Annotated in this window: 30 protein-coding genes; 15 read left to right on the forward strand and 15 right to left on the reverse strand. The window is 61.0% G+C overall.

All coding sequences use genetic code 11. The annotated features are described in order from the left end of the window. Window positions 1-587: 587 nt before the first annotated feature. The 4 genes from AC27VU_RS26145 to AC27VU_RS26160 all read right to left on the reverse strand — a co-directional run bounded on the left by AC27VU_RS26145 (window position 588) and on the right by AC27VU_RS26160 (window position 3,259). Window positions 588-1,085 carry a GNAT family N-acetyltransferase gene (locus tag AC27VU_RS26145; RefSeq protein ID WP_488725221.1) on the reverse strand — a complete coding sequence of 166 codons (498 nt, stop codon included), beginning with the start codon at window positions 1,083-1,085 and terminating at the stop codon, window positions 588-590. A gap of 2 nt (window positions 1,086-1,087) precedes the next feature. Continuing rightward, on the reverse strand, window positions 1,088-1,726 hold the full coding sequence (locus AC27VU_RS26150) for a LysE family translocator (RefSeq protein ID WP_201136687.1): 639 nt from the start codon (window positions 1,724-1,726) through the stop codon (window positions 1,088-1,090). A gap of 24 nt (window positions 1,727-1,750) precedes the next feature. Further along, the gene (locus tag AC27VU_RS26155) at window positions 1,751-2,179 is read right to left on the reverse strand and encodes an NUDIX hydrolase (RefSeq protein ID WP_400507459.1); all 429 of its coding nucleotides are present in this window, start codon (window positions 2,177-2,179) and stop codon (window positions 1,751-1,753) included. A gap of 258 nt (window positions 2,180-2,437) precedes the next feature. Beyond that, window positions 2,438-3,259 carry a carbon-nitrogen hydrolase family protein gene (locus AC27VU_RS26160; RefSeq protein WP_488725222.1) on the reverse strand — a complete coding sequence of 274 codons (822 nt, stop codon included), beginning with the start codon at window positions 3,257-3,259 and terminating at the stop codon, window positions 2,438-2,440. 124 nt (window positions 3,260-3,383) lie between these two features. Here AC27VU_RS26160 and AC27VU_RS26165 point away from each other — a divergent pair, with 124 nt between their 5' ends. Together AC27VU_RS26165 and AC27VU_RS26170 are read left to right on the forward strand one after the other, a co-directional pair. Continuing rightward, entirely contained in the window at window positions 3,384-4,184 is an 801-nt protein-coding gene (locus AC27VU_RS26165; protein ID WP_488725223.1) for a helix-turn-helix transcriptional regulator, read from the forward strand. Between the two features lie 232 nt (window positions 4,185-4,416). Further along, window positions 4,417-6,036 (forward strand): FMN-binding glutamate synthase family protein, encoded by a 1,620-nt coding sequence (locus AC27VU_RS26170; protein ID WP_103484894.1) that lies wholly within the window; start codon window positions 4,417-4,419, stop codon window positions 6,034-6,036. Between the two features lie 20 nt (window positions 6,037-6,056). On the opposite strand, the gene AC27VU_RS26175 is transcribed toward AC27VU_RS26170, so the two are convergent. From AC27VU_RS26175 to AC27VU_RS26190, 4 genes are all read right to left on the reverse strand, one after another. Further along, a complete protein-coding gene (locus AC27VU_RS26175; RefSeq protein WP_488725224.1) occupies window positions 6,057-7,616 on the reverse strand; it encodes a glycosyltransferase family 39 protein in 1,560 nt (519 codons plus the stop codon). Then, window positions 7,613-7,975, reverse strand: a complete 363-nt coding sequence (locus tag AC27VU_RS26180) for a GtrA family protein (protein WP_488725225.1) — start codon at window positions 7,973-7,975, stop codon at window positions 7,613-7,615. Before AC27VU_RS26180 ends, AC27VU_RS26175 begins: the two co-directional genes overlap by 4 nt. Before the next feature lie 116 nt (window positions 7,976-8,091). Further along, window positions 8,092-9,579, reverse strand: a complete 1,488-nt coding sequence (locus AC27VU_RS26185; protein ID WP_488725226.1) for a glucosyltransferase domain-containing protein — start codon at window positions 9,577-9,579, stop codon at window positions 8,092-8,094. A gap of 200 nt (window positions 9,580-9,779) precedes the next feature. Next, window positions 9,780-11,198 carry an amino acid permease gene (locus tag AC27VU_RS26190; RefSeq protein ID WP_103484898.1) on the reverse strand — a complete coding sequence of 473 codons (1,419 nt, stop codon included), beginning with the start codon at window positions 11,196-11,198 and terminating at the stop codon, window positions 9,780-9,782. Window positions 11,199-11,824: 626 nt separating this feature from the next. Here AC27VU_RS26190 and AC27VU_RS26195 point away from each other — a divergent pair. The 3 genes from AC27VU_RS26195 (at window position 11,825) to AC27VU_RS26205 (ending at window position 20,511) form a co-directional block, all read left to right on the forward strand. Continuing rightward, window positions 11,825-12,283 (forward strand): REP-associated tyrosine transposase, encoded by a 459-nt coding sequence (locus tag AC27VU_RS26195; protein WP_488725227.1) that lies wholly within the window; start codon window positions 11,825-11,827, stop codon window positions 12,281-12,283. Window positions 12,284-12,549: 266 nt separating this feature from the next. Beyond that, entirely contained in the window at window positions 12,550-15,663 is a 3,114-nt protein-coding gene (locus AC27VU_RS26200; RefSeq protein ID WP_488725228.1) for a transglycosylase domain-containing protein, read from the forward strand. 165 nt (window positions 15,664-15,828) lie between these two features. Then, window positions 15,829-20,511: an NEL-type E3 ubiquitin ligase domain-containing protein gene (locus AC27VU_RS26205; RefSeq protein ID WP_488725229.1), complete on the forward strand. Its 4,683-nt coding sequence runs from the start codon at window positions 15,829-15,831 to the stop codon at window positions 20,509-20,511. Window positions 20,512-20,565: 54 nt separating this feature from the next. Here the strand turns inward: AC27VU_RS26205 and AC27VU_RS26210 are convergent, their stop codons facing one another. From AC27VU_RS26210 to AC27VU_RS26230, 5 genes are all read right to left on the reverse strand, one after another. Then, complete coding sequence (locus tag AC27VU_RS26210) at window positions 20,566-21,057, reverse strand: CS1 type fimbrial major subunit (protein ID WP_003227816.1); 492 nt, start codon at window positions 21,055-21,057, stop codon at window positions 20,566-20,568. Window positions 21,058-21,074: 17 nt separating this feature from the next. Further along, window positions 21,075-21,818 (reverse strand): molecular chaperone, encoded by a 744-nt coding sequence (locus AC27VU_RS26215; protein ID WP_262142218.1) that lies wholly within the window; start codon window positions 21,816-21,818, stop codon window positions 21,075-21,077. Between the two features lie 59 nt (window positions 21,819-21,877). After that, entirely contained in the window at window positions 21,878-23,128 is a 1,251-nt protein-coding gene (locus AC27VU_RS26220) for a hypothetical protein (RefSeq protein ID WP_488725230.1), read from the reverse strand. Between the two features lie 38 nt (window positions 23,129-23,166). Beyond that, entirely contained in the window at window positions 23,167-25,689 is a 2,523-nt protein-coding gene (locus tag AC27VU_RS26225; RefSeq protein ID WP_488725231.1) for a CS1-pili formation C-terminal domain-containing protein, read from the reverse strand. A 114-nt stretch (window positions 25,690-25,803) separates the two neighbouring features. Next, a complete protein-coding gene (locus AC27VU_RS26230) occupies window positions 25,804-26,280 on the reverse strand; it encodes a CS1 type fimbrial major subunit (RefSeq protein WP_177434765.1) in 477 nt (158 codons plus the stop codon). A gap of 518 nt (window positions 26,281-26,798) precedes the next feature. Between AC27VU_RS26230 and AC27VU_RS26235 the strand changes: the two genes are divergently transcribed. After that, window positions 26,799-27,380, forward strand: coding sequence for a PadR family transcriptional regulator (locus tag AC27VU_RS26235; protein WP_103522173.1), 582 nt, complete (start codon window positions 26,799-26,801; stop codon window positions 27,378-27,380). After that, window positions 27,377-28,162: a siderophore-interacting protein gene (locus tag AC27VU_RS26240; protein ID WP_262142214.1), complete on the forward strand. Its 786-nt coding sequence runs from the start codon at window positions 27,377-27,379 to the stop codon at window positions 28,160-28,162. The genes AC27VU_RS26235 and AC27VU_RS26240 overlap by 4 nt, the downstream gene beginning before the upstream one ends. A 106-nt stretch (window positions 28,163-28,268) precedes the next feature. Here AC27VU_RS26240 and AC27VU_RS26245 read toward each other — a convergent pair whose 3' ends face one another. Together AC27VU_RS26245 and AC27VU_RS26250 are read right to left on the reverse strand one after the other, a co-directional pair. Beyond that, entirely contained in the window at window positions 28,269-28,907 is a 639-nt protein-coding gene (locus AC27VU_RS26245; protein WP_488725232.1) for a Pr6Pr family membrane protein, read from the reverse strand. Window position 28,908: 1 nt separating this feature from the next. Further along, window positions 28,909-29,139: a VF530 family protein gene (locus AC27VU_RS26250; protein WP_003227831.1), complete on the reverse strand. Its 231-nt coding sequence runs from the start codon at window positions 29,137-29,139 to the stop codon at window positions 28,909-28,911. Window positions 29,140-29,439: 300 nt separating this feature from the next. Between AC27VU_RS26250 and AC27VU_RS26255 the strand changes: the two genes are divergently transcribed. The 8 genes from AC27VU_RS26255 (at window position 29,440) to cmoB (ending at window position 40,967) form a co-directional block, all read left to right on the forward strand. Further along, the gene (locus tag AC27VU_RS26255) at window positions 29,440-30,801 is read left to right on the forward strand and encodes a carbohydrate porin (protein WP_400507440.1); all 1,362 of its coding nucleotides are present in this window, start codon (window positions 29,440-29,442) and stop codon (window positions 30,799-30,801) included. Window positions 30,802-31,026: 225 nt separating this feature from the next. Then, window positions 31,027-33,438, forward strand: a complete 2,412-nt coding sequence (locus tag AC27VU_RS26260) for a glucose/quinate/shikimate family membrane-bound PQQ-dependent dehydrogenase (RefSeq protein WP_003227834.1) — start codon at window positions 31,027-31,029, stop codon at window positions 33,436-33,438. 510 nt (window positions 33,439-33,948) lie between these two features. Beyond that, a complete protein-coding gene (locus AC27VU_RS26265; RefSeq protein ID WP_400507436.1) occupies window positions 33,949-34,314 on the forward strand; it encodes a DUF6124 family protein in 366 nt (121 codons plus the stop codon). A 1,044-nt stretch (window positions 34,315-35,358) separates the two neighbouring features. Then, window positions 35,359-37,776 carry an endopeptidase La gene (gene lon, locus AC27VU_RS26270; RefSeq protein ID WP_207199005.1) on the forward strand — a complete coding sequence of 806 codons (2,418 nt, stop codon included), beginning with the start codon at window positions 35,359-35,361 and terminating at the stop codon, window positions 37,774-37,776. Between the two features lie 217 nt (window positions 37,777-37,993). Further along, window positions 37,994-38,386 (forward strand): protease inhibitor I42 family protein, encoded by a 393-nt coding sequence (locus AC27VU_RS26275; RefSeq protein ID WP_003227841.1) that lies wholly within the window; start codon window positions 37,994-37,996, stop codon window positions 38,384-38,386. Window positions 38,387-38,388: 2 nt separating this feature from the next. Further along, a complete protein-coding gene (locus tag AC27VU_RS26280) occupies window positions 38,389-39,024 on the forward strand; it encodes a lysoplasmalogenase (protein WP_262142209.1) in 636 nt (211 codons plus the stop codon). A gap of 210 nt (window positions 39,025-39,234) precedes the next feature. After that, window positions 39,235-40,014 carry a carboxy-S-adenosyl-L-methionine synthase CmoA gene (cmoA, locus tag AC27VU_RS26285; RefSeq protein ID WP_003227846.1) on the forward strand — a complete coding sequence of 260 codons (780 nt, stop codon included), beginning with the start codon at window positions 39,235-39,237 and terminating at the stop codon, window positions 40,012-40,014. Next, entirely contained in the window at window positions 40,011-40,967 is a 957-nt protein-coding gene (gene cmoB, locus AC27VU_RS26290) for a tRNA 5-methoxyuridine(34)/uridine 5-oxyacetic acid(34) synthase CmoB (RefSeq protein ID WP_488725233.1), read from the forward strand. Before cmoA ends, cmoB begins: the two co-directional genes overlap by 4 nt. The last annotated feature ends 92 nt before the right edge of the window (window positions 40,968-41,059 follow it).

The raw sequence follows: 41,059 nt of genomic DNA on the forward strand, positions 1-41,059 counted from the left end.
CACTGACCCACCGCATTCGCGAGCAAGCCCGCTCCCCCAGGGAATCGTGTGATTTCAAGAGATGGTGACGGTCGGTGAAGCGCATGCTCGACAACATTGATCCCCTTGCCTGAAACACACATCCCCTTGTGGGAGCGGGCTTGCTCGCGAAGGCAATCTGTCAGTTGACGGGTGCTGCACTGACCCACCGCATTCGCGAGCAAGCCCGCTCCCACAGGGAATCGCGTGATTTCAAGAGGTAGTGACGGTCGGTGAAGCGCATGCTCGACAACATTGATCCCCTTGCCTGAAACACGCATCCCACTGTGGGAGCGGGCTTGCTCGCGAAGGCAATCTGTCAGTTGACGGGTGCTGCGCTGACCCACCGCATTCGCGAGCAAGCCCGCTCCCACAGGGGAACTGTGTGATTTCAAGAGGTGGTGATGGGCGGTGAAGCGCATGCTCGACAACATTGATCCCCTTACCTGAAACACGCATCCCACTGTGGGAGCGGGCTTGCTCGCGAAAGCAATCTGTCAGTTGACGGGTGCTGCACTGACCCACCGCATTCGCGAGCAAGCCCGCTCCCACAGGGGAACTGTGTGGTGTCAGAGCTGGCGCCACATGTGGATCTTGTCGAAGTAGTCTTCACCCACGCGTACCGCGAGCGGCTCCAGTCCGAACTGGATGAAGCCGCAACGCTGGTACAGCTTGAACGCGGCGTCGTTGCCGGCGGTGACGGTCAGCTGGATCAGTTTCAGTTCCGGATGGTTGTGTGCTTCGGCGATGGCGGCCTCGACCAGTTTTTGCCCCAGGCCGTGCTGGCGAAAATCGGCTGAGACGTACATGCCGAACAAAGTGGATTTGTGCCGGGCCTTTTCTCTGGGTTCGAAAGCCAGGCCAACGATGCCGGCCAATGTGCCCGCTTCGAACGCACCGAGCACCACGTCGAGTTTGCTGGTCAGCCGCGCTTCCCACCAGCTCAACGGCATCACCGCACGCTCGCGCACGCTGGAGGTGAACGCCTGCGGGTGGCGGTCGTAGGCCTCAAGCATCAGCTCGCGGTAAGCCAGGGCATGACTGGCGTCCAGCCGTTCGATCCACATGCTCACGCCGTCCTGCGTTGTTCAAGCATCAGGCGCACCGCCAGACCGGCGAGTACAAAACCCATGAAATAACGCTGCAGCGCCAGCCATGTCGGGTTGCGCACAAACCACGAGGCGATACCCGCCGCGAACAGCGCGATCAGCAAATTGACGCAGAAACTGACGCTGATCTGGGTCAGGCCAAGGATGATGCTCTGGGTGAACACCGAACCGTGTTCCGGGGTGATGAATTGCGGAAACACTGAAAGATAGAACACCGCGATTTTCGGGTTCAGCGCGCTAGTGAGAAAGCCCATGGTGATCAGTTTGCGCGACGAGTCCGGCGGCAATGGCTGCGCTTCGAACGGCGAGCGCGCGCCGGGTTTCACCGCTTGCCAGGCCAGCCACAACAGGTACAACGCGCCGGCCCATTTCAGCACTTCATAGGCCATCGGCACCGCGAGAAACACCGCCGTCAAACCGGCGGCAGCCGCGAACAGGTGCACGAAAAACCCCGCCACCACGCCAAGCAACGAAGTGACCCCGGCCTTGCGCCCCTGACAGATCGAACGCGAGATCAGGTAAATCATGTTCGGCCCCGGCGTCAGTACCATCAACAGCGCGGCGGCAGCGAAGATCAGCAGGTCTGGAAGCGGGATCATGGTGGGCGTCCTGTGCGTGAATGATCAGGCAATCGCGGTGAGCGAGTGGCGATAAAACGGCAGGATCAGATCCCGTGTCAATGGCGCCAGAACGACAGCAGGATCAGTGGCCGGATCGACCCAGATCATTTCCTCGATTTCGGCAGCGGGCGTCACGTCGGCATCGATCGTCAGCTGAAAAATCTCTGCGTGAACAACAAACCCCGGCTCGTTGGCAGCAGGCGCCGAGAACTGCCCGAGAAATGTCGCCTGCGCCGGATCAATCGCCAGCCCCAGCTCTTCTTCCAGCTCGCGGGCCAGTGCGTGCACCGGCAACTCATGGGCTTCGATCTTCCCGCCCGGCTGCATGAACGCCGTGGTGCCGCGCTTGCGCACCAGCAGGGTCTGACCCTCGGGATTGAGCAACAGGGCGGCAGCGATGCGAATGATTTTTTCGTTGGGAAACGTCGACATGAAGAGCAGGCCTCTGGCGCAAAAGCCGCAAGCATCACATGCCCGGCGCCGGACGCAAAGTCTCTGTGGTAGCGGGCGCGGTTGCACTGATTTTTTGGGGCAGGCAGGTGTGTTGTCCATCAGGCCGCCTTCGCGAGCAAGCCCGCTCCCACAGGACGTACGCGATCACTGTGAGAGTGTATTCCCACAGGGGAACGCGGTCACTGTGGGAGCGGGCTTGCTCGCGAAGGCGTCAGTTCGCTGGACACGGAATCCGGATCAGCGCAAAGGAATCAGTAACTCGCGCAGTCCCGAAGCGTGCTCCAGCACCTCCCCCGGCAGCTTCAGGCGCTGATCCTGCAGATAGCGATAATCCTTGCGCGCAACCTCCAGTTGACTGAAATCCAGCTCGACGCTGAACTGCCCTTCTTCACGACCGGCCTCGAACAGCAGCGTCCCCAGCGGATCGACCAGCGCACTACCACCGGCAAACATCAAGCCGTCGTCCCCGGCCTCGACGCGGTTGACCATCAGCGCAAACGCCTGGTTCTCCTGAGCGCGGGCCATGATCGCGGTGCGATGGGTCGGGCCGTACGGGTCCATGTTGCCGTTGGTCACGATCAGCAAATCGGCGCCCAGCTGTGCCAGTGCACGGGCGGATTCGGGGAATTCGATGTCGTAGCAGATCAGCAGTCCGACGCGCACGCCGTTCCACTCGCAGGTGGAATAGCGGTCGCCCGCCTCGAACACGCCGCAATCCGAGGCCCACAAATGGGTCTTGCGGTATTTCAGGGCGATGCCTTCCGGGGTGATCAGCAGCGTGGTGTTGTAGAAGCGCCCGTTGTCATTCTCGGCCAGGCCGATCACCACAGCGATGTTGCGCTCGCGGGCAGCGGCCAACACGGCGCTGACGGTTGGGCCGTCCACCGGCTCGGCGATCTGCGCCACGGTCTCGGCCGTCGGGAAGCCCATGAGGTGGGTTTCCGGGAACACGATCAATTGCGTATCGGCCGCGCACGCCGCAATCGCCGCGAGGGCGCGTTCGAGGTTGTACGCGGTGCCAGTGTCACGGCCCGCCAGTTGGGCGAGTTCGACTTTCATGAAGATTCCTTGTTGTGGGCAGCGGGCGCCGAAAGATTGCCCGGTGGCTGTCTGTGGGCCAGTATGCGCAGCTGCGACCGGCCGGGGAATCACGCGGCCGGGGTAACCCGACAGGGGTAGATCCATGACCGTTTCACTTGATGACATCACCTGGCACCGCGCCGTCGGGCAACTGATCGAGGCGCTGGACAAGCCGAATTTCTGGGCGCAACTGGTGCGTCTGCTCGACCAGTACGTGGCGTTCGATAGCTGGGTGGTGCTGCTGTTCAGCGCCGATCAGCATCCACAGGTCTTCGCTGAATGCCCCGGCGAGGACGGCAGTCCCGACCCGTTGTTTCAGGACTATCTGCGCGGGTTGTACCGGCTCGACCCGTTCTACATTGCCTGCCGCGAGCAGTCGCGCACTGGCATGTACCGCTTGTCGGAGGTGGCGCCGGAGCATTTCGAGCTGACCGAGTATTACCAGCGATACTTTCGTCTGAATGTGGTCGCCGACGAAATCCAGTTCAATTGCCAGCTCGAAGGCGAGCGCACGCTGTGCCTGTCGCTGGGCAGTGAAAAACGTTTCACTGGCGAACAGATTGCTTTGCTGTCTTTGATCCAGCCTTGGGTACTGGGCCTTTTGCGCCAGCGCCTGCCGTACGAAATCGATGAAACCGTGGCCCTCGCTGCCGCGCCGGCGCAGGTCGACTGGCGGGTGCAACTGGAAGCATCGGTGCAACGACTCAAGGGCACGCAACTGACCGCCCGGGAACTGGATGTCGGGCGTTTGATGCTCAGCGGTTGCTCCAGTAAAGAAATCGCCCGTAAGCTGGAAATCTCCGTAGAAACCGTGAAAGTCCATAAGAAACACATGTACAGCAAGCTGGGGATCAAATCCCAGTCGGAGCTGTTTTCGATTTTTCTCCAGGCGCAGAACGCCTGAAAAGCCTTGGCACGCAGGAGATCTCTGAAGCTTGGAATCCCCTGTGGCGAGGGAGCTTGCTCCCGCTCGACTGCGCAGCAGTCGCAAAGCCTGGTCACGCGATGCATCAGACAGACCGTGATGGCCAGGTTTGGGGCTGCTGCGCAACCCAGCGGGAGCAAGCTCCCTCGCCACAAGAGCAAGCCAGTCTGCGCGCCATGGGTAACCATTGAGTCCGAACCAAGGAAACCGTATGAGCCTGTCACTTCTGAGCCGCTACGCCTTCTTTGCCGTCTGCGTGATTTTCACCCTCGCCAGCCTGCCCTTTCTCGAACACGACTGGCTGTGGCCGATCACCGCCGTCACCGGTGTGTTGAGCCTGCTCGGTGTGTTCGACCTGCTGCAGAGCCCGCACGCGGTGCGCCGCAACTACCCGATCCTGGGCAACATCCGCTATCTGGTCGAAGGCATCCGCCCGGAAATTCGTCAGTACCTGCTGGAATCCGACAGCGACGCCCTGCCCTTCTCCCGCGCCCAGCGCTCGCTGGTGTATTCGCGGGCGAAAAATGAAAGCGCCGACAAACCCTTCGGTACGCTGATCGATGTGTATCAATCGGGCTTCGAATTCATTGGCCACTCGATGCGCCCGGCACCGTTGAGCGACCCCAACAGTTTCCGCGTCACCGTCGGCGGCCCGCAGTGCACCCAGCCCTACTCGGCCTCGGTGTTCAACATCTCGGCGATGAGCTTCGGCTCGCTCAGCGCCAACGCGATCCGCGCGTTGAACCAGGGCGCCAAACTCGGCAACTTCGCCCACGACACCGGCGAAGGCAGCATCAGCCCGTATCACCGCGAACACGGCGGCGACCTGACCTGGGAACTGGGCAGCGGCTACTTCGGCTGCCGCACCAGCGATGGCCGATTCGACCCGGAGCGCTTTGCCACCCAGGCGCAGAATCCGCAGGTGCGGATGATCGAAATCAAGATGAGCCAAGGCGCCAAACCCGGCCACGGCGGGATTCTGCCCAAACACAAGGTCACCCAGGAAATCGCCGACACCCGTGGTATCCAGATGGGCGAAGACTGCATCTCGCCGTCACGCCACAGCGCGTTTTCCACGCCGATCGAAATGATGCATTTCATCCAGCAACTGCGTGAACTGTCCGGCGGCAAACCGGTGGGCTTCAAGTTCTGTCTCGGGCATCCGTGGGAGTTCATGGGCATCGCCAAGGCCATGCTGGAAACCGGCATTCTTCCGGACTTCATCGTGGTCGACGGCAAGGAAGGCGGGACCGGTGCCGCACCGGTCGAATTCACCGACCACATCGGCGTGCCGATGCGCGAAGGCCTGCTGTTCGTGCACAACACCCTGGTCGGCCTGAACCTGCGCGACAAGATCAAACTCGGCGCCAGCGGCAAGATCGTCAGCGCCTTCGACATCGCCAGCGTCCTGGCCATCGGCGCCGACTGGGCCAACTCGGCGCGCGGTTTCATGTTCGCCATCGGCTGCATCCAGTCGCAAAGCTGCCACACCAACAAATGCCCGACCGGCGTCGCCACGCAAGACGCCCTGCGCCAACGCGCCCTGGTCGTCCCGGACAAGGCCCAGCGCGTCTACAACTTCCACCGTAACACGCTCAAGGCGCTGGCAGAAATGCTCGCTGCCGCCGGCCTCGAGCATCCGTCGCAACTGTCGGCCAAACACCTGGTGCGACGCATGTCGGCAACCGAGATCAAACTGTTTTCGCAGTTGCATGTGTTTCTGAAACCGGGGGAATTGCTGACTGGGGAAGTGAATGGCGAGTTTTACTCGCGGATGTGGCAGATGGCGCGGGCGGACAGTTTTGAACCGAGCGAGGTGGTGGCTGCATAAGCGCAACTGGAGTGCTGGCTTCAGTTGAGGTCGGCACTCCGGTCGCAGGCAAACGAATACAACGAAACGTTCCCCTCCTGCAACGATTGCAAAGGTCTCCTCCCTTTTGCAAAGCGCGGTGGTTCATTCGGCAAAACCGTATCGGTAATCCACCAGATTGTTCGGCCTGCACAATCAAGCACCGTCACACCATCGATATAGGCATTCATTACTGGATCATTGAGCAGGCCAAACACGCCTTGACGGGTGAGCTGCAAGAATCCATCAATTGATGTGCGGATCTCAAACTTTGGATCAATACCTGTGGTGTTGTAATAAGCGAAGCTCGGATACCAGAAAGCACTGGCGATCACGATCTTGTCTCCTGGATGCGCCAGCCGATTCAACTGAGTCACCAATGAGCTGAAGCTTGTGTCCTTGCGTGCGCCTGTCCCGTTTAATCCATCGGTTTGTCGGTACACCATCGTCAGACCGTGAACTTGCATAATGACCAACAACAGCAACGTAGCGCTCGCCAGAATGATTCGACGCCGTCCCCAGATATCCAGCGCCGCCGCAGAAATCAGCGCGAGGGCCGGCGCGCAGAACACCAGGTATCGGGGTACAAAAAAAGGAAGCGCCAAGGCAACCAGATACAGTGCGAGCAGCGGAACAAAGAAGTAACTGACCAGCAAAACACTGAAGTGACGTTTGCCGGGGTTGCTGATGATGATTGTTCCGGCAAACACCAACATCAGCCCACACGGCAACAGTTGCCACGTCAGAGGTATTGAAGCAGCCTCCCCGAGAACGGTGAACTGCCAGACAATCGTCAAGGCTCCCTGCAACGTCACAGGTTTTATCCAGTCGAAGCTGCCCGTGCCACCCAGCTGCTGGATGAAATGGGGAATCCAGGGCAAATACAGAAACACGATCGCAATATTGGCAACTAACCATGAATGCGCTGAAATCGCCGCGCCGTCGCGAGTGGCCCGGCTCTGCCACCAGAACAGCCAATGCACCAGCACACACAATCCTGCGAAGTAGTGGGTATAAAACGCGGCAGTCATCAGCAAAACGTAGATCAACGCAAAGCGTTTTTGCTCAGGCTGTCTTGCCCAACATAGCAATGCCACGGTTGCAGCCATCAGCCAGAATCCAAGCAATGTGTACATCCGTACTTCTTGACTGTAACGCACTGAAATCGGTAGTAGCGCCAGCAGTACCGCAGCAATCCAGGTAGCCCTGCGTGTCGAGATCAGACTCATCAGCTTGATGCAAAGCAGCAACGTGCCGATATCGGCCAACACACTGAATGCACGAGCCGCCAAAGGAGACTCTCCCCACACTGCCACCCAATAATGCAGCAGCACATAATAAAGCGGCGGATGCACATCCAGAGCGGTCAACGCCCAGATGCGCGCCGGCGTTTCTCGAGCCAGCAGCAGACTGTAGGCCTCGTCATTCCAGATCGCGGGGACTGTAATGGAGTAGAACCGCACGCACAGCGCAATAATCAGAACTGCCGCCAGAGCCAGCAGATCGGCCCGCACTGAAACATTCGCATCTTTGAAAAAAGGTACGGCCACCAAGGGTTTCATGTCCGTTGTCCACGACACAGCACAAACCGGAAAAAGCCGTAACCCAACATCAGGTTCAACGCGGTAAACACCGTGACCGTCAGCAGCCCACTCCAGTCACGCGTATCGGCAATCCTGCCGATACCAAAGCTCGCGCCCCCCATCAGACCCATAAACAGCAAATAGCCGAATACCGGGGTTTTGCTGTCGAAGGTGTAGAGCATGTTCACGTAAAACGAGAACGCCGCCGCCACGCAGAACGCAGCGAAGTTGCTGGCTGCCTGGGTCAGTCCCGCGGCGCTGCACAGGACGAAAAAAATCTGCCAGTGGATCAGGGCATCGGCAATTCCAATCACTGTCAGCGCAGGAAATCCTTTCATTACGGTTCCTTGCCATGGCTTCGTCCGGGGGACTTTCGAAGCTAGGGCAAGGCGCTTGAACGGTCTACTGTCAGAAATTACAGGTGGTGGCCATAATCAGATGAACGGTCGCTCATTCACCACTGCAACAATCTGCCGTGGGGCGGTTCCTTCATGACGATGAAGCCGTAATCACCGATCAGGTAAATCCGGTAATACAGGCTGTCCACCAGCGCTGGAAAACCCTGGTAGCCGACGCGGGTGGCGTTGCGCCGTTCGCGTTCGGCGACCACGTTGGTGATGCCCGCTGCCGGCAGATTTTCCGCAAGCACGAAGTAATCGACGTTGAGCAGATAGGGCAGCACCGGTAGCCGTTTGAATGAACCGGCCGCACTGGCCAGCCAGCGGTCGGAGTAGCTCACCGACAGATAAATCCGCTTGGCTTCACGCAGCTCGCGATGTTCGGCGATGTCGTGGCTCAGGCTGTACAGCGCACTGTTGGAGAAGGTTTTCTGCAGGCTCAGCACCCGGCCATATGCGAAGGACAGCGAGAGTGTCGCCAGCAGCGGGATGATCAGCAGCAACGGCAAGCGACGGTGCCCGGATGCCAGCGCAACGTGCGCCAGATAGAACAATCCCAACAGCAACACGCCGAACCCCATCAGGGTCCGCGCACCTTCATTGAAATCCCGGAACAGCAGGGCGATCCCCGGCACCAGCAAGGCCAGAACGGGCAGCTTCAGCAAGCACAGCAGCAAGCTTTGCCAACGAGGCTGACGACGCTGAACCAGCCGCACGCAGCCGGCGAGCGCACACAACACCAGCGCAGCGAAAACCCACAGGTAGCCGCCGTGAAACAACAGCGCGACTTTCTCCAGGACCCGCGCGAAGTTGACGCCAATCTGCAGCAGCGGCTGGGCGTCTGCGTTCAGCAGATCCGTTTTTCGTAATGTATCCATGAACGGGTAAGCGGTGACGCTGTAGATCAGGATGCCCAAAACCGCTTGTGCGAGTTTCCAGCCCAGCATGCGCAAGGTGTCCGCCCATCGGCTCTGCTGGTGCACGGCCCTGAGCAGTTCCACGCAACACAGACCGAGAAACACATTGAAGCTGATCTGATAAAGACCGATCGCCAGCGCCAGCAACGCCGCCGGCACCAGCCAGCGCTGCACCCGCGATGAACCTTCGAACGTGATGGCGTAGATCACCGCAACCATGCTCAGGGCCATGATCGGGCCGTCGTATTGATAAGACAGGTTCTGCAACAGGAACGGGTTGTACCAGAGCGGCAACGGCACCAGACAACAGGCCAGCGTCGGTTCGGCGAAGTAGTGAAAGGTCAGGCGGGTCAGTGCCAGCGACATGGCAAGGGTGGCGAGCAACAGGGGTAACGGATAGATGTTCGGCGCGGCCCCCGTGAACGTCAGCGCCTGATAAAACCAGTCGGCAAACAACCGCCCCTGCCCGGCCCAGGCATTGCCGGCGGCCAGCGTGCGCCAGTTGTCGTCGATGTAGGGGAAGTCGGCGAGGATCAGTGGCAGGACGTACAACGCGGTGGCGAGCAGGAAGAACAGCAGGGCTTGCCGGTGACTGAGCTCTCGTTCGAGAAATGCGCTCGCCCTCATGTCTGCGCCTCGGTTCACTGCCGCGCGGGATTGCAAAGTGATACAGGTTTGAGCCTTGTATGCGGGGTTTGTATCGCTCTTTCAGACCGGCGGTAAAACGGCAAAAGATCGCAGCCTGCGGCAGCTCCTACAGGGTGAATACATATCCCGTGTAGGAGCTGCCGCAGGCTGCGATCTTTTGCTTTTGCTATCGCGCTACATCAACTGGCCGAACGCACCGCGCCTTGCGATTCACCAGTCGGCTGCAACTTGAACACGTAGAACAACACCGTCAGCAGCACCAGGAACGCCGGCCCCACATACAGCGCCACGCGAGTGTCGGGGAAGTACGCCATCAGGCCGACCACCAGCACCAGGAACGCCAGCGCGAAGTACGAGCTGACCGGGTACAGCCACATCTTGTATTTAAGACCGGCACGTTCGCTGGCACTCAGGCCTTTACGGAATTTGAGTTGCGCCAGCAGGATCATCACCCAGGTCCAGATCGCGCCGAAGGTCGCAATCGAGGTCACCCAGACGAAGACTTTCTCCGGCACCAGGTAGTTGAGCAGCACGCCGATCAGCAAGGCGAAAATCGACAGCAGCAACGCCCGACGTGGCACGCCGTTGGAGGTCTTGGCGAAACCGGCCGGGGCCTGGCCGTTCTGCGCCAGACTGTAGAGCATGCGCCCGGTGCTGAAGATGCCGCCGTTGCACGACGACAGTGCCGCCGTGATCACCACGAAGTTGATGATGCCGGCGGCGGTCTTGATCCCCAGACGTTCGAAGGTCATCACGAACGGGCTGCCCTGGGTGCCGATTTCGTTCCACGGGTAGATCGACAGGATCACGAACAGTGCGCCGACGTAGAACAGCAGAATGCGCCAGAACACCGAGCCGATCGCATCGGGAATGGTTTTCTGCGGGTTCTTCGCTTCACCGGCAGTCAGGCCGATCATCTCGACACCGAGGTAGGCGAACATGACCATTTGCAGGGACATCAGCACACCGGTCACGCCGTTGGGCATGAAGCCGCCGTGGGCCCACAGGTTGGAAATCCCCAGTGCCACGCCGTCGTTGCCGAAACCGAAGGCGATCACGCCGATGCCGCCAATCACCATGGCGATGATGGTGACGATCTTGATCAGGGCGAACCAGAACTCGAATTCACCGAAGGCTTTTACCGCGATCAGGTTGATCGAGCCCATGCTGACCAGCGCCGCGAGGGCCCAGATCCAGCGCGGCACATCGGGGAACCAGATGCCCATGTACACGGCGACGGCGGTGATTTCCGCGACGCAGGTCACCAGCCACAGGAACCAGTAGTTCCAGCCGGTGAGAAAGCCCGCCAGCGGGCCGAGGTAGTCCTGGGCGTAGCGGCTGAACGAACCGGCCACCGGGTTGTGCACGGCCATTTCGCCGAGGGCGCGCATGATCACCAGGATCGCCAGGCCGCCGAGAATGTACGACAGCATGATCGCCGGACCGGCCATTTCAATGGCCTTGGCCGAACCCAGGAACAGGCCGACGCCGATACAGGCGCCGAGCGCCATCAGGCGGATATGCCGTTCACCGAGTTCGCGTTTGAGCGGGCCGCCGTGAGCGGTCTCGCCATGGGGCAGGTGATTGCCGACTGGCATAGGGATACAACCTCGTCTTGTTATTGGATATGACCACCGAGTGGCGAAGCGTCGGCCGATAGGCCTCATCTTCCCGAAACCGCATCCACCTCGTGGGCAGACACGTCTCGCAGGTCCCGACCTGCAAGATCAGCGGGGCGTGCAGTATAAAAAGCTTGTGACAGGGCTTTTCACTCTATAAGCAACAACATTCAGCGGGAACTCTCGGCGCAAAGCCGGTTTACGGAGAGGCATTAACTGCTTCACGTAGGAATAGTCGCCACCAAAAAGGCCGGCGAGTATTGCACAGCGTTGGTGCATCGTCATGTACCTGCTTTGGTGGTATTGCGCAGGGGGATGGCTCTATTCAGGCTGTTTCGATGAACTTGACGGTCTAGCCCCCTGTGGCGAGGGAGCTTGCTCCCGCCTGGCTGCGAAGCAGTCGTAAAACCTGCGTACGCGGTTTTTCAGAAAGATCGCGATTACAGGGATTGGGGCTGCTACGCAACCCAGCGGGAGCAAGCTCCCTCGCCACAGAAGGCGCGACATCTGGATGTTTTCGGAAACTTCGTACAGCCATCGCAGACCCAAGCCTTGAACGAGGCGACTAGCGTGAATCAGGATTGAAATCGCAAAGGACGCACGGAATGCGTAAACACCTACATTCACATCGGCTTCGCCGTGGGCGCTGTTCGGAATACGGACGTGCTTATCTGATTACCGCCGTGGTGTATCAGCGCCGCAGGATCTTCAGCGATTGGCAGATGGGGCGTTTACTGGTAGCGGAGCTCAGGCGAGCTCATGACCAACGATGGGTGGACTCGATTGCCTGGGTGGTGATGCCTGATCACTTCCACTGGCTGGTCCAGCTGGAGGAAATGCATATGGAGGGCCTGATGCAGGCAGTGAAATCCCGCAGCACATTGTCGATCAATCGCACCCTGAATCGAAAAGGCGCGTTCTGGCAAACCGGCTACCACGACCGTGCCATCCGTGATGGTGAGGACTTGAAACCGTTTGCCCGTTACATCATCGCCAATCCCCTGCGGGCCGGATTGGTGGAGCGGATTGGCGACTACCCGCTCTGGGACGCCTGCTGGCTCTAAAGCTCCCACTCCCCCTGTGGCGAGGGAGCTTGCTCCCGCTCGGCGGCGAAGCCGTCGTAATACCCGCGCACGCGGTGTTTCAGACAAATTGCGACCACAGGGATTGGGACTGCTGCGCAGTCCAGCGGGAGCAAGCTCCCTCGCCACAGGTACAGTTTTCTTCAGAAACCACCCCACTCAAACCCCGCACTTTTTTTTCCCCATCACCAACCACCGTCTAAGCTTCAGTCAAGTCCGATCAATCTGCGTGAATGGATCAATCGACTATGGGCGCTTTGTGGCAAACCGATTCGAGTAAAGCCGTGGTTCCGACTGAACGTGTGGATGAAGCGCCTATCCCCCCAAAAAAACGCCGCAACCGGCATGGCTGGAAGGCGTTCTGGTTATTGCTGCTGATTATCGCGGTTGTGGTGGGTCTGGCCGCGAACAAGGAAATGCGCACCTCGCGCTTTCAGTCCAGGGAGCTGAGCCAATACGCCGCCTCGCTCAAATATCAGCTGGAACCCGGCCCCAGCGAAGCGATCCGCTATCCGGGCAACGGGCCGTTCGATCTGCGTCTGGGCTACAGCTCCCTTGATGAATTCCTGCCGCGCCTGCTCAAGCGCGACTATGTGATCACCGAGCAGACACGGTTTTCTCCGGCGCTGCTCAGCTACACCGACAAGGGCCTGTTCGTGCCCTATTCGGAAAAGATCCAGGCCGGGCTGTCGATCACCGATTGCCGCGCCGCGCCGTTGTATCAGTACAAGTATCCGCAGCAGCTGTATTCGAGTTTCGCGGCGATTCCGCCGGTGGTGGTCAGCAGTTTGCTGTTCATCGAAAACCGCTTTCTGCTCGACCCCAAACAACCGCTGGCCAACCCGGCGGTGGACTGGCCGCGTTTCGGCATGGCCGCGTGGTCTCAGGTAGCGAAGTTGCTGCACCTGCCGGGGCAATCGGCGGGTGGCAGTACCCTGGCGACACAGCTGGAAAAGTACCGGCATTCGCCCGATGGCCTGACGGTGTCTGGCGCCGAGAAGATCCGCCAGATGATCTCCGCCAGCGTGCGCGCCTATCAACCCGGCCCCGAAACCCTCGGCGCACGGCAGAACATCATCCGCGACTACCTCAACAGCGTGCCGCTCTCCGCCGTGCCGGGGCATGGCGAGGTACACGGCATGGCCGAAGGTTTGCGGGTCTGGTACGGCAGCGATTTCAACAAGGCCAATGAACAATTGAACAGCCCGGCCACCGATCCGAAAACCATGGCCGACAAAGGTCTGGCCCTGCGCGAAATGCTCTCGCTGATGATCGCCCAGCGCCGCCCTTCGCATTACCTGACCAAGGGCCGTGAAGAACTCGCCGACCTTACCGACAGCCACTTGCGCCTGCTCAAACAGAACGGCGTGATCGACAGCGCGCTGGCCGATGCCGCGCTGGCGAGCAAGGTCACTTACCGCGACTGGCAGACCCAGCCGACCATTCAGCCGATCGAAACCAACAAGGGCATCAGCGTCGCTCGCAGCCGTCTGGCAACGATGCTCAATCGCCCACTGTACGACCTCGATCGCCTCGACCTGTCGGCCACCAGCACCTTGCAGGGCGAGCTGCAGACCCAGGCCACCGAGTACCTGAAAAAACTCGCCGACCCCGCGTTTGCCGGGCAGATCGGTTTGATCGGCGAACGCCTGCTCACCCCCACCAGCACCACCCAGGTGCGCTACAGCTTCACCCTGTTCGAGCTGACCCCGGACGGTTCGCGAGTGCGCGTGCAGACCGACAGCACCGACCAGCCGTTCGACATCAACGAAGGCAGCAAACTGGAGCTCGGCTCGACGGCGAAGATGCGCGTGCTCACCACGTACCTGCAGATCATCTCCGAGCTGCACGACAAGTACGGCGCCATGACGGTGCCGGAGCTGAAGAAAGTCGAGGTGCCGGATCAGGACCGCCTCAGCCAGTGGGTGATCGACTACCTGATCCAGAACAAGGACCACGACCTGTCGAAAATGCTCGGCGCCGCGCTCGACCGTAAATATTCGGCCAGCCCCGGCGAGGCGTTCTTCACCGGTGGCGGCCTGCATGTGTTCCACAACTTCCGCAGCGAAGACAACGGCCGTATGCCGACCCTGCGCGATGCCCTGCGCGAGTCGATCAACCTGCCGTTCATTCGCCTGATGCGTGACGTGGTGCGCTATGTCACCTACTCCGGCCCCAACAGCAGCGCGGAGTTGCTCAAGGATGACCGCGATCCGCGCCGTCAGGAATACCTGGCCAGTTTCGCCGACCGCGAAGGCACCTCGTTCCTGCTCAAGTTCTGGAAGAAGTACAAGAACAAGGACACCCCGGCGCGCCTCGACACCTTCCTCGACAGCATGCGCCCGACGCCGATCCGCATGGCCGCCGTGCACCGCTATCTGCTGCCCAACGCCAGTCAGGAAGATTTCAACAGCTTCGTGCGTTCGCACCTCAAGGGCGCCAAGCTCACCGAAAAACTCACCGATGACCGCCTCATCCGACTGTATGACGCCTACGGCCCGGGCAGCTATGACCTGCCGGATCAGGGCTTCATCGCCAAGGTTCACCCGCTCGACCTGTGGCTGATGGGCTACCTGCTGAACCACCCGGACGCCACCTTCAGCGAGATCGTCAAGGCCAGTCAGTTCGAGCGTCAGGAAGTCTACAGCTGGCTGTTCAAGAGCAAGCACAAGGGCGCCCGCGACAGTCGCATTCGCACCATGCTCGAGATCGAAGCGTTCCTGGAAATTCACCAGCGCTGGCAGAAAGTCGGCTATCCGTTCGACCATCTGGTGCCGTCGCTGGCCACCGCCATCGGTAGCTCTGGCGACCGCCCTGCCGCGCTGGCCGAGCTGATCGGCACCATCCTCAACGACGGCGTACGCATGCCGAGCCTGCGCATCGACAGCCTGCACTTCGCCGCCGGCACCCCCTATGAAACGCGCCTGACCAACGACCCACACGTGGGCAAACGGGTGATGCCATCGGAGGTCGCCACGGCGATGCGCGAGGCGTTGTCGCAAGTGGTGGACTCGGGCACGGCGAAACGGGTGTCCGGCAGTTTCAAAACCGCCGACGGCACGCCACTGGTCATGGGTGGCAAGACCGGCACCGGCGACAACCGCATCGAAGCCATCGGCTCCGGCGGGCGGATTCTCAGTTCGAAGTCGATCAACCGCACCGCGACCTTCGTGTTCTACATCGGCAATAACCACTTCGGCACGCTGACCGCGTTCGTCCCCGGGCGCTCGGCGGAGAACTTCAAGTTCACCTCGGCGCTTCCGGTGCAGGTGCTCAAGGGCATGGCGCCGATCCTCTCGCCATACCTGCAACCGGGCACGCACACGATGTGCCAGGCACCGCAGGTCACTGCGGCGCGCTAAGGCATATCGGCACAGAGCCGGTGCGGTAACTGTGTATTTTTCAGCGTTCATTTTTCGAAGTGTCCGCGCCAGACCTACGCCATTCAGAGCGGGTATTTGCGCTTTTTTCGACAGCGGTCGTTGCCTAGTCTGATCGTTCCATTTCGATCAAGGACGATCAGCGCCATGCCCATCCAGCCCCTGCAAGGACCTCAGTCCGAATTGCCCCGCACGCCCGCCGCTCCCGGCGTTCACCATGAGGTGATCGCCAAGGCCCTGCCGGCGTGGCTGCGCGAGACCAGTGTCGCGCGCGTCAACCAGCTTAAAACCCTCAAACCGGGCATCGAGCCCTGGCATCGCGACATCGCGCCCGCCGATCATCAGCACTTGCAACAGGCACTGCAGAGGGCCTGGAAGGCTCAGAACAAAGTCGACCAGGCCCTGAACAATCTGCAAGACGTCTACGCCTTTGCCAAACCGCTCCTGCAACAGGCACTGACGGCGCGCTTCGGTGTCGAGGACGATGTCGAACAGACCTGGCTGCGCCTCTACGCCCCGGTGAACACCTCCTGGTGGGTGCATGATTTCGCCGGCGCCACCAACAGCCGCACGGTCTCGCTGCTGGATGCCGCGCTGCATAACTTTTCCAGCGGCGAGGTGTTCAGCGAGGACTCGGAATTCATCAGCCGCCCGGATGCGAATGGCCACTTCACGGTCAAGCCGCTCAAACACAAAATGCGCATCGAACAGTTCAAAACGCTGTGCCGTGAACTCGACCTAGGCGCGCGCTACCAGCAACACCTGAACGCTTTTCTGTTGCCCGGCGATGGCGTCGCACGCCAGGTTTTACGGCACAAGGTCGGGCTCAGCCAGAAGAGCGCACTGCACCTCGCCGCACGCATGGCTCTGGCGAAAAAACACATCGACGCGGACGCCTATGACGTCGTGCAAGGCATGCTCGACGACCGCCGCAATCTGCGATGGAAAGGCCGGACCGTCAGTTACTACAACCTGACGATGATGGACACCACGCTGACCGGCATCGTCCTGATCGCCCCGGATATACTCGGCGCCCGCGCGCCTGTGCCACTCATCGCCTATGTCCCCCACGACCCGGAACACCCGCTCAAGCAATACCCCTCGTCACTCGCGCTGATGGCCGAACTGACCCGGCAATTGCGCGACAGCACATCCTCTGAGAGCTACCAGAAATTCTTCAGCCAGTTTGTCGGTCAGCAGCAGCGCGGGCATTTTTTCGCGCAGCTCAATGACCGTCTGGCGCAGGTCAGATGGCAGCCGGTACAGGCCGAAGCCAATATGCCAACCTGGCGCGAAACGCCGGTGGACAACCCCAATCTGCGGTTTCGCCTGAGCAACATCCGCGACGACCGCGAGACCCGCTTCAACGGTGATCTGTGGGGGTATCTCTATCGCCAGAAGCTCAACAAGATCCTCAATGATGCCGCCGAGATCGCGATTTCCACGGCGTATGCCGACCGCATGGCCCGTTGGGCCTGGTGGGACAACCTGGAAAAAATGCTCTCGAACATCCTCAACGTCGCGTTGCTGGTGGTGACGCCGTTTATGCCGTTCCTCGGCCAGTTGATGCTCGGCTACACGATGTACCAACTGCTCGACAGCACATTCGAATGCCTGGTGGATCTGGCCGAGGGACGTAAGGCCGAGGCCGGTGAACAGGCGATTGGCGTGCTGGAAAACATCGTCCAGTTCGGCGCCTTTGCCGCGGGCACAGCCATTGGCCAGACCTTCCGGGTCAAGTTGTCGGCGTTTGTCCAGGAGATGAAACCGGTGCAATCGGCGGATGGCCGCACGCGCCTGTGGAGCCCCGACCTGACGCCCTATCACTTGCCGGAGCAGACACTGCCCGCGCACAGCCAAGCGGATGCGCAGGGCCTGCATGCAGTGGGGGACAAACAGTTGCTGAAGTTGGATGGGCAACTGTTCGAAGTGGCGAAGGACCCGGTCACCGGCGCGCATCGCATCCGTCATCCACAACGGCCCGAGGCTTACGCACCGAGCCTGACGCACAACAGCGACGGCGCCTGGGTCTGTGAAACGGAGAACCCGCGCCAGTGGGAGGGAACCCTGTTGATGCGCCGCATCGGCCATCGCACCGAGGGTTTCAGCAGCGCCCAACTGGAGCACATGCGCCTGCTCACCGGCACCGACAATAATCTGCTGCGGCGTATGCACGTGGACAACACTGAGCCGCCGCCCCTGCTCAGCGACACCCTCGATCGCCTCGCTGCCACACCGCCGCAGGCTTCAGCCACTGCGCTTTCGCCGGCAGCCCGCCAGTTGCTGGTGGACTGCCCGCAGTTGACCTCGACCCTCGCCGAACGCGTGGTGGCCCAGGCCACACCGATGGAGTCGCAGGCGATCGTGGCCCAGCGGCGCCTGCCATTGCGTCTGCGCACGCTGGCGCGCGAGGTGCAATTCGAGGTGCAATCGGTGCGCGCCGCTCAGGGCTTGCAGAGCGAAGCCCTGAGCAACATCGACAGCGAACGGCTGATCCTCGGCGCGCTGCGGCACTACAGCGATACCTTCGGCACATTGCGCGTGGAAATCCGCGAGGGCAGCTTCGATGGCCCGTTGCGGTGCGAGGCCGGTGCCGCGTCCGCCGAACGGGTGCGCGTACTGGTGCGGATCGCTGCTGATCGTTATCAGGTGCGCGATGGCGACGACCAACCGATCCACGCCCCGAGCGGTCTGTATGAAGCGATGGCGCAGGCCATCGACCATGAGGGTGGCAATGCCCTGGGCATGCGCACCCACGATGTCGAACAGTTCCGGCAATGGGTCATCGACAAGACCCTGCCTCCCGAGGAACGCCGCACACTGCTGGCCACCCCGCCGATCCGCCCGGTCGCTGAACACGCCACGCTGTTTCTGCTGCGCGGCCCGGCCCTGAGCAGGAACGCGGCGACTCTGCAGGAACGCATTCAGGACCTGCATCCGCACTTCAGCCCGGGCGAGGTCAATGCGTTTGCCGACGCGCTCACCGCACAGGGCGAGCCGCTCAAGGCCATCGCAACCCATGAAAACGATCTCGATGAGCTGCGGGCCATCGTCCATCGCTGGCGCTATCAGCAACCGGACAGCTGGGGACCGGGCAGCCAGGGCTTTCGCGACGGTGGCGGGCTGCATATCTACGACAGTCTGCTGGACTGCTTCGAACGCAAGAACCCGGACCTCGGCAATCGTGCCGATCCCTCGTCCTTTGCCCTCGATCTGTCCCGGGAACTGCTCTCCGTGGATCTGGAAGTCTGGTGGGCGAAGCGTCCGGGGCTGAAAAAATTCCTCGATAAGGTCACGGTGCTGAAACTCGACAACACGCGGTTTTCCACCAACCCCGACGGCTTGCTCAAGGACTTTCCGAACCTGGTCGAACTCAGCGCCAAATACTGTGAGCTGACCCGTTTGCCGGAGCGCATCGGCACCACACTGCGGCGCCTCGAACGGCTGCGTCTGAGCAACAACCACATCGTGCTCGATCCGGTCGCGGTCGAACGGTTGCGCAGCCTGAGCTACCTCGAAGTGCTGAAAATGGACGACAACCCGTTGGGCCTGTCCCCCGATCTTTCACGCATGCCGCGTCTGAAGGTGGTCGTGCTGAAAAACACCGGGCTGACGACCTGGCCCGAAGGCATTCTGGCCAGGCCGCGCCCCCGGGCGTTGCTGCTCGATTTGCGCGGCAACCCGCTGACGCAGATCCCCGAAGCTCCGACGGGCTCCGATGCGCAGTGGCTGGTGGCCCGCACGCGTCTGGACGTGGTGGCCCTGTCCGATATCAACCGCCTGCGCTATCAGGCTCATCGCCGGGCAATGGCCTTGCCTGAGGAGCCGTTGCTGTCCCCGGCCCCGGGGCAGAACACGGCGATCGTCTCCAACTATGGCGCCGACTATTGGAGCGATGTCCCCGGCTGGGGCGTCGACCGCGAAACCCCGTGGGCGGAACTGGTGGAGGAGCCCGCCGCACAGCCATTCATGGCGACGCTGCTCAGCGTGCGTGACTTCGCCGACTACCGGGCCGATGGCGCCGCGCGCGCGCAACTGATGCAGCGCGTCTGGCGCATGCTCGACGCCGTGCACGTCGACAGCCGCCTGCGGGAAAAACTGTTCACCATGGTGGTCGCACCGGTGGACTGCGCCGATGCCGGTGCGCAGTTGTTCAATCACATGGGCATCAACGTGCTCGCCTACGAGGCCCATGCCTATTCGGTCGACCCGAAGGAGCTGGAGCTGAAACTGGTGACGCTGGCCAAGGGCGCGGCACGTCTTGAGCATGTCAACGAGATCGCCCGGGCCGACGTCGCCAGCCGCGGCGGCAACCCGGACGATGTGGAAATCTACCTGACCTATCAGACCGGCCTGGCGAAACGCCTCGGCTTGCCGTGGCAGTCCGAAGGCATGCTGTATCGACAGGTGTCCGGCGTCAGTGACGCGATGATCGATCAGGCCTATGGCACCGTGCTGGCGCTGGGCGAAGGCGACGGTCTGGTGAACGCGATGCTCGAACTCGACTTCTGGACGCAGTACCTGGAAGAAAAGTATCCGACACGTCTGGAAAGCAACAAGCGCCGCTTCCAGGCCAACTATGACAAGCTCGAATCGCTGCGCGAAGTGCAGCGGCAGTGGAGCGAGTCGACCCAGACCGAGCAACGTAAAGCCTTGCGCGAACAGCTCCTGGACCTGATGCAGGACCTCCCCGTCCCCCCGACGGTGGTGTTCGACGAAGCGCCGATCAGCGACGCGGTGTTCGATCGATTGCTGGTTGACCTGGCCGATGACGAAAAAGAACTGGCACGCCGCCTGACCCGTGAAGCACTGCGACGCGCCGGGCTTTGATGCCGGCGTAAACTTCCGCGGCCTGTCCACTAGAGAGCGGACAGGCCGGTGGATTCAGGGCGCCGCGGCATTGAAAATCAGCTGTACGTTGCCGTAATAACTCCCCGGTTTGTAGCCACCGGCGGGCACGATCGGCTGGATCTCCAGCACATAGCGCCCGCCAGCCCGGGCCTGCTCCGCCGAGACCACCTGGCGCGGCGACTCGTGACTGAGTTCGGTATCGGCGAAGCTGACGCGCAGATAAATGTTCTGTTCGGCGCGGCCATTGGACAGGTACGCCTGGCTGTCCAGTCGGGCCTCGATAGCACTGGTGTCGTGCCGCACGTCGAAGTGTTTGCGCAATCCACCGAGGCTTTTGCTGCTGACATTCCACGGCAGAATCTGCGCCCGATGAATCCAGTCCGTCTCGGCCGGTATGACGTAAAAACCCAGCGTCGGGATATCCACCGACACCTCGAAGCGGTGCTCTTCGCGCGCCGCGAACAGCGTGCTGCTGAACAGCGTCAGCAGGCCCGCGCTCACGGCCATGAACGATTGTTTGATCATCTCAGGTTATCCCGTGATTAGCGGCCGGCAACGCGCAAGGTTTTCTTGCTGGCGCCTTCCACCAGATTGAAGCGGTATTCGCGCCCGGGTTTCTTCTCGAACTCGAAACTGTTGCCGGCGCGCACGTGGTGCTTCGTGGTCGGTTCGCAGGCGGTTTCGTCCGTCAGTGCGCAGTTGCGAAACTCGTCGACCACGACCACGGTGTTGCCGTTGTTGCGCACGCGATAGGTGGTCGGGGTGTCTTCGATCACGCTGTCGAAACGGCTGTCTTTCGGGCGTACGAAAAACACCGTACCGAAACCGGTCATGACGTTGACCCCGGCTGACAAGGTATTTTTGTACTGTTCGCGCTCATCGGCGGACACCGCGAACTCGTCTTCTTTTTCCGGAACCACGGGGATGAAGCGCACGCGGAAATAGCGCTCCCGGTCGCGCTCGCCCAGCAACACCAGGCGCGTGCCCTGCATGCCGTTGGCCGGGACGATCAGCCGCGCCGGGCTGGCCATCAGGCCGTCACGGCTGCTCATGTCCGCCTGATTCCTGACTTCGATCTCCCGCGATTTGCCGTCGGCGTCGTAGATGATTTCGAGGATGTTGACCTTGACGAACGCGGTGCTGTCACCGCTGTTGAATACGCGCTTGAGGTAGGTGCTTTTGTCACCCTCGAGATAGTCGTACACCGTACCGACATTGATCTGTGGAGCGGCCTGCAGGGCGAAGGACAACCCGCTCAAACCGATTGATAACAACAAACGTTTCATCACCTTGCTTCCTTGGTCATTGAACACACTGCCGACGTGGCGCTTCGATAGCCGGCCCATCAGATATCCGAATCCCAGATCACAATCACCGTGCCCCTGTAGCTGCCGCTCTCGCCGGGGCGCAGCATGGTGGCCATCGAATGGGGCGGCACTTCGAAATGCAGGACGCCGGGAGCCCGATCCACATAGAACCCGGGTTTGAAATACAGCGCGTTCTCCTCCCCCGATTTCAGGCGCAAGCGTCTTACCGGTTGGCCGGACAGGTCGGTGAGGCCATTGGGCAGACTGACACTGACGAACATCTCGGCCCGGCGATTGGTCTCGGCATCCTCGATGGCGCACTCGCCATTCAATCCGGGCCCGCACATCATTTGCATCTTGAACCGCGACGAGGCCGAGATAGTGAACGTCTGGTCACGGAACAGGCTCACCGGCCGCCGCCCGGCCTGCAGCCAGCCCTGCCAGCCACCGGCGGGCACCAGGCGGACTTTTTCCCCGCCGGGCGGGATATCGACCTTGAGCTCATGTTCAACGTCGAGGCGAAAGTCCAGAACGATGATGTCGTCAGTCGGAACCATGACATCGCCCAGGTCAAAGTCCTGATTGGGTCCGATCCGAAACACGTGCTGTCCGGTGTATTGCCCCTCAACCATCGCCAACGGATCGGGCGTTACCAGCTCGTAGGTGATATCGAAGGTTTCATATTTGAAGGGTTGGGGAATATTGAACATCGCTTTCTTCGAGCAGGTGCCTGCGTCGATCGGATGCCGCCAGAAACTGTTGAAGCCGATGTTGTTGCCCGCTCCCATCAAGCCAGTACAGGGCGGGCCGGCGAAGCTCCAGGTTCCGTTTTCAAAAAGAAAACTGTGCCCCAAGCCGTTGGTGAGTTCTGGCGCAGGCAGTGGCAGCTTGTATGCGACGCCCATTCCCGCGACACGAAACCTGACCACCTGAGGCGGGGCTGTCGGGTGAGTGACGGTGATGGTTTGCCATTGCGACGGAATGTTGAACATCGCGCCCTGTCTCTCGAGGCTGTGGCCGCCCTGAATGGTCGCATTCGCATGGGACTGAATGGGCAAACGCAGACTGAACAGACTCTCCGCCCGGCATTGCGGCGGGTTATCAAGACAAAAGCCAGTGACCGGGGTTCTGTTCTCGAACCGGTTGAATTGAGGGTTAGCGGGGTTGGGCTTGAACACTGCGCGGATTTCTTGAGTAACCGCTTCGGCGGATGAAGACAACGTCATCATCAACACCCCCGACATGACTAAGACACGTTTTACCGAGCTCCAGGCTCCTGTCATATGCATCACTGATCCAGTCCTCGAGATCTTGTGTGGGGAGTTTTTCATCCTGATTGCTCTGCGCTGAAACCGGCCTCGGCCAACGTGTCCGGCGAACAGCGCAAATCACCGATCATCAGCACGTTGTTTTCACGGCGGTGGCTGTCGATATCGAGCCGGAACCGGCAAAGCAATTGATCGGCGTAGCGCACTTCGAGCGTCGGTGCGCCGGCGTGCATTTCCATCGAGAAAAACCCGTCGACTTCGCTGACCCCACGGCTGGCGTGATTGATCACGTGGTGGCCCTTGAGCGGCCGGCCCTGCGGGTCGAGCAGGCGCCCGAGCACGGTGACGGTTTGCATCACGCGGACCTTGCGGTACTCCACGCCGCCCTTGTTCAGGTGATAGCGGGTACGGGCCGGCTCGATGCTGGCCGCCGGGACATGATTGCCTTCGAAATCGAAGCTCACCGAGCTGTTGCGGTACGCCGTGAGCGGGATGAAATTGCGCCCCGGGCGCAGCGCCGCGCTGCCGCCACTGAGGTCGTCGGCGCGCAGGGCGACGTCGGTGATATCCGACTCGACATCGACGATCATCCCGGCGCCGCGGCCCTGATGCTGACTGGTCAGCACCAGCCGCTGAGCGCCGACGATCACGCTGCTGTCGAGGTTCACGCCACCGGTGAAGTTGCCGTTATAGGACGAGCGCTGCAGGAAGCCGTCGCCATTGATCCAGTCGGTTCGGAAGTTGGCCAGGCTGGCCAGACCGACGCCGTAGGTGTCGGTCAGCGCCGTGAGCGAAACGCTTTGCAGCACGTGATCCTGCCAGTCCTTGCGATAGCCGAGCGAGGCGTTGTTGTCGCGCCCGCCATCGCGTGCCGTGCGGCTGCCGATACTGCCCGAGACCTGCTGGCCGGGGCCGCCCAGCGCCATGCTGATGCTCAGGTCGACCCCGCGATTGCGTGCATCGCCACTGCTGTAGCTGCCCGGCCGATCGAACAGCGACAACCGCCAGTTGGCATCGCTGCCGAACAACTCGGTGCGCTGGCTCCAGCCAAGGTCCATGCCCACGCCTTCGACGTTGCCTTCGCTGTGCGAAACCCGTGCGCTCAAGGAATTCTTGCGGCTGAGGCGGTGGTTGATCGCCAGCGACGAATTGCTGGTTTCGCCGATGAACACATTGCGCTGACGCACGCGGGTGCCGTCGGGCAGCGTGTCGTAGCTGTTGCGGGTGTCGAGCCAGCTGCGGTTGTGGCTGATCACCAGGCTGCCGGCGCCGTAGTTGTACAGGCCCTGCACATCGGCGCCGGTGCCGTGATCCTCGGTCTGATAGAGGTTGGCGAAAAAGCTGACGCTGTCGGCCAGGCTCCAGTCGATCGAGGTGCCGTACTGCAAGGTGTCGCGCACCTGACGTGCCGACAACCCGAGGATCACTCGCGGGTGCAGCAGGTAGTTGAGCGCGACGCCGGCGGTGAATTCACCGCTGTCCTGTTCGTCCCAGTTGCTGAGCAATTTGCTTTCCTGCCCGGCGAACAGGTTGTAGCGCCAGCGCTCGTCGAGGTTGCGCCAGTTCACCGGTTTGTACACCAGTTCCTGGGTGGTCGAGGTGGTCTGGCCGTCTTCGATCAGGCGCACTTCGACCTCGTAGATACCGCCGGGCAATGGCCGGGTGTCGAGGGTCTGCAGGCCGGCAGTGACTGACTGGGTGTTGATCAGCAGGCCATCGCGATAGATCTCCACCGACGCCTGGCGATTGGCCGTGACGAAAATCGGGTACACGCTGGGGCGCGGGCTGTCGACGGCGAGGCTGTCGGAGCTGCCGTACATCACGCCCACCGCCGTGTCCGGGCTGGTGCCGAACGACCGTGGCTGGCGGGTCAGTCCTTCGGAATTGGGGGTGAAATAGCCCAGACGGAAAAAACTGCCCTGCAATTCACGCTGGGTGTAGAGCTCGTGTACCGCGTGATAGGTCTGGGTGTCCGGCCCGCCGAGGCGCGCCAGCTGCATGTTGAAGGACTGGCTCCAGTTGCCGAGGCTGGCACTGGCTTCCAGACCGAAACGGCCACCCATATCCTGATCCTGGCCACCGTTGAGGTTGAGCTGATTGCGCAGCATCAGACCGCTGCTGCCGCCCTCCGGCTGCTCATGGAAACGTTGCGCCTGCAAATCACGCTCGGCGTTTTCCGTGACGATCGACAGCAGCGAGCTTTCGAGGTTGTAGTGCACCGCCAGCAGTTGCTCCGGGCATTGGCCGCTGCAACTTCCCAGGGCGATCCCGGGTTTGAGGATGCTCGCCCAGGTTTCACGCTCGACGGCGCTGATGCGACTGTCACTGGTGTCGGTGAAGTCGAGCAGGGTAATGCGGTCGTCACGCGACAAGACGATCATTGCCTCGCCAAGAGGTTGCTGATCAAGTTCTACGCGAACAGCCAATGGAACATCAAAGAAGTGCTCTTCAAAGTCTGCCGGCAACCCTTTGGCCTGGGCCAACAAACTTCGCGGCGTATTATCAACGGATGCGGGCGCCGCGAGTACGCCGCTGCAAGTCAGCAACGCAAGCGCAGCCGCGATGGGCGTCATCGGAAACATGAACGAATACTCTGATTACCGGAAAGTAAAAGTCCGGCCGGACAACTTCAAAGTTGCAAGTTGCCGACCGGTTACGCCACTTGAACAAGTAACGTCAGGTATTGCCGTTATGCCTCAGACCGAAGGTTCCACAACCAGCATGACCACGCCGGTGTAGTCGCCAGGGGCGGGTTTGGCACCGGTAGCGCTGATCTTGAAGGGTGCGCGATAGCGCGTATTGGACTCGGTGTCACCGACCACTTCCTGAGAGAGGGTGGTCAGCGTCTTGCCGTTGAGTTCGACCTTCAGATCGACGGTTTTGTTGCCGGCAATCAGCTTCGGCACGCCTTCCAGACGGGCGTGAACCTTGCCGGCGGTGTGCAGCACGTCGAAGTGACCGTTGACCTCGCGCATCGAATCGGTGGACGGGTTGTAGCTCATGTCCTGATCCTTGTTGACCAGGTCGGCATCCACCGGCACCGCGTAGAAGTCATCAGGCGGCACGTGCGCCACGATGCTGATCGAGTGCTTGGCTTCGGTGGCGGCAAACGCCATCGAGGCGCTCATGGCCAATACGGTCAGAGGGGCGGCAAAGGCGAGTTTCTTGAGCATCATTGAATACCTGTCTTATATAAATTAGTTGATTCATCGAAAGATCAAGATGAGCACAACAGTCACGAGCAGTTAGTGACTCACCGTTAACTTTCAACGCCGAGGCATGGTCAACCAATTTATATTTAAAGTAAGCAGGCAATGTCCTGCGACCTTGTAGCCTGAGCGCCATTAGATGAGAGAGAAAAAACCGCGAAAATCAGGAAAGTTCCTGTTCAACTGTAAGAGACAGGCTACAACGCGCCACCCGGGTGACTCTACGCGCCAGAACTTTGCGGCAACTTCCGTAAGACCGATACCACACTTTCCCGAGATTAAAGGGCGAAACCGGACATTAGAGAGTTAGCACTAAACTGCGCCTTTGCCGCGGGATTTAATACCGGTTTTTTTTGATCGTTTTCCGGTTTTTGCGCCTGCGGATTCGATGAATCAGATCTGCACCGTTGGTCAGGACCTCTTGCGCCGGCGTAAAGATATATCTTAAGTTGTATCTAAACACGACGAGAGAGAAGGCAAAAATGAGAGACCATCATTCCCCCCACCATCACCGCGAACACGGCGACGGCCGTGACGGCTTCGAAAAACGCCCCGGCCGTGAACGCGGGGGGCGCGGCCCACGGGTCTTCGCCCCCGGTGATCTGAAATTGCTGCTGCTGGCGCTGATCGCCGAGCAGCCCTGCCATGGCTATGACCTGATCCGCCAGATCGAAGGCATGTTCGATGGCGCCTACAGCCCCAGCCCCGGCGTGATCTACCCGACCCTGACGTTCCTCGAAGAAAGCGACCTGATCAGCGGCGACGCCGAGGCCGGCAAAAAACGCTACAGCGTGACCGAGGCCGGTCGTTTGTCTTTAAGCGAGCAAGCGGTAGCGCTGGATGGCGTGCGCATGCGCATCGACGTCAGCAAGCGTTCACTGCGCGGCCATGACCGGCCGCCGGAAATCCACGAGGCGGTGCACAACCTGCGCCACGCCTTGCAGTTGCACCACGGACGCTGGAGCGCGGAAGAAATCCAACGGGTTGCCGCGCTGCTCAACGACACCGCCAAAGCCATCGTCGACGGCCCTGCCGTTCAATTTGCCCCGGAGAAAGCCGAATGACTGCAGTCGATACGCAAACCATTCACCGCGTGATGCACGAAATCAAACGCCGCAAACTCGAAGTGCTGCGCGTGGTCGACCTGACCCCGCGCATGCGCCGCATCACCCTCGGCGGGCCGGAGCTGGCCGGGTTCATCAGCCTGGGCACCGACGATCACGTCAAACTGCTGTTCCCGCAGAACGCCGAACAAACCGCTGCGCTGGAAACCATGGTGCTCGGCGCCGGCAAGGACAACGGCCCGCTGCCCGAGATGCGCGACTACACCCCGCGCCGCTACGACCTGGAAAAACTCGAGCTGGACATCGACTTCGTCCTGCACGGCGACGGCCCTGCCTCGACCTGGGCTGAACAGGCCAGACCCGGGCAATTCCTGCACATCGGCGGGCCACGCGGTTCGATGATCGTGCCGGACATCTTCGACAGCTATCTGCTGATCGGCGACGAAACCGCCCTGCCCGCTATCGCCCGCCGCCTCGAAGGTCTGGCGGCCAATCGCAAGGCGCTGGTGGTGATCGAAGTGGAGAACGGTGCCGAGCAACAAGTGCTGGAGAGTGCGGCGCAGGTCAATGTGATCTGGGTGTTGCGCGAGGGCGGCAAGGACAACCTGCTGACCACGGTCAAAGAGCTGCAGGTGCCCAAGGGCAATCTGTATGCGTGGGTGGCGACCGAGACCAAGGTCTCGCGGCAGATCCGCCGGGTGCTGCTGGATGAGCATGGGCTCAATGAACAGTTCGTCAAAGCCGTCGGTTACTGGCGGGCTGAGGGTTCGGCAGAAGAGTGATTTGCCCTTGTGGGAGCGGGCTTGCTCGCGAATGCGGTCGATCATTCAACCATGATGTTGACTGACCTGACGCCTTCGCGAGCAAGCCCGCTCCCACTTTGACCTTTTAACTTCGTCCTGACTGCCAGCGGTCGACCCCGATCACCAGCAAGCCAATCAGCACAAATCCCACCAATATCCCTCCAGCATTGATGAACACCTGTGCATAACCGAGCAACGCCACATCGATGAACGGATACGCATACGCGCCGAGCAGATGCCCGCGCAGCAGCGCGTAAACGAAGTACAGCAGCGGATAGATCAGCCACAGCGCCAGGTGCTTCAGGCGCAACGTGCCCTTCGGTACGCAAAACCACCAGTAGCCAAGAAACAGCAACGGCATCACGTCGTGCAGCAATTCATCGGCAATAAACTGCCAGCCTTCGGGGTGCCATAGATGCCGCAGCAAAATGCTGTAGGCCAACCCCACCACGGCAATGCTCACCGCCACCCCACTGTTGACCCATGGCTGCAGAAACCAGCGTTGCGCAGCGGATTCACGCCGGGTGATCGCGCAGGTCAGCACCGTCGCCACCAGCGTGTTGGTCAACACCGTGAAGTAACTGAAGAAACTCACCAGCCCGCCCAGCAGGCTGGCATCGACACTCAGCCGCGCAAGGAAAATCAGGTACATCTGAATGCTCAACCCGGCCCAGCCGAGGCTGGCGAGGAGCGTGATCAGGCGTCGCCGCGAAACGGCGTTCATCTCAGAGCGGACGCTTGGTGCGCATCAGTTTCACGTACAGGCGCTCGACCTTCTCCCGCGCCCACGGGGTTTTGCGCAGGAACGTCAGGCTCGACTTGATGCTCGGGTCGCTCTTGAAGCAGCGGATATCGATGCGCTCGGCCAACCCCGACCACTCGTAATGCGCCACCAGCGCATTGAGGATCTGTTCAAGGGTTACGCCATGCAGCGGATCGGGAGTGTGGTCGTTCATGCCAGGCCTTTGGACGGAGTGAAAATGCACAAGCCGCGCACCTTAGCCGAGGGGCCGGTCAGGTGGAAGGCCTTGCATCAAATGTAGGCCAACCCGAGAAGATCGCAGCCTGCGACCATCGCCACAATGCGCCCGTTTGCCGCACTGTTACCGAATCCGAAACGCTGCATGTCTGCAAAAGCCCTTTGTCTTTTTGTTACAGATCATTATCCTGCCGCCCTTCAGCTGAATCGCTTCACTGCCTGCGTCAAATTGAAGCGCTCGGTTTACCCCCGTAAAACACCAAAAAAAGACTGACCCATGCCTGATTTTTCCTTCTCCCGAGACAGCGCTATCTCAACCCTGCGCCTGCTCGGCGGCTGCACCGCGCTCGGCTTCGCCACCTACGCCCAGGCGGCCCCCGCCTTCGACAGTGACTCACCGTGGATGCTCGGTGACTGGAACGGCACGCGTACCGAGCTGGCGGAAAAAGGCTACGACTTCAAACTCGATTACACCGGCGAAATGGGCAGCAACCTGCACGGCGGCTACGACCACGATCGCACCGCGCGCTACAGCGATCAGTTCGGTCTGGGCACGCACCTGGACCTGCAAAAAATCCTCGGCTGGGACGACGCCGAATTTCAGCTGACCATCACCAAGCGCAGCGGCAACAACATCAGCAACGACCGGATCAACGATCCACGTGTTGGCGGCTTCACCTCGGCCCAGGAAGTCTGGGGCCGTGGCCAGACCACGCGCCTGACGCAGATGTGGTATCAGCAGAAATTCTTCGACCAGAAGCTCGACATCAAGGTCGGCCGCTTCGGCGAAGGCGAAGACTTCAACAGCTTCCCGTGCGACTTCCAGAACCTGGCGTTCTGCGGCTCGCAGGTCGGCAACTGGGTCGGCGGCATCTGGTACAACTGGCCGGTCAGCCAGTGGGCACTGCGGGTCAAATATCACCTGACCCCGGAGCTGTACGCGCAAGTCGGCGCCTACGAGCAGAACCCGTCGAACCTTGATCGCGGCAACGGCTTCAAGCTCAGCGGCAGCGGCACCCAGGGCGCCGTGTTGCCGGTGGAACTGGTGTGGACGCCGAAGCTCAACGGTCTGCCGGGCGAATACCGTGCCGGTTACTACTACAGCAGCGCCAAGGCCTCTGACGTCTATAAAGACCAGAACGGCCAGCCCGCCGCACTGAGCGGCGAAGCCTACCGCAGCGCGTCGAGCAAGCACGGCGTGTGGTTCGGCGCTCAGCAGCAAATCACCAGCATCGCCAGCGATCACTCGCGCGGCTTGAGCGTGTTCGCCAACGCGACGATGCACGACAAGAAAACCAACGCGATCGACAACTACGTGCAGGCCGGCGTGGTCTACAAAGGCCCGTTCGATGCCCGCGCCAAGGACGACATCGGTTTCGCCCTGGCCCGCGTCCACGTCAACCCGGCCTTCCGCAAGAACGCCGAAGCGAGCAATCAGGCGCACGCCGTCTACGACTATGACGACCCGTCCTTCCTGCCACCGCAGGACACCGAATACAGCGCCGAACTGTATTACGGCGTGCACGTCGCCAACTGGCTGACCGTGCGCCCGAACCTGCAATACATCCGCCATCCGGGCGGCGTGAACGAGGTCGATGACGCACTGATCGCGGGGATCAAGATCCAGTCTTCGTTCTAAAGATTTACGCAAATCCCCAAGGTGGGAGCGGGCTTGCTCGCGAAGGCGGCGTGTCAGTCGATGCATCAGCCTTCTGACACACCGCTTTCGCGAGCAAGCCCGCTCCCACAGGGGATTTATGAAATTTGTTAGCTACACAAGTTTTATCTGAACCATACCTGTGCCCAATCGTCATCTAGAGTGACTAAAGCGCGGGACTAAATAAACGTCACGGAGAATCACACTATGAGCACTGAAAGTGCTTCGAGTCGGGGCCGTCTGTTACCGAGCCTGCTCGGCATTCTGCTTCTACTGATGGGCCTGGCCATGCTGGCCGGGGGAGTCAAGCTGAGCATGCTCGGCGGCTCGCTGTACTACCTGCTGGCCGGTATCGGCATTGCGCTGAGCGGCATTCTGTTGCTGCTGCGTCGTCGCGCAGCGCTGGGCCTGTACGCCATCGTGTTGTTCGCCAGCACGGTCTGGGCCTTGTGGGAAGTCGGTCTGGACTGGTGGCAACTGGTGCCGCGTCTGGCACTGTGGTTTGTCCTCGGCATCGTGATGTTGCTGCCGTGGTTCCGTCGTCCGCTGCTGCTTGCCGGCCCGGCGCCGATGGGCACGGGTGGTCTGAGCGTGGCTGTGGTGCTGGCCGGCGTCACTGCCCTGGCCAGCCTGTTCACCCACCCCGGGGAAACCTTTGGCGAACTGGGCCGCGACACCGCAGACATGACCAGCACCGCGCCAGCCATGCCGGATGGCGAATGGCAGGCCTATGGCCGCACCGAATTCGGTGACCGCTACTCGCCGCTGAAGCAGATCACCCCGGCCAACGTCGGCAAGCTGAAAGAGGCCTGGCGCATCCAGACCGGCGACCTGCCGACGTCTGATGACCCGGTCGAGCTGACCAACGAAAACACCCCGCTCAAAGTCAACGGCATGATCTATGCCTGCACCGCGCACAGCAAAGTGCTGGCACTGGACCCGGACACCGGCAAGGAAATCTGGCGCTTCGACCCGCAGATCAAGAGCCCGGTGGGCTTCAAGGGCTTCGCCCACATGACCTGCCGTGGCGTGTCGTACTACGACGAAGCCGCCTACGCGAAAGCTGATAACGCCGCTTCCGCCGTTATCTCCGAAGCCGGCAAAGCCGTTGCCCAGGCCTGCCCGCGTCGTCTGTACCTGCCAACCGCCGATGCACGCCTGATCGCACTGAACGCCGACACCGGCAAGATTTGCGAAGGCTTCGGCAAAAACGGCGTGGTCGACCTGACCCAGGGCATCGGCCCGTTCACCGCCGGTGGCTACTACTCCACCTCGCCAGCGGCGATTACCCGTGATCTGGTGATCATGGGCGGTCACGTCACCGACAACGAATCGACCAACGAGCCATCGGGCGTGATCCGCGCCTTCGACGTGCACGACGGCCACCTCGTGTGGAACTGGGACAGCGACAAGCCAGACGCCACCGAGCCTTTGGCGCCGGGCGAAATCTACAGCCGTAACTCGGCGAACATGTGGTCGCTGGCCAGCGTCGATGAAAAACTCGGCATGGTTTATCTGCCACTGGGCAACCAGACTCCGGACCAGTGGGGCGCCGACCGCACCCCTGGCGCCGAGAAATTCAGCGCCGGCATCGTCGCGCTGGACCTGGCCACCGGTAAAGTGCGCTGGAACTACCAGTTCACCCACCACGACCTGTGGGACATGGACGTTGGCAGCCAGCCAACCCTGCTCGACATGAAAACCGCCGACGGCGTGAAACCGGCGCTGATCGCCCCGACCAAACAGGGCAGCCTGTACGTCCTCGACCGTCGTGACGGCACGCCAATCATCCCGATCCGCGAAATCCCGGTTCCGCAAGGCGCCGTGAAAGGCGACCACACCGCACCGACCCAGGCCCGTTCGGACCTCAACCTGCTGGCCCCGGAACTGACCGAAAAAGCCATGTGGGGCGCGAGCCCGTTCGACCAGATGCTGTGCCGCATCCAGTTCAAGGAACTGCGCTACGAAGGCCAATACACGCCTCCGTCGGAGCAAGGCAGCCTGATCTACCCGGGTAACGTCGGCGTGTTCAACTGGGGCGGCGTCTCGGTCGACCCGGTTCGCCAGATGCTGTTCACCAGCCCGAACTACATGGCCTTCGTCTCGAAGATGATCCCGCGCGCCGAAGTGGCCGCCGACAGCAAACGCGAAAGCGAAACCGCCGGTATCCAGCCAAACACTGGCGCGCCATACGCGGTGACCATGCACCCGTTCATGTCGCCCTTCGGCGTACCGTGCCAGGCCCCGGCCTGGGGCTACGTCGCCGGTATCGACCTGACCACCGGCAAAGTCGTGTGGAAACGCAAGAACGGCACCAGCCGCGACAGCTCGCCAATCCCGATCGGCTTCACCCTTGGCGTGCCAAGCATGGGCGGCTCGATGGTGACTGCGGGCGGCGTCGGCTTCCTCAGCGGCACCCTCGACCAGTACCTGCGCGCCTACGACGTGAACACTGGTAAAGAGCTGTGGAAATCGCGTCTGCCTGCCGGCGGCCAAGCGACCCCGATGACCTATACCGGCAAGGACGGCAAGCAATACGTCCTGCTGGTGGTGGGTGGTCACGGTTCGCTGGGCACCAAGATGGGTGACTACGTGATTGCGTACAAACTGCCGGAATAAGTTTTAGCGGCGGTAATAGAAAGGCGATGTTCCGTGAGGGACATCGCCTTTTTTGTTGCACACAGCTTTTCTGAACTCACTGAAAAACCTGTGGGAGCGGGCTTGCTCGCGAAGGCGGTGTGTCAGCCAATTAATTTGCCACTGACACACCGCTTTCGCGAGCAAGCCCGCTCCCACAATGGACGGTGTCCGTCCTACAGAAGCGCGTTACATGCGGGAGTTTTCTGACAAGTCGCGTCGGTTGTGCTTCGGAAGTCGGCTGGATAGGCTTTGAAGATCGCTGGAAATTCAGCGAACGGGCGTCGCGGCCTGATAACTGATGCATAATCGCCGACCTGACAGCACCTGCCGGTGCCTGTTGGTTGTTTCATGGCGGCTGTGCGCGGGATACCTTTCTAGGGAGGTATGCCGATTTCTCAGTTATCGGTCCGCGAACCCGCGTACAGCTGCCACCTCAGATTGCGTCGCGGCAATCGAAGGTAGCTCCACTTCACCAACTGAGAACTCATCATGATCAAACCCACACCGAATCCCCCCGAAACCTCCCCCTACGAATCCCTCGATTCCAGAAAACTCCACGACGCCGCCGAACGTGCGCTGGATCACTACCTGAAACCCTCCGCCGCCGCTGTGAGATTCCACAAACCCAGCAGCATGTTCCAGGTCGCCCCGGACATGGACAACGAAAGCCTGCTGGCCCACGCCTGCGAATCACTGGCCTCGGCGAGCATCATGACCAGCGACATCGCAGCCTATGTGGACAGCCCGCAGCGGCAGACGATTCTGGCGATCCAGCAGATCATCATGCTGGCTGAACTGGCGGTGAATCGGGTGCTGGATAATGTGGAAATCACCCAATCTGCGGCGCACATCTGAGCCATAGCAGGAGCGGGCTTGCTCGCGAAAGCGTCAGCACACCCAACACTTGCGGTGACTGACACACCGCTTTCGCGAGCAAGCCCGCTCCCACAGTAGAATTGGGTGAGTCAGGTGGAGACTGGTCGGCTCGCAGGCCGCCATCGCGAGCAGGCTCACTCCTACAGTTGGAATGGGTGTGGTCAGTTGGAGATTGGTCGGCTCGTAGGCAGCCATCGCGAGCAGGCTCACTCCTACAGTTGGAATGGGTGTGGTCAGTTGGAGATCGGTCGGCTCGCAGGCCGCCATCGCGAGCAGGCTCACTCCTACAGTTGGAATGGGTGTGGTCAGTTGGAGATCGGTCGGCTCTTAGGCCGCCATCGCGAGCAGGCTCACTCCTACAGTTGGAATCGGTGTGGTCAGTTGGAGATCGGTCGGCTGTCAGGCCGCCATCGCGAGCAGGCTCACTCCTACAGTTGGAATGGGTGTGGTCAGTTGGAGATCGGTCGGCTGTCAGCCGCCATCGCTGGCAAGCCAGCTCCCACAGTTTTGATTTGTGTACGCCCCATGCGGCGCAGCCGCCCCACTCAACACAATGAGCGCAAGCTCGAGTACCGCTTTTGATCTTGATCCACGGGCGACGTCGGAAGGCTGAGTGGAGGGATTGATCCGGGGGTGGGAGCGCAGCGACCGTTTGGCGCAGCCAAACACAGCGAGAGGAGGTGCAGCGAAGCAAACCGGAGGCGCTGCGCCCGGATCAATCCCGGAACGAAGGAACCCCGAGCCCCAGCGAGCGGGCCGAACGCAGGAGCAAGCGTTTTTTGCTTACTTTTTTAGGCGCTTGTAAAAAAGTGAGTCGCCGTCAGGGCGAAACCCTAAGTAGCCGTTACCAAAAAAACGGATATGTACACAAAAAACCAAGAACCTGGTCGGCCCAAAGGCCGCCAAGTCCAAAGCGAGCCCCCTGTCAAAACCCTGAACAAACAAGCAGAAACACCCACCCCCATTGAAACCACCCAAAGCCTGCCCCATCTAAGACCCATACCCCATTGCGCAGGTGCCCCAATGAGCGACCAGCAAGAATTCCCGGACAACCCCGACGACTACACCGAAGCTGACCACATCGAACACCACTCCACCGGCAAAGGCCTCGCCCTGCCCGGCCAGAACCTGCCGGACAAGGTCTACGTCATCCCGATCCACAATCGCCCGTTCTTCCCGGCCCAAGTGCTGCCAGTCATCGTCAACGAAGAACCCTGGGCCGAAACGCTCGATCTGGTGAGCAAATCCGAACACCACTCCCTGGCCCTGTTCTTCATGGACACGCCCCAGGAAGACCCGCGCCACTTCAACACCAAAGCCCTGCCGCAATACGGCACGTTGGTGAAGGTGCACCACGCCAGCCGTGAAAACGGCAAACTGCAGTTCGTCGCCCAGGGCCTGAGCCGCGTACGCATCAAGACCTGGCTCAAGCACCATCGTCCACCGTACCTGGTGGAAGTCGAATACCCGCACCAGCCGACCGAGCCGACCGATGAGGTCAAGGCCTACGGCATGGCGCTGATCAACGCGATCAAGGAACTGCTGCCGCTGAACCCGTTGTACAGCGAAGAGCTGAAGAACTACCTCAACCGCTTCAGCCCCAACGATCCGTCGCCGCTGACCGACTTCGCCGCCGCCCTGACCTCCGCCACCGGTTCCGAGCTGCAAGAAGTGCTCGACTGCGTGCCGATGCTCAAGCGCATGGAAAAAGTCCTGCCGATGCTGCGCAAGGAAGTTGAAGTCGCGCGCCTGCAGAAAGAGATCTCCGCCGAGGTCAATCGCAAGATTGGCGAGCATCAGCGCGAGTTCTTCCTCAAGGAACAACTCAAGGTCATCCAGCAGGAACTCGGCCTGACCAAGGACGACCGCAGCGCCGACCTTGAACAATTCGAGCAACGCCTGGAAGGCAAAGTCCTGCCGGCGCAGGTACAGAAACGCCTCGAAGAGGAAATGAACAAGCTGTCGATCCTCGAAACCGGATCGCCGGAGTACGCGGTCACCCGCAACTACCTCGACTGGGCGACCTCGGTGCCGTGGGGCGTGTACGGCGAGGACAAACTCGACCTCAAGCACGCGCGCAAGGTGCTCGACAAACACCACGCCGGCCTCGACGACATCAAGGATCGCATCCTCGAATTCCTCGCCGTCGGTGCCTACAAAGGCGAGATCAGCGGCTCGATCGTGCTGCTGGTCGGCCCGCCGGGCGTGGGTAAAACCAGCGTCGGCAAGTCCATCGCCGAATCCCTCGGCCGACCGTTCTACCGCTTCAGCCTCGGCGGCATGCGTGACGAAGCCGAGATCAAGGGCCACCGCCGCACCTACATCGGCGCGCAGCCGGGCAAACTGGTGCAGGCGTTGAAAGACGTCGAAGTGATGAACCCGGTGATCATGCTCGACGAGATCGACAAGATGGGCCAGAGCTACCAGGGCGACCCGGCCTCGGCGCTGCTGGAAACTCTCGATCCGGAACAGAACGTCGAATTCCTCGATCACTACCTCGACTTGCGCATGGACCTGTCGAAAGTCCTGTTCGTGTGCACCGCCAACACCCTGGATTCGATTCCCGGCCCGTTGCTGGACCGGATGGAAGTGATTCGCCTGTCGGGCTACATCACCGAAGAAAAAGTCGCCATCGCCAAGCGCCACCTGTGGCCGAAGCTGCTGGAAAAGGCCGGCGTGTCCAAAGGCAGCCTGAGCATCAGCGACAGCGCGCTCAAGGCCTTGATCGACGGTTACGCCCGTGAAGCCGGGGTGCGCCAACTGGAAAAACAGATGGGCAAACTGGTGCGCAAAGCGGTGATGAAGCTGATCGACGACCCGAAAGCGGTGATCAAGCTCGGCCCGAAAGACCTCGAAGCCTCGCTGGGCCATCCGGTGTTCCGCAACGAACAAGTGCTGTCCGGCACGGGTGTGATCACCGGCCTGGCCTGGACCAGCATGGGCGGCGCGACCCTGCCGATCGAAGCGACGCGAATTCACACGCTCAATCGTGGCTTCAAACTCACCGGGCAACTGGGTGATGTGATGAAAGAGTCGGCGGAGATCGCCTACAGCTACGTCAGCTCGCACCTGAAATCGTTCGGCGGCGATCCGAAGTTCTTCGATGAAGCCTTCGTCCACCTGCATGTGCCGGAAGGCGCGACACCGAAGGACGGCCCAAGCGCCGGCGTGACCATGGCCAGTGCCCTGCTTTCGCTCGCACGCAACCAGGCGCCGAAAAAAGGCGTGGCGATGACCGGCGAACTGACCCTGACCGGGCATGTGCTGCCGATTGGCGGGGTGCGCGAGAAAGTCATCGCGGCGCGGCGGCAGAAGATTTTCGAGCTGATCCTGCCCGAACCGAACCGCGGTAACTTCGAAGAGCTGCCGGATTATTTGAAGGAAGGCATTACCGTGCACTTCGCCAAGCGCTTTGCGGATGTGGCGAAAGTGTTGTTCTGACAGTTATCCAGAGCCTGACACACCGCCTTCGCGAGCAAGCCCGCTCCCACATTGGTTGTGTGGTGATCACAAATCCTGTGTTCATCACAAAACCCTGTGGGAGCGGGCTTGCTCGCGAAGGCGTCTGTAGCGACACCACTGACTGCCTGACGGTCACACTTTGTCTCATCTTCAGTTATGCTCGCCGTTCGTCGCCAACACCGGAGCCACTGAGCCTATGTCCCCCACTCGCCTGTTCGTCCCCCTCGCCCTTTCCCTGCTGGCCGCCTGCGCCACGCAGCCGAAACACAACGTGACCGTGGAAAAACAGAGCGAATGCCCCGTGCGGCTGACCAACGGACAAAACCTGATCGTGATGCTGCCAAGCAATCCGACCACGGGTTATCGCTGGGCGATTCAGGATTCGGCGGGCGGTGTGCTCCATGCCCTCAGCCCCGAGGTTTACAGCAGCCCGAAAGATTCCGGCATGGTCGGCGCGGGCGGTTTTTCCACCTGGCGCTTCCAGGCCTTTGCCACCGGCACCGGCCGCCTGCGCCTGACCTCGCAGCAACCTTGGGAGCCCGAAGTAACACCAGTGGAAACCTTCGACTGCGCCATCTCGGTGAACTGACCGTGGGCTGGCTGATTCTGGCGCTGATGGGCGCGGTGACGTTTCTCTACGGCGTGAGCACCCATGCGGCGCTGTTGTGCCTGTTGGTCAAACCGTTGCCGGTGCTGGCGCTGCTCGGCTGGCTGCACGATGCACCACCCAGCGACTATCGGCGCTGGATCAGTCTGGGGCTGATTTTCTCGTTACTCGGTGACGTGTTGCTGGCGTGGCCGGGGGATTTGTTCGTGTTTGGCCTGGGTGCGTTTCTGGTTGCGCACTTGGCCTATCTCAAGGCTTACCTCAGCGATTGCAAGCGTCTGGCGCTCTTGCCGCTGGTGCTCGCGCTCGGCGTGGGCGCGGTGCTGCTGGGGCTGCTGATCTCCAGTGGTCTTGGGCCATTGCTGGTGCCGGTGGTCGTCTACGGCACCGCGATCAGCGCCATGCTCTGGCGCGCCCTCGCCCGCCTCGGCACCGACGTGCCCAAGCGTTCGGCGCTGCTGGCGGCAGCGGGTGCGGTGGCGTTCGTGTTCTCCGACAGCGTGATCGGCATTGATCGCTTCGTATCGCCATTCCACGCGGCCCCATACGTGATCATCCTCAGCTACTGGCTGGGCCAGTGGGGGATTGCCGCTTCGGCGTTTTCCCCCACCAAACGATGAAACCGTTGTGGCGAGGGAGCTTGCTCCCGCTCGGCTGCGCAGCAGTCGTAAAACCTGAGTACGAGGTATACCTGCAGTATCGCGTGCCCCGGAATTGGGGTCGCTTCGCAACCCAACGGGAGCAAGCTCCCTCGCCACAGGTATGTGTTTCAGGTTTGCTTGCGGCGGTTTATCAGACAACCCAAGCATCCCGACGCCACTTTGGCTAAAATGCCGGCCTTTTCCACCGACACCGCCGGAACCGCCGTGAGCAAAGAACCCGATCGCATTTTCGCCCAGCCGATGGCCCAGGTGCCTGACTTCGCCTTCAACGAGGACGTGGTGCGGGTGTTCCCGGACATGATCAAGCGCTCGGTGCCGGGTTACCCGACCATCGTCGAAAACCTCGGCGTGCTCGCCGCGCAGTTCGCCCAACCAAACAGTGTCCTTTACGATCTCGGCGCCTCGCTTGGCGCGGTGACTCAGGCCCTGCGCCGTCACGTGCGCACCGACGGTTGCCGGGTGATCGCGGTGGATAACTCGGCGGCGATGGTCGAACGCTGCCGTGAATACCTCAACGGTCAGGATTCGATGTTCCAGGAGTTGCTGCCGGTCGAAGTGATCGAAGGCGACATTCTCGCGCTTGAGTTCAAACCGGCCTCGGTGGTGGCGCTGAACTTCACCCTGCAATTCATCGCCCCGGAACAGCGCACCGCGTTGCTCTCGCGTATCCGTCAATCGCTGCTGCCCGGCGGCGCGCTGATTCTGTCGGAGAAGCTGCGCTTCAACGATGCGCAAGAGCACGCGCTGCTCACCGATCTGCACGTCGCGTTCAAACGCGCCAACGGCTACAGCGAACTGGAAATTGCCCAGAAGCGCAGCGCCATCGAAAACGTCATGAAGCCCGACAGCCTCGAAGAACACCGCGAACGCCTGCTGGCCGCCGGGTTCTCGAAAGTCGTGCCGTGGTTCCAGTGTCTTAACTTTGCCTCGTTGATTGCCTTGCCATGATTGATCTGTCCCCCCTCGCCCGCCGTCTGGCCGGCACGCCGCTGGCCGACTGGGCCAACACCCTGCAAGGGCAACTCGACAAGAAAATGGAGAAGGGCCACGGCGATCTGGAGCGCTGGCAGAGTGCGCTGGACGCGTTGCCGAAGATCCAGCCGAGCGAAGTCGATCTGCTCAACGGCCTGAAACTCGACACCGATTGCGACGATGAAACCCGTGCACAAATGCGCACCGCGCTGATGGGCCTGTCGCCATGGCGCAAGGGGCCGTTCGACCTGTTCGGCGTACACGTCGACACCGAATGGCGCTCGGACTGGAAGTGGTCGCGGGTCGCTCCGCATCTGGATCTGAAGGGCAAACGCATCCTCGATGTCGGTTGCGGCAACGGTTACTACATGTGGCGCATGCTCGGCGCCGGTGCCGACAGCGTGATCGGCGTCGATCCGAACTGGCTGTTCTTCTGCCAGTTCCAGGCCGTGCAGCGTTATCTGTCCGAGCCGAACGCGTGGCACTTGCCGTTCCCGTTCGAAGACATGCCGCCGAACCTGGAAGGCTTCGACACGGTGTTCTCGATGGGCGTGTTCTACCACCGTCGTTCGCCGATTGAGCATTTGCTGGCGCTCAAGGATTGCCTGGTCAAGGGCGGCGAACTGGTGCTGGAAACCCTGGTGGTCGAAGGCGACAAGCATCAGGTGCTGGTGCCGGAAGATCGTTACGCGCAGATGCGCAACGTGTGGTTCCTGCCATCGGTACCGGCGCTGGAATTGTGGCTGCGCCGAGCAGGCTTCACCGATATTCGTTGTGTCGACGTCAGCATGACGACGGTCGATGAACAACGAGGCACCGAATGGATGAAGTATCAGTCGTTGAGTGACTTCCTTGATCCGGAAGATCACAGCAAGACCATCGAAGGCCTGCCGGCGCCGATGCGGGCGGTGATTGTCGCCCGTAAGTAACCCTCTCAAACACCGCATAACCTTGTAGGAGTGAGCCTGCTCGCGATAGCGGTCTGACAGTCAAAGCAATGTTGCATGTTCGAGCGCTGTCG

This window comes from Pseudomonas sp. 14P5.3.2 (genome assembly GCF_057799175.1).

What these genes read in the sequence shown, in the direction of transcription:
- AC27VU_RS26145 (WP_488725221.1), bottom strand. Translation starts at nt 1,085, where the DNA reads ATGTGGATCGAACGGCTGGACGCCAGTCATGCCCTGGCTTACCGCGAG.
- AC27VU_RS26150 (WP_201136687.1), bottom strand. Translation starts at nt 1,726, where the DNA reads ATGATCCCGCTTCCAGACCTGCTGATCTTCGCTGCCGCCGCGCTGTTG.
- AC27VU_RS26155 (WP_400507459.1), bottom strand. Translation starts at nt 2,179, where the DNA reads ATGTCGACGTTTCCCAACGAAAAAATCATTCGCATCGCTGCCGCCCTG.
- AC27VU_RS26160 (WP_488725222.1), bottom strand. Translation starts at nt 3,259, where the DNA reads ATGAAAGTCGAACTCGCCCAACTGGCGGGCCGTGACACTGGCACCGCG.
- AC27VU_RS26165 (WP_488725223.1), top strand. Translation starts at nt 3,384, where the DNA reads ATGACCGTTTCACTTGATGACATCACCTGGCACCGCGCCGTCGGGCAA.
- AC27VU_RS26170 (WP_103484894.1), top strand. Translation starts at nt 4,417, where the DNA reads ATGAGCCTGTCACTTCTGAGCCGCTACGCCTTCTTTGCCGTCTGCGTG.
- AC27VU_RS26175 (WP_488725224.1), bottom strand. Translation starts at nt 7,616, where the DNA reads ATGAAACCCTTGGTGGCCGTACCTTTTTTCAAAGATGCGAATGTTTCA.
- AC27VU_RS26180 (WP_488725225.1), bottom strand. Translation starts at nt 7,975, where the DNA reads ATGAAAGGATTTCCTGCGCTGACAGTGATTGGAATTGCCGATGCCCTG.
- AC27VU_RS26185 (WP_488725226.1), bottom strand. Translation starts at nt 9,579, where the DNA reads ATGAGGGCGAGCGCATTTCTCGAACGAGAGCTCAGTCACCGGCAAGCC.
- AC27VU_RS26190 (WP_103484898.1), bottom strand. Translation starts at nt 11,198, where the DNA reads ATGCCAGTCGGCAATCACCTGCCCCATGGCGAGACCGCTCACGGCGGC.
- AC27VU_RS26195 (WP_488725227.1), top strand. Translation starts at nt 11,825, where the DNA reads ATGCGTAAACACCTACATTCACATCGGCTTCGCCGTGGGCGCTGTTCG.
- AC27VU_RS26200 (WP_488725228.1), top strand. Translation starts at nt 12,550, where the DNA reads ATGGGCGCTTTGTGGCAAACCGATTCGAGTAAAGCCGTGGTTCCGACT.
- AC27VU_RS26205 (WP_488725229.1), top strand. Translation starts at nt 15,829, where the DNA reads ATGCCCATCCAGCCCCTGCAAGGACCTCAGTCCGAATTGCCCCGCACG.
- AC27VU_RS26210 (WP_003227816.1), bottom strand. Translation starts at nt 21,057, where the DNA reads ATGATCAAACAATCGTTCATGGCCGTGAGCGCGGGCCTGCTGACGCTG.
- AC27VU_RS26215 (WP_262142218.1), bottom strand. Translation starts at nt 21,818, where the DNA reads ATGAAACGTTTGTTGTTATCAATCGGTTTGAGCGGGTTGTCCTTCGCC.
- AC27VU_RS26220 (WP_488725230.1), bottom strand. Translation starts at nt 23,128, where the DNA reads ATGCATATGACAGGAGCCTGGAGCTCGGTAAAACGTGTCTTAGTCATG.
- AC27VU_RS26225 (WP_488725231.1), bottom strand. Translation starts at nt 25,689, where the DNA reads ATGTTTCCGATGACGCCCATCGCGGCTGCGCTTGCGTTGCTGACTTGC.
- AC27VU_RS26230 (WP_177434765.1), bottom strand. Translation starts at nt 26,280, where the DNA reads ATGCTCAAGAAACTCGCCTTTGCCGCCCCTCTGACCGTATTGGCCATG.
- AC27VU_RS26235 (WP_103522173.1), top strand. Translation starts at nt 26,799, where the DNA reads ATGAGAGACCATCATTCCCCCCACCATCACCGCGAACACGGCGACGGC.
- AC27VU_RS26240 (WP_262142214.1), top strand. Translation starts at nt 27,377, where the DNA reads ATGACTGCAGTCGATACGCAAACCATTCACCGCGTGATGCACGAAATC.
- AC27VU_RS26245 (WP_488725232.1), bottom strand. Translation starts at nt 28,907, where the DNA reads ATGAACGCCGTTTCGCGGCGACGCCTGATCACGCTCCTCGCCAGCCTC.
- AC27VU_RS26250 (WP_003227831.1), bottom strand. Translation starts at nt 29,139, where the DNA reads ATGAACGACCACACTCCCGATCCGCTGCATGGCGTAACCCTTGAACAG.
- AC27VU_RS26255 (WP_400507440.1), top strand. Translation starts at nt 29,440, where the DNA reads ATGCCTGATTTTTCCTTCTCCCGAGACAGCGCTATCTCAACCCTGCGC.
- AC27VU_RS26260 (WP_003227834.1), top strand. Translation starts at nt 31,027, where the DNA reads ATGAGCACTGAAAGTGCTTCGAGTCGGGGCCGTCTGTTACCGAGCCTG.
- AC27VU_RS26265 (WP_400507436.1), top strand. Translation starts at nt 33,949, where the DNA reads ATGATCAAACCCACACCGAATCCCCCCGAAACCTCCCCCTACGAATCC.
- lon (WP_207199005.1), top strand. Translation starts at nt 35,359, where the DNA reads ATGAGCGACCAGCAAGAATTCCCGGACAACCCCGACGACTACACCGAA.
- AC27VU_RS26275 (WP_003227841.1), top strand. Translation starts at nt 37,994, where the DNA reads ATGTCCCCCACTCGCCTGTTCGTCCCCCTCGCCCTTTCCCTGCTGGCC.
- cmoA (WP_003227846.1), top strand. Translation starts at nt 39,235, where the DNA reads ATGCCGGCCTTTTCCACCGACACCGCCGGAACCGCCGTGAGCAAAGAA.
- cmoB (WP_488725233.1), top strand. Translation starts at nt 40,011, where the DNA reads ATGATTGATCTGTCCCCCCTCGCCCGCCGTCTGGCCGGCACGCCGCTG.